Origin of the sequence: Delftia sp. JD2, from assembly GCF_001682645.1 — a bacterium.
Lineage (GTDB): Bacteria > Pseudomonadota > Gammaproteobacteria > Burkholderiales > Burkholderiaceae_C > Comamonas > Comamonas acidovorans.
In genome coordinates this window covers 1-56,580 of record NZ_LFJT01000034.1, presented here as the reverse complement: position 1 = coordinate 56,580, position 56,580 = coordinate 1, and the positions used below count along the sequence as shown (strand labels likewise).

The following is a 56,580-nucleotide window of genomic DNA, read 5'->3' as shown; positions in this document are numbered from 1 at the left end:
CCGTCTACAACTGGAAGTTCGAGACCGACCCGGACCCCAACATGAACGGCAGGCGCATCTACTGGCCGCGCGGCCGCACGCTGGGCGGCAGCAGTTCGATCAACGGCCTGATCTACGTGCGCGGCCAGCGCGAGGACTACGACCACTGGGCGGCGCTGGGCAATGCGGGCTGGTCGTATGAGGAGGTGCTGCCCTACTTTGTGAAGTCCGAAGGCAATGCGCGCGGCGCCTTCCCGGGCCATGGCGCGGACGGGCCGCTCAAGGTCTCGGACATCGGCGCACAGCATCCGCTGATCGAGGCCTTCATTGCCGGTGCAGGCCAGGTCGGCGTGCCCCGCACCGAGGACTTCAACGGCCGCGACCAGGAGGGCGCAGGCTACTACCAGCTCACCACCCACAAGGGCCTGCGCTGCAGCACGGCCAAGGCCTATCTGGGCGAGGCCCGGCGCCGCCCCAATCTGCGCATAGAGACCGATGCCATGGCCACGCAGCTGGTAGTGTGTGGCCGGCGCGCCACCGGCATCCGCTACCGGCAAGGCGGGCAGGAGCGCCAGGCCCAGGCGCGGGCCGAGGTGATTCTGTCGGCAGGCGCCATCCAGTCGCCGCAGCTGCTGCAACTGTCGGGCATCGGCCCGGCCGCGCTGTCGCAGTCTCTGGGGATTCCCGTGGTGCACGATCTGCCGGGCGTGGGCGAGAACCTGCAGGACCATCTTCAAATCCGCCTGGGCTACGAGTGCAGCCAGCCCATCACCACCAATGACCAGCTCAATTCCTGGGTGGGCAGGACCAAGCTGGGGCTGGAATGGCTGCTGTTCCGCTCGGGCGCGCTGGCCGTGGGCATCAACCAGGGCGGCTGCTTCATGCGTGCGCTCAGGGACGAGCAGGGCCGGCCCGTGGCGGCCACGCCCGACATCCAGTTCCACGTCTCCACGCTGTCGGCCGACATGGCAGGGGGGCAGGTCCATCCGTACTCGGGCTTCACCATGTCGGTCTGCCAGCTGCGGCCCGAGTCACGCGGGCAGTTGCGCATCCGTTCGCGCGATGCCTTCGAGCCGCCTTCCATCCAGCCCAACTACCTGGCCACCGACCTGGACCGCCGCACCAACGTGGCGGCCGTGCGCGCGGCACGCGCCATTGCCGACACGCCGGCCATGCGCCCCTTTGTGAAGCGCGAGGTCAAGCCCGGCCCCGATGCGCACAGCGATGCTCAACTGCTGGAGTTCTGCCGCAACCACGGCGCCACCATCTTCCACCCCAGCGGCACCTGTCGCATGGGGAGCGACGCCCTGGCCGTGGTCGATGCGCGGCTGCGCGTGCACGGCATGGCCGGCCTGCGCGTGGTCGATTGCTCGGTCATGCCCACCCTGGTCTCGGGCAACACCAACGCGCCCGTGGTGATGATGGCCGAGAAGGCCGCCGACATGGTTCGCGAAGACAGGCACGGAGAGACAGGGCAGCTCAAGGTCGCATGACTGCCCGTTCCTGCAATCCCGGCAATGCGACAGACAACCAGGAGACAGCATGACGACGGCAACCGATCCCAAGGTCATCCGCAAGGTGGTGACCTCCGCGCTCATCGGCGCAACCATCGAGTGGTATGACTTCTTCCTGTACGGCGTGGTCGCCGGCATCGTGTTCAGCAAGCTGTACTTTCCCAGCGATGATCCGCTGATCTCCACGCTGCTGGCCTACACCACCTTTGCCGTGGGCTTCGTCACGCGGCCGCTGGGCGGGGTGATCTTCGGGCACTTCGGCGACCGCGTGGGGCGCAAGAGCATCCTGGTGGTCACGCTGATGATCATGGGCGTGTCCACCTTCCTGATCGGCCTGCTGCCCACGCATGCGCAAATCGGCGTGGCCGCCCCCATCCTGCTGCTGCTGTTGCGCGTGGCCCAGGGCATAGGCCTGGGCGGCGAATGGGGCGGCGCCGTGCTCATGGCCTACGAATACGCGCCCAAGGAAAAGCGGGGCTTCTACGCCTCCCTGCCCCAGGTGGGCCTGGCCATCGGCCTGTTCATGGCCTCGGGCGTGGTGGCCCTGCTGTCCTGGCTGTGTACGGAAGAGCAATTCATGGCCTGGGGCTGGCGCGTCGCGTTCCTGATCTCGGGCCTGATGGTGGCCGTGGGCATGTACATCCGCCTGCATGTGAAGGAGACGCCCGAATTCGCAGCCGTCAAGGCACGCAATGCCGAGACCGCAATTCCCTTCATGGACATGATGCGGCGCTATCCGGGCAATGTGCTCAAGGGCATGGGCGCACGCTATATCGACGGCGTTTTCTTCAACGTCTTCGGCGTGTTCTCGATCAGCTACCTGACCTCCACGCTGCAGATCAGCCGCACCGACGCATTGATCGGCGTGATGGTCGCCGCCGTGGTGATGTGCTTCACGATTCCGCTGTTCGGCCGCCTGTCCGACCGCATGGGCCGCAGCCGCGTGTATCTGTGGGGATCGCTGATCACCGCGGTCTCGGCCTTCCCGGCCTTCTGGCTCATGGCCCACAGCGGCGGCAATGTGCTGCTGATATGGATCGCCATCGTCGTGCCCTTCGGCATTCTCTACGCGGCGGTCTACGGTCCCGAGGCGGCCCTCTTCTGCGACCTGTTCGACGCCAAGGTGCGCTACACCGGCATTTCCTTCGTCTACCAGTTCTCGGGGATCTTCGCGTCCGGCATCACGCCCATCATTGCGACGGCGCTGGTCAAGACGGCCGGTGGCAGCCCATGGCTGGTGTGCCTGTATGTGGTGTTTGCGGGAGCGGTATCGGCCTGGTGTGCCTGGGCGATTGGGAGGGATGGGGGCCGGCAAGAGAGCTTTGCCAGTATGAAGCCCTTGGTCAGATAGCCCATTTGTCTTGCGGTGCAGCTGCAAGGGTCCGAGATCAAAGCTGCCGATCGGGCAGCTTTTTCGCATTGAACGATAGACCGCATCCACGCCCGCCTTGCCGCCATAGAGCCGTCTTGGTTTAGGATGGCGCCAGTCCGCAAAGGCAGCCATCAACGGCCAGGCCCGCATGGCAAAAGATTCCGGCAGATTCACCCTCCATATCGCAACCGCATGTCAGGCAGGCATGCACTATCAGGTATCACCTTGGCTGCATGATCTATAAAAATATACAAATACTGCGATTCATTGCCGCATTTCTCGTGGTTCTGCACCATACGCTCCCGCCCACTGTGCACCCGGCCCACTACGCAAACATCCCGACCTGGATCACCGAGATTTCCGTCTACGGCTTCGCCGGTGTCGATATTTTCTTCGTCATCAGCGGCTTCATCATGGCCGAGACCACGCGCTCCATGCAGCCCGGAGCCGGCACGGCATCCGGCTTTGTCTTCCGGCGCTTTCTGAGAATCTACAGCGGTTACTGGCCAGCCCTCCTGCTGATGCTTTTTCTCAGCATCTGGCTTGGCATTTTCAATGGACCAGAAATCAGCCACTGGAAGTCATTTCTGCTGCTGCCCCAGGATTTTTATCTGCTCAGTGTCTCATGGACGCTGACCTACGAGCTGTATTTCTACCTGCTGATTGGCACCATGCTCTGCTTCACGCGAAAGCAGGCCGTTCCCGTGTTCCTTGCTTTGCTGCTGGCATTCGTGGTCATTGTTGCCGTGCAATTCAATCTGGGTGTTTATCGATCGGCAACGCCTAGGGAAAACAATTTTCTCTTGAATGTTTTTCTGACATCTCCGCTGATCATTGAATTCATTGCTGGCTTTCTGCTGAGCGAGTGGATTCATAGAAAACCCGGGCAGTCCATTGCAGCATGGTCCCTATTCACCACCATGGCACTGTGCGCCAGCATATGGATGCAGAAATATGGCGGCCTCATGGGCGTGGGTATGGCGGCATTTCTCTACTATCCCGAACGGGTGATGCTGTTTGGCAGCACGTCCCTGGGCCTGGTGGCACTGGCCGCGCTGCTGCCCTCGTCCGGCAGCCTGTTGAGCCGCTTCTTCTGCAAGCTGGGTGATGCCTCCTATGCGCTGTACCTGCTGCACATTCCCTTGCTGGTCATTCTATACAGCCTGCTCTTTCCCAAGATCCCGGGCCTGCTGTGGATAGGTGGCGGAAAGCTCTCGCTGCTTGTCTACCTGGTGTCGGTCGTGATCTGTTCCTTGCTCTACTTCAAATTCCTCGAGAATCCGCTGCATAAAATATCGAGAAGAGCGTCCAGCATGTGGCTGCGCAGTGCTGAATCCTCCAGGACATGCACTGTTTGAGATATTCCGCCATCTGGCTTCATCAAGCAGTCACCTCACCAATCCGCCAAAGCCCTCGGGATCTTCCAAGAGATCTTCCGCAACTGGCGGCTTTCGTTGAAAATCCATTCCCGGTGAAATCCTTCGCAGACTTCGCCGTTCACCAATAGAGAGGGACTCATGTTCAAAAAAATACTGGCTGCGGCCACCTTGCTGGGCTGCGGCCTGGCGCACGCGTTCATGCCCAGCAACGGCACCTGGGTGGTGACGTCGGAACTCAATGGCAAACCGGGCCGCGGGCTGGCCATCGATGCACAGAACGGCACGCTGGTCATGCAGATGTATGCCTACGAGCCCAGCGGCCAGCCCACCTTCTACATGACCTCGGGCGCGCTGACCAACAACCGCTTTGCCGCTCCGCTGATCCGCTACAAGGGCGGCCGCTATCTGGGCAGCGGCCCGATGTCGGGCTCCGAAGACCGGAACATGGGCCAGGTCAGCATGCGCTTCACCAGCGGCGTTTCGGGTTTCATCACGCTGCCCGGCGAGCAGGAAGTGGCGATTTCGCGTTTCAACTTCGGTTACCCCGCCGTGGCATCCAGCCTGCGCGGAATCTGGGCGCTGACTTCGTTCGGCAGCGAAGGCGTTTTCTCCGAAGTCGTGAATATGCAGTTGCAGACACCCGCCACGGCGAACGGAAATGGCCTGATGGAAACGGCAGACCGGCTGTTTGGCTGCGAACACCAGATCCGGGGCAATCTGGCGGGCGGCGTGCTGTGCGTGAAGATCACCAGCTCTGGCCAGTTGCTGCGTTCCTACTACTTCGTCTACAGCGTGAACGAGGGTGAAGGCAGTTCCCGCACCAATGGAACCCGCCCCGAACAGGTGATGGTTGCCAAGCGCCTGCTTGACCCGAAGGGCGTGGGCACAGGCATCGTCTACGCGGCCGATGCACCCGTGGACCCAGTGCCCACCGTGCTGCACGACATCATCGAGAACCTGTCCTTCAACGCCGCACCTCTGCCAGCCGAGCAGGAGTGACGCCCCCGCTGCCGGCTACCCCTCAGGGCAGCGCCGGCAGCTGCTCCGCATGCCGCAGGTCCACATGCGCCTGCAGGAAGTCGAGCACGGCGCGCGTGCGCGGGGGCAGGCGGTCGGGCTTGCCCAGGTAGACGGCATGGATGGGCTCCAGGTCGCCCGTGTTGAATTCCTCCAGCACGGGCACCAGCCGGCCGGCGAGCACGTCGGCCCAGGCGTGGTACAGCGACAGGCGGGCCAGGCCCGTGCCGTGCAGCGCCAGCTCGCGCATCACATCGCCGTCGTTGACGCGCACCACCTCCCCGATATCGACGGCCACGCGCTGGCCGTCCACCAGAAATGGCCAGTGCGGTATGGCGCGCTGGTAGCTCCAGCCCAGGCGCACATGGTGGCCCAGTTCGTCTGGATGCAGCGGCCTGCCCATGCGGGCCAGGTACTGCGGTGAGGCCAGGATGACCTGCCGCGTGTGGCCCAGCAGCCGCGCCACCATGTCCGAGGGCGGAAGCTGGCCCCAGCGCACGGCGATGTCCGTGCCGGCCTCGACCAGGTCCACGATCTGGTCCGTGAAGCTCAGTTCCAGGCTCAGCCCGGGATGGCGCTGCAGCAATTGCGGCACCAGGGGCACGAGCAGCATTTTTCCGGTCGATGAGCTGGTGTTGATGCGCACCAGGCCGCGTGGTTCGCTGCGCACGGCCACGCAGGCCTCCAGTTCCTCCAGGTCGGCCAGCACGCGCTTGCCGCGCTCGAACAGCTGGCAGCCTTCGGGCGTGAGATGCAGGCGCCGCGTGCTGCGCTGCAGCAGCTGCACGCCCAGGCGCGCCTCCAGCCGCGACATGCTCTTGCTGACGGCCGAGGGCGAGATGCCCAGGTGGCGTGCAGCGGCCGAGAGGCTGCCGCGCTCGGCCACCAGGATCAGCATTTCCAGCTCGGCAAAGCGGTTGGCATCGGCGTTGCCTGTATCGGTGGCCGTGGGTGGGGCAAGTGCGGGCATGGCGTCTCCTGAAAAGAGGTCATCTATTCCACACAGGAACAGATCCGTTTCCATTATTCCATCTACACAAAGGTATATTGCAGTGCGACATTAATGGACATCACACCAAGGATCACAAGGAATCCGTCCATGCCTCTTTCCCTACTCGCCCTGGCGGCCGGTGCCTTTGGCATCGGCACAACGGAATTCATCATCATGGGCCTGCTGACACAGGTCAGCCAGGATCTTCACATCAGCATTCCCACGGCGGGCTCGCTGATTTCGGGCTACGCCATCGGCGTGGCCGTGGGCGCGCCGGTGCTCACGCTGCTGACGCGCCAATGGCCGCGCAAGCGCCTGCTGCTGGCGCTGATGCTGATCTTCATCGCCGGCAACCTGGCCGCCGCGTTCGCGCCCAGCTATGAATGGCTGATGTCGGCGCGCGTGCTGACCTCGCTGACCCACGGCACCTTCTTCGGCGTGGGCGCCGTGGTGGCCACGGGTCTGGTGCCGGTGGACAAGAAGGCGTCGGCGATTGCGCTTATGTTCTCGGGCCTGACACTGGCCACCCTGCTGGGCGTGCCTGCCGGCGCCTGGATCGGCCAGATGTTCGGCTGGCGCAGCGCCTTCCTGGCCGTTGCCGCGATCGGCGTGCTGGCCTTTGCCATCCTGGCCGCCTTCGTGCCGCGCGACCAGGGCCGCCCCGAGGTCACGCCGCTGGCGCAGGAGCTTGCCGTGCTGGCCAACGGCCAGGTCTGGCTGGGCCTGGGCATCACGGCCTTCGGCTTTGCGGGCGTGTTTGCGCTCTACACCTATGTGGAGCCGCTGCTGACCCAGGTGACCCGCATGGGCGACAGCCTGGTGGCACTGACCCTGCTGCTGTTCGGCGCGGGCCTGGCCGCAGGCAATCTGCTGGGCGGCAAGCTGGCCGACCGGGGCGTGATGCGCGCCCTGGTGTGGAGCATTGCGGCGCTGATGGTGGTGCTGGCGGCAGGCCGCTGGGCCTTCGGGAACCAGGCCGTTGCCATGGCCTATGTGATCGTGCTGGGCATCGTGGCCTTCGCCACGGTGGCCCCCATGCAGATGCGCGTGCTGGACCAGGCCGGCCCCCAGGGCGCCAACCTGGTCTCCAGCCTGAACATTGCGGCCTTCAACCTGGGCAACGCCCTGGGTGCCTGGGTCGGCGGCCTGGCCCTGGCCGGTGGCCTGGGCCTGGTCAACCTGGGCTGGGCCGCCGCCGCGCTGACGGCCGTGGGCCTGGTGCTGGTCTTCTGGAGCAGCCGCCTGTCCGCAGGCTCCGCACGCAGCGCAGGCGTGGCCTGCGCCTGAGGCTCAACGGGCCAGCACGGGCTTGAGCGCCTTGCCCGTGTGCGTGCCCGCAGCCACCAGATCCTCGGGCGTGCCGGCCGCAATGATGCGGCCGCCGTCCTTTCCGCCTTCGGGGCCGAGGTCGATGATCCAGTCGGCCTCGGCGATCACGTCCAGGTCATGCTCGATGACGACCACGCTGTGGCCCGCATCCACCAGGCGGTGCAGCACACGGATGAGCTTGTCCACATCGGCCATGTGCAGGCCCACCGTGGGTTCGTCCAGCACATAGAGCGTGTGCGGCGCCTTGTTGCCGCGCCGGGTCACATCGTCGCGCACCTTGGTCAGCTCGGTGACGAGCTTGATGCGCTGGGCCTCGCCGCCCGACAGCGTGGGCGAGGGCTGGCCCAGCGTGAGATAGCCCAGTCCCACGTCCTTCAGCAACTGCAGCGGGTGGGCGATGCTGGGCATGCTGGCGAAGAACTCGACGGCCTCGTCCACCTCCATCTGCAGCACGTCGCCAATGCTCTTGCCGCGCCAGGAGACGGCCAGGGTCTCGGGGTTGAAGCGCGCGCCGTGGCAGACCTCGCAGGGCACCTTCACGTCGGGCAGGAAGCTCATCTCGATGGTGCGCATGCCCTGGCCCTCGCAGGCCGGGCAGCGGCCTTCGCCGGTGTTGAACGAGAAGCGGCCGGCCGCGTAGCCGCGGGCCTTGGCCTCCAGCGTTTCGGCATAGAGCTTGCGGATGGTGTCCCAGAAGCCGATGTAGGTGGCCGGGCAGCTGCGCGGCGTCTTGCCGATGGGGGTCTGGTCCACTTCCAGCACGCGGTCAATGCCCTCGAAGCCCTGCAGGCCCTTGCAGCCGGACAGCGCAGGCGCCTTGCCGGCGTCCATGGCATCGCGCCCGGCCTTGGTGGCGCGCTGGCCCACCCAGGCGGCCACATTGGCCAGCATCACGTCGCGCGCCAGCGTGGACTTGCCCGAACCGCTGACGCCCGTGACGGCCACCAGGCGCTTGAGCGGCACGCGCGCATCCACGTTCTGCAGGTTGTGCAAGTGGGCGCCGCGCACGGTCAGCCAGCCCAGTGCGTCGGAGGCGGGTTCGGCTTCGACAACGACAGGCGCGGCCTTCTTTTTGGATTTGGATACCTTGACAGGCGCGGGTTCCGGCACCGGTTCGGCCACGGCGGCAAGCTCGGCGGCCGCCTGCGGCGGCTGGCCTTCGCCCACCCAGCGGCGCGGCTGGAACGGGTGGCGCATGGCATGGAGCAGGTAGCGGCCCGTGATGGAGTCCTCGGCCGCCATGATGTCCGCCGCCGTGCCCTGGGCCACGAGGCGGCCGCCGCGTATGCCGGCGCTGGGGCCGATGTCGATGATGTGGTCGGCGCGGCGGATGGTGTCCTCGTCATGCTCGACCACGACCAGGGTGTTGCCCTTGTCGCCCAGCTTGTGCAGGGCGTTGAGCAGGATCTGGTTGTCGCGTGCATGCAGGCCGATGGTGGGTTCGTCCAGCACATAGCACACGCCCTGCAGGTTGCTGCCCAGTTGCGCGGCCAAGCGGATGCGCTGGGCCTCGCCGCCCGACAGCGTGGGCGCGCCACGATCCAGCGTCAGGTAGCCCAGGCCCACTTCCTCCAGGAATTCGAGGCGGCTCTGGATCTCGGGGATGAGGTCGCGCGCAATGTCGGACTCGCGTCCGGACAGGGCCAGCGCCTGCACCCATTGGCGCACGTCGTTGACCGACAGCTGGGCGATCTCGGCAATGCCCACGCCATGGAAGCGCACGGCGCGCGCCGTGGCGTTCAGGCGTGTGCCCTGGCAGGTGGGGCAGGTCACTTCGGCCAGGTCTTCGATTTCCTGGCCTTCGAACTTGACCTCCCGGCCCCGGTTGTCCTCGACCAGCAGGGTGTCGTCATAGACCTTGCGCTGGTCCTTGGTGAGCTTGACGCCCGTGCCCACGCAATCGGGGCACCAGCCGTGCTTGCTGTTGTAGGAAAACAGGCGCGGGTCCAGCTCGGCATAGCTGGTGGCGCAGACCGGGCAGGCGCGCTGGGTGGAGAACACCTGCAGGCTGCCGATGCCGGCCGTGCTCCGGCCGCCGGCCATGGCATCGGCCAGGTTGTCCAGGCCGGACAGCACATGCAGCACGCCCTTGCCTGTTTCCAGTGCCTGCGCCAGGTGGCCGCGCAGTTCGCGCTCGTTGGCCGCCGTGACGGTGACGCTGGCCACGGGCAGTTCGATGGTGTGCTCCTTGAAGCGGTCGATGCGCGGGAATCCCGTGGTGGGCAGGAATTCGCCGTCCACGCGCAGATGGGTGTAGCCGCGCGGGCGCGCCCAGTCGGCCAGCTCGGTGTAGACGCCCTTGCGGTTGACCACCAGCGGCGCCAGCAGGCCGATGGTCTGGCCCCTGAACTGCGTGAGCAATTGGGCCGCAATGCTTTCCGCCGTCTGCGGCTGTACGGCGGCGCCGTCGTGGATGCAGTGCTGCGTGCCCAGCTTGACGTAGAGCAGGCGCAGGAAGTGCCAGACCTCGGTGGTCGTGCCCACGGTGGACTTGCGCCCGCCGCGCGACAGGCGCTGCTCGATGGCCACGGTGGGCGGAATGCCGTAGACCGCATCCACCTCGGGCCGGCCCGCAGGCTGGACGATGGAGCGCGCATAAGCGTTGAGCGACTCCAGGTAGCGGCGCTGCCCTTCGTTGAACAGGATGTCGAAGGCCAGCGTGGACTTGCCCGAGCCCGAGACGCCCGTCACCACGTTGAACTTGCCGCGCGGAATCTCCACCGACAGCTGCTTGAGGTTGTGCTCCTTGGCGTTGACGATCTCGATGGCATTCCTGGCCGCGGCGCCCGACATGGCATGCGCCTTGCGCTGGCTCTTGTAGAGCATGGGAGCGACCTCGCGCACGGCCTCGCCGCCCACGCCCATGGCCAGGTCGTACTCGCGCAGCGCCTGGGCCGTGTGCGAGCCGGGAATCTGGCGCACTTCCTCGGGCGTGCCCTGGGCCACGATGGCGCCGCCGCCGTCGCCGCCTTCGGGGCCGAGGTCGATCAGCCAGTCGCTGGCGCGGATCACGTCGAGGTTGTGCTCGATGACGATCAGCGAGTGCCCGGCCTCCAGCAGCTTGCGCAGCGCGCGCATGAGCTTGGCGATGTCGTCGAAGTGCAGGCCCGTGGTGGGCTCGTCGAACAGGAACAATGTGCCCTTCTTGGCAAGCGCCTGCTTCGACTTGGCCTGGGACTTGGCCGCCTCGGCCAGAAAGCCCGCGAGCTTGAGGCGCTGGGCCTCGCCGCCCGACAGCGTGGGCACGGGCTGGCCCAGCTTCACGTATTCAAGGCCCACATCGACGATGGGCTGCAGGGCGCGGATGACCTCGCGGTCCTGCGCGAACAGCAGGGCCGCTTCGGCCACGGTGAGTTCCAGCACATCGGCCACGTTGAGCTTGCGCGGCTGCAGCTCGCCGGCCGCGTGGCGCTCGATCGTGACTTCCAGGATCTCGGGGCGGTAGCGCGTGCCGTTGCAGTCGGGGCAGCGCAGGTAGACGTCGGAGAGGAACTGCATCTCCACATGCTCGAAGCCCGAGCCGCCGCAGGTGGGGCAGCGGCCGTCGCCGCTGTTGAAGCTGAACTTGGCGGCCGTGTAGCCGCGCTGGCGCGACAGCGGCGCAATGGCGAACAGCTCGCGAATGGAGTCCCAGGCGCCCACGTAGCTGGCCGGGTTGGAGCGCGCCGTCTTGCCGATGGGCGACTGGTCCACGAACATCACGTCGCTCAGGTGGTCAGCGCCCAGCAGGCGCTCGAAGGCGCCGGCCGCATCCGTGGGCTTGCCGAAGTGGCGCATCAGCGCGGGCACCAGCACGTCCTGGATCAGCGTGGACTTGCCCGAGCCGCTGACGCCGGTGATGGTGACCAGGCGCTGCAGCGGAAAGTCCACGTCGATGCTGCGCAGGTTGTGCTCGCGCGCGCCTTCGAGGATGAGGCGCGGCGTGGATTCGGTCACCATGCGCTTGAGGCCGAAGCCCACCTGCTTGCGGCCGCCCAGGTAGGCGCCGGTCAGCGTGTCGGCATGGCGCAGGTCCTCGGGCGTGCCGTCGAACACGATCTGGCCGCCGCGCGCGCCAGGGCCGGGGCCCATGTCGATCATGCGGTCGGCGGCGAACATCACGGCCGGGTCATGCTCGACCACGACCAGGGTGTTGCCCGCATCGCGCAGGCGCTGCATGGCCTCGGTGATGCGTTCCATGTCGCGCGGGTGCAGGCCGATGCTGGGCTCGTCGAGCACGAACAGGGTGTTGACCAGCGAGGTGCCCAGGGCCGTGGTCAGGTTGATGCGCTGCACCTCGCCGCCCGACAGCGTGCGGCTCTGGCGGTCCAGCGTGAGGTAGCCGATGCCCACGTCGCACAGGTACTGCACGCGCGCCATGATTTCGGCGTGCAGCATCTTGAGCGCCTGGGCCTCGCCGTCATGCAATGGGGCGTCGACTGCCGGCGCCAGCTGCTGGAAGAAATCACGCAGCCGCACCAGGGGCAGCTGCATCAGGTCGTGCAGGCACAGGCCCGGCAGCGCGTCCAGCTGCTCGCGGCTCCAGGCCACGCCCTTCGGCATGAAGCGGCGGTAGCGGCCTTCGTCGCCGGGCGGCAGCACGGCATCGGCGGCCTGCTTGCCGCCCAGGCGCCACAGCAGGCTTTCGGTCTTCAGGCGCGCGCCGCCGCAGGTGGGGCATTCGGTATAGCTGCGGTACTTGGACAGCAGCACCCGGATGTGCATCTTGTAGGCCTTGCTCTCCAGGTATTCGAAGAAGCGCTTGATGCCGTACCAGGTCTGGGTCCACTTGCCGTTCCAGTTGGGCGAGCCGTCCAGCACCCAGCTCTTTTGCGCGTCGGTGAGCTTGGCCCAGGCCGTGTCGCGCGGGATGCCTTCGGCCTCGGCGTGGCGCATCAGGTCGTCCTGGATCTCCTTCCAGGCCGGTGTCTGCACGGGCTTGATGGCGCCCGTGCGCAGGGTGAGCTTGTCGTTGGGAATGACCAGCCCCCAGTCCACGCCGATCACGCGGCCAAAGCCCCGGCAGGCCTCGCAGGCGCCCACGGCGGAGTTGAAGGAGAACAGCGAGGGAATCGGCTCCTGGTAGCTCAGGCCGCTTTCGGGGCAGTGCAGGCCCAGCGAGAACTTCCACAGCTGGGGCTCGGTGGGCTGGTCACCTGCGGCTTCCACGGCGGATTCAGGCAGCACATAGACCGTCATGTGGCCGCTGCCGCGCTTGAGCGCGACCTCGATGGCCTCGTAGGCGCGGGCACGCTCCACATTGCCCAGGCGGAAGCGGTCGGCCACCACGTCCAGCATCTTGACCTTGAGCGGTGCGGCGGCCTTGGCCTTCTTGCCCTTGGCGTCGGCGGCAGGTTCCACGGCGCCGGCCTTCTCGGCCTCGCGTTCGGCCTGGACCTTGGTGAAGCCGCTGGCCGACAGCCATTGCTCCACCTCGGCGGCCGTGGTGTTGGCGGGCAGCTCGACGGGGAAGGTGATGGCGATGCGCGGATCACCGGCCTGCCGGCAACGCTCGGCCAGTTCCTCCAGTACGCTGTCGGGCGTGTCGTGGCGCACGGGCACGGCGGTGTCGCGGTCGAACAGCTGCGCCGCACGCGCGAACAGCAGCTTCAGGTGATCGTTGAGCTCGGTCATCGTGCCCACGGTGGAGCGCGAGTTGCGGACGGGATTGGTCTGGTCGATGGCGATGGCCGGCGGCACCCCCTCCACACGGTCCACGGCCGGCTTGTCCATGCGGTCCAGGAACTGGCGCGCATAGGCCGAGAAGGTCTCGACATAGCGGCGCTGGCCTTCGGCATACAGGGTATCGAACACCAGGCTGGACTTGCCCGAGCCGCTGGGCCCCGTGACCACGGTCAGCTCGCCGGTACGGATGTCGAGATCCAGGTTCTGGAGATTGTGCTGGCGTGCGCCGCGAATTCGAATCAGACCGTGCGTCATGGGTGTTCTGTGGTCAGTGGGAGCCAAACATTCTAGGCAGTCCATGCGTCAGGCATCAGACGCTTCTCAATACCTGTATTTTCATACAGGTTAAACAAAAAGATACCCCCTCAACGCATCCGCGCGACCATAAAAAAACCCCGGAACCAGTCCGGGGCTCGTGCCTCTTGCCGAGGGCTTACTTGGCCATCTGCACGGAGGCAGGCATGGCCTGCTCACCCGGCACACCCTTCACCTGGGTGACGGCCAGCAGCGACACGACAACAAAGGCCAGGCAACCGGCCGCGATGATCCTCATGGTTTTTTCCTTGATCAGGCTGTGAAAAGACGAGCCCAGACAAAAAGGCCCCGCACCTTTCGGTACGAGGCCTGATATGGCAGGCAGGTGCTGATTGGAACAGACCTGCTTTGCTCGCGGCTTACGCCGCGCGGCGATCAGAATGCGTGACGCACGCCCAGCGCGAAGGAGGAGAAGTCCGCGCCCTTCACACCGGTCATGTAGTTGGCGCCGGCCTTGTTGTCCACCTTGGTGTAGTAGCCGTAGACCTTGGTGCGCTTGCTCAGGTTGTAGTTGTAGCCCAGGGTCCACTGGTTGGCACCGGAGTCGGCAATGTTGCTCCACTTGTTGGCGTGGCCCAGGTTCACGTGGAACTCGGAAGCGCCCAGGGTGTACATGCCCGACAGACGGAAGTTGTTGCGCGTGCCGCGGATCTGCTCGTCGTTGCGCTGGTAGTAGCCACCGACCACGAACTGGCCGAAGGTGTAGGCAGCGCGGAAGGCGGCCTGCTTGTCTTCGTCCACCTGGCTGTAGCCGGCGCCCAGGGCCAGAGGGCCCACGTCGTAGTTGACGGCCAGGTCATAGCCGTTCTTGCGGGCGGGCGTGGCCTTCTCGTGCATGGAGACCGAGCCTTCGACCGTCAGGCCACCGATGTTGGGGGTGGTGTAGGAGATCTTGTTGGCGGTGCCCAGGCCGCTGGCGAACCAGACGGGATCGAAGTACAGCGCGTCGGACGAGGTACCCGTGTCATGGTTGTGCATGCTCACGTAGTCGGCCGTGGCGAAGTACGAACCGGGGAAGAAGTTGCCCATGCGGATCTTGCCGAAGCTGCCCGACAGGTTCACTTCGCTCTGACGGCCGAAGGTCAGCGCGCCCGTGGAGGAGGAACCCATGCCGGTGTCGGAAGCGAAACCGCTTTCCAGCACGAAGCCGGCCTTCAGGCCGCCGCCCAGATCTTCGACACCGCGCATGCCCCAACGCGAGGAGTTGTTCTCCATCTTGTTGACGGTCTGGTCACCGATCTTTTCGCGTTCGATGGTCGTGTTGATACGGCCATAAATCGTCACGCTGCTTTGCGCCATCACGGTGGTGGAACCCAGCACGGCCAGCACGGCCAGGGCAACGCGGTTCATCTTGATCATCTCGGCATCTCCTTGGGATTGTTGAGTGGGTATTCTTGAAATCTCAGGGCCGACTCCGGCTCTAGATCAGTGCCATTTGCGGCTGCTGCGGATTCTAGGTGCGGGCATGTCAAAAAATGTATGCCCGCCTCTGAAAATGCGCCATCTGATGCTTTGCTGCCACAGGCATGACATGGAAAACCATTAGAAGCACCCAAAGAAAAAGCCCACGGCAAACCGCCATGGGCTTTCATCAATGCAGAGCCGCAAAACACCGCCGGATACTGCGCATACCGCATGCAACCGGCGCGGCCCAACTCAGAGACGCCGAGCAAGAGCCGCCTCGCGGCGATGGCGTCGTCCCCCTCCCGCGAAACGAGAGAGGGGGAAGGCGCGTCAGCGCCTCAGGGGGAGCCCTCAATCATTCGCGTAGATATCCACATCCTTGGTCTCGCGCAGGAACAGCGTGCCGATGATGGCCGTGGCGCCTGCAATGACGATGGGATACCAGAGGCCGCTGTACATGTTGCCGGTCTGGGCCACGATGGCGAAGGACATGGTGGGCAGCAGGCCGCCGAACCATCCATTGCCGATGTGATACGGCAGGCTCATGGAGGTATAGCGGATGCGCGTGGGGAACAGTTCCACCAGCATGGCGGCGATGGGCCCGTAGACCATGGTCACGAGGATGACCAGGTAGGTCAGGATGGCGACCATCATGACCTTGTTCATCTTCGCGGGGTCGGCCTTGGTGGGGTAGCCGTCCTCGGCCAGCACCTTGGCCACGGTCTTCTTGAACTCGGCGTCCTTGGCCTTGGCTTCCTCGGGGCTCAGGCCCTTGATGGAGAACGAGGGGATCTCGGTGCTGCCGATGCGGATGAAGGCCGTCTTGCCGGGCGCTGCGTCCTCGGAGTCATAGCTGACCGAGCCTGCGGCCAGCAACTGCTTGGCCACGTCGCAGGAGCTGGTGAACTTGGAGGTGCCCGTGGGATTGAACTGGAACGAGCATTCCTTGGGATCGGCGACGATGACCACCTTGTTCTTGGCCTGTGCCGCAGCCAGGTCGGGGTTGGCCGCTTCGGTCAGCGCCTTGAACACGGGGAAGTAGGTCACCACGGCCAGCACGCAGCCCAGCATGATGATGGGCTTGCGGCCTATCTTGTCGGACAGCGAACCGAAGATCACGAAGAACGGCGTGCCGATGATCAGCGCCGCCGCGATCATGAGGTTGGCCGTCACCGCATCGACCTTGAGCTGCTGCGTCAGGAAGAACAGTGCATAGAACTGCCCCGTGTACCAGACCACGGCCTGGCCGGCGGTCAGGCCGATCAGCGCCAGGATCACGATCTTGAGGTTGCGCCATTGGCCGAAGGACTCGGTCAGCGGGGACTTGGAGACCTTGCCCTCGGCCTTCATCTTCTGGAAGGCCGGCGACTCGGACAGCGTCATGCGGATCCACACCGAGATGCCCAGCAGCACGATGGACAGCAGGAAGGGGATGCGCCAGCCCCAGTCCGCAAAGGCCTGCTCGCCGATGGAGGTGCGCACGCCCAGGATCACCAGCAGCGACAGGAACAGGCCCAGCGTTGCCGTGGTCTGTATCCATGAGGTGTAGGCGCCGCGCTTGCCGTGCGGCGCATGCTCGGCCACGTAGGTGGCCGCACCGCCGTACTCGCCGCCCAGGGCCAGGCCCTGCAGCATGCGCAGGCCGATGAGGATCACCGGCGCCGCCACGCCGATACTGGCGTAGGTGGGCAGGATGCCGACGATGAAGGTCGACAGGCCCATGATCAGGATGGTCACGAGGAAGGTGTACTTGCGCCCGATCATGTCGCCCAGCCGCCCGAACACCAGTGCGCCGAAGGGCCGCACGATGAAGCCGGCCGCGAAGGCCAGCAGCGCGAAGATGAAGGCCGATCCCGCATCGAGCCCGCTGAAGAATTGCTTGGCGATGATGGCCGCCAGCGATCCGTAGAGATAGAAGTCGTACCACTCGAAAACCGTGCCTAGCGACGAGGCAAAGATCACCTTGCGTTCTTCCGGAGTCATGGGCCGCGGGGTCGCCTTGACCCCCGCGCCTTGCGATGCGTTGATAGCCATGTCTGTCTCCTTGATTTATTGAATATTTAGCGGGCTTGCCATAGGCCCGCCGATTCACTATCCGCCTGCCTGCTGACGCGAATCTGACTCACCTCTTACAGAAATTGACGGCGAACTGAACGATTTCTTACTAACTCAGCAGCAACCCTGATGCCGTCTTTTTCCATGTGAAAAGCACCGTAAAAACCCTGCCAAACCATGCTGCACTGCGTAAGCACTCGGTCAGAAGCGCTTTCCAGAATGCGCCGCAAGGCTGCAGATCCATGGGGCTGCCGCCGCGATTCCAACTTCAGGAGACAAACCATGACCGATCCGGTGGTAGACAAAATACAGCGCCATCCCAAATACCAGGAGTTGCGATCCAGACGCAATCGCCTGGGCCTTTTTCTGACGCTGCTGATGCTGGTCGTTTATTACGGCTATATCGCGCTGATTGCCTTCGACAAATCATTTCTGGCCCAGCCCATTGGCGCGGGCGTGACCTCGCTGGGCATCCCGATCGCCATGGGCGTGATCGTCTTCTCGGTGATCATCACCGGCCTCTACGTGCGCCGCGCCAATGGCGAGTACGACAAGCTCACCCAGGACATCCTGAAGGACGCCACGAAATGAAGAATTCCGCACAACGCATGCTGCTGGCGCCCGCCGTGGCGCTGGCCCTGACGGGGCCCGTGCTGGCCGCCGGCGGCGATGTCGGCGTGGCCGCCAAGCAGGCCACCAACTGGACCGCCATCATTCTTTTCACGGCCTTCGTCGTGGCCACGCTGTGGATCACCAAGTGGGCCGCGGGCCGCACCAAGTCGGCCGCCGATTTCTACACGGCCGGTGGCGGCATCACGGGCTTTCAGAACGGCCTGGCGATTGCGGGCGACTACATGTCGGCCGCCTCCTTCCTGGGCATCTCGGCCTCGGTCATGGCCAGCGGCTATGACGGCCTGATCTACTCCATCGGCTTCCTGGTGGGCTGGCCCATCCTGACCTTCCTGCTGGCCGAGCGCCTGCGCAACCTGGGCAAGTTCACCTTCGCCGACGTGGCAGGCTACCGCTTCTCCCAGACGCCGTTCCGCGCCTTCGCGGCCAGCGGCACGCTGGTGGTGGTGGCCTTCTACCTGATCGCGCAGATGGTGGGCGCGGGCCAGCTGATCAAGCTGCTGTTCGGCCTGGACTACTGGATCGCCGTGGTGCTGGTGGGCGGCCTGATGATGATCTATGTGCTGTTCGGCGGCATGACGGCCACGACCTGGGTGCAGATCATCAAGGCCTGCATGCTGCTGGCCGGCGTGACCTTCATGGGCTTCATGGTGCTGGCCAAGTACGGCTTCAGCCCCGAGGCGCTGTTCGCCGAAGGCGTGCGCGTGCGCTCCGAGATCGCTGCCAACAACGGCGCCGACCCCTCGGCCGCGGCCAAGGCGGGCCTGGCCATCATGGGCCCGGGCGGCTTCATCAAGGACCCGATCTCGGCCATCAGCTTCGGCATGGCGCTGATGTTCGGCACGCTGGGCCTGCCCCACATCCTGATGCGCTTCTTCACCGTGCCCGACGCCAAGGAAGCGCGCAAGAGCGTGTTCTGGGCCACGACCTGGATCGGCTACTTCTACGTGCTGATCTTCATCATCGGCTTCGGCGCCATCACCCTGGTGCTGACCAATCCCGAGATGGCCGATACGGTCAAGGGCGTGATCCACGGCGGCGCGGGCACGGCCAACATGGCGGCCGTGCTGGTGGCCAAGAGCGTGGGCGGCGACGTGTTCTACGGCTTCATCTCGGCCGTGGCCTTCGCCACCATCCTGGCCGTGGTCGCGGGCCTGACGCTGTCGGGCGCCTCGGCCGTGTCGCATGACCTGTACGCCACCGTGATCAAGAAGGGCAAGGCCGACAGCGCCGCCGAGCTGCGCGTCTCGCGCATCACCACGCTGACGCTGGGCGCCATCGCCGTGCTGCTGGGCATCGTGTTCGAGAAGCAGAACATCGCCTTCATGGTGTCGCTGGCCTTCGCGGTCGCGGCCTCGGCCAACTTCCCCCCGCTGCTGCTGTCGGTGCTGTGGAAGGACTGCACCACCAAGGGCGCGGTGATCGGCGGCTTCATGGGCCTGATCTCCTCCGTGGGCCTGACCGTGGTCTCGCCCCCGGTGTGGGAGGCCACGCTGGGCAACCCCGCAGGCTCGGCCTGGTTCCCCTACGCCTCGCCCGCGCTGTTCTCCATGACCATCGGCTTCGTGGGCGTGTGGCTGTTCTCGGTGCTCGACAAGAGCGCCCAGGCCGCCAAGGAACGCGCCATCTTCCCCGCGCAGCAGGTGCGCTCGGAAACAGGCCTTGGCGCCTCGGGAGCTTCGGGCCACTGAGCCACCGAGCCTCTCAGGCACCCACCATGAAAAGCCGGGCCCAGCGCCCGGCTTTTTCGTTGGCGTGGCAGCAGCCGCCCTCAGATTGATCGGCTGGAGAAGGCGCGCGATCGGATCTGCGATGGCCGGCGCCGTCCAGGCCTCTAGACTTGCGGGGTCTGCGCAGCTTCGCCTGTGCAGCACCGCTTCCCTCTTCAACGCACAGGACAGATCCGACATGCAACTCATCAGCCAAAGCTTCCAGGACGGCCAGGCGATTCCCGGCGAATTCGCGTTCGCGGTGCCCGATGCGGCCTCGCACGTGGCGCTGTCGTCCAACCGCAACCCGCACCTGGCCTGGAGCGGCGCGCCCGCAGGCACGCAGTCCTTTGTCGTGGTCTGCCATGATCCCGACGTGCCCAGCCGCGGCGACGATGTGAACCAGGAAGGCCGCGAAGTGCCGGCCAGCCTGCCGCGCGTGGACTTCTTCCACTGGCTGCTGCTGGACATTCCGGCCGCCACCACCGAGATCGCGGCAGGCGCCCAGTCCGACGGCGTCACGCCGCGCGGCAAGAGCGGCCCGGCAGCCCCCGGCGGCCTGCGCCACGGCATCAACGACTACACGGGCTGGTTCGCGGGCGACGAGCAGATGAAGGGCGACTACTTCGGCTACGACGGCCCCTGCCCTCCGTGGAACGACAGCATCGTCCACCACTACGTCTTCACCGTCTATGCGCTGGCCACGCCCACGCTGGCCGTCTCCGGCGAGCTGACCGGCGCCAATGTGCGCGCGGCGCTGCAAGCCGGCCAGGTGCTGGGCAAGGCCAGCATCACCGGCCTGTACAGCCTGAACCCTGCGGTCTCCGCCGCTTGAGCGAACGCCTTTCCGGGCGCCCTACGTCGCGCCGGCCAGCCTGCGCAGCTTGATGAAGGCCAGCGCCGCCATCACGGCGTCGTTGAGCGCGTCGTGGGCCTCGCGCTGCGGCAGGCCCAGGTCGGCCATCAGCGTGGCAAAGCGCAGGTCGATCTCGGGCGCCTGCTGCTGCCAGGGCAGCAGCTGCCGGAAGCGGTGGTCGTAGTACAGGGCCGAGACCTCGATGCGCTCGTTGGGCAGACCCGTGCCCAGCCAGGGACGCAGCATGCGCTCGATCATGGCCACATCGAATTCCAGGTAGTAGCCGACCAGCGGGCGGCTGCCGATGAAGCGCAGCAGCTGCGCCAGCGCGTCCTCGATGGCCAGGCCCCGGGCCAGGTCCCGCTCGCGCAGGCGGTGGATGCGCACGCTGTCGCCGGGCACGCTGCGCGAGGGGCGCACCAGCAGTTCCAGGCGTTCGCTGGACAGGATGCGCTCGCCCACGATGCGCACGGCGCCGATGGAGATGATCTGGTCGCAGCGCACATCCAGGCCCGTGGTCTCGCAGTCCAGCGCCACCCATTCGCCGGGCGGCGGCGCATCGAAGAGAAAGGCATAGGCCGGGTCCGCCAGCCTGCGCCGCTGCCAGTTGCGCCGCAGGCCCGCCACCCAGCGCTGCAAGGGCGCCGCGCTCATACGGCGTCCAGCCGCAGGCGCTGGCGCAGCAGTTCGCGGAAGCGCCGCACCACGGCCAGCGTGTCCTTGAGCAGGTCGCGCTCCAGGCTGCTCAGGCGCGCCGGGTCCACATGGCCGGTGACGGGGCGGCCCAGGTCGATCTCGGCCAGTCCCGCCTGCAGGCGCAGGCCCATGAGGAAATGCAGGCCCTGGAGCAGCTCCTGCCCCTGGGCGCCGTCGAGCACGCCCTTGTCCACCAGGGCCGCGATGCGCTCGGCCGTGCCGGTGGCGGCGATGCGCTGGGACAGCGCCAGGCTGCGCACGCCATGCACGATGGGGAAGATGCCGGCCTTCTTGAGGTGCACGGGCGCGCCCTCGCCGCCGCGCCCCAGCAGCCGCTCCCACCAGCTGCCCGGCTCGTGCGCGAAGGCGTCGACGGCCGAGGCGAAGCGCGCCACCTGGGCATCGCTGTCCAGGGCCAGCGCCATCAGGTCGCGCCGCACCGTGGCCAGCAGCGCGGCATCGCCCGCCACGGCATGGGCATCCAGGAAGATCGCCAGGTGCATGAGGCCCTCGGGGCCGGGCAGGATCAGCCATTCGCGCACCTGCCTGCCGAAGCTGGCCACCGTGCCGCGCCACTGCGGGTTGCTGAGCATGATGCCGCCCGGGCATTCGGGGTAGCCGAAGCGCTGCAGCTGCGCGGAAAAGCGCGCGCAGATGGCATCGAGGTCCTGGGGCGGCGCATAGCCGTCGCGCAGCAGCAGGCCGTTGTCCTGGTCGGTCTTGAGCAACTGCTCGCCGCGCCCCTCGCTGCCCATGACGAAGAGGCAGCTGTGGGCCACCAGGTCCGGCGGCGCCAGCATCTGCCAGGCACGCTCGAACAGGCGCGCATTGAGCTGCTGCACCAGCCGCGCCATCAGGGCCACCCGCGTGCCGCCCCGGTGCAGGGCGGCCACCAGGCGCGTGATCTGGGCGGCCGCCTGCTCCAGCGCCTGCAGGTCGGCGGCCTGCTCGATCTGCACGGTGATCAGGTGGGAGTGGTTGGCCAGAAAGCTGAACAGGTCCAGCGCCTCCAGGATGCCCAGCACCTGGCCCTGTGCATCCAGCACGGCCAGCCGGTGAACGCGTGCACGCAGCAGCACGACCAGGGCATCGCCCAGCTGGTCGTCGGCGCGCACGGTGAACACGGGCTGGCTGGCGAACTCGCCCACGGCCAGCCGGTCCAGCGGGCGGCCGTCAAGGATGGCGCGCTGCAGCGTGGTGCCCGTGAAGATGCCCAGGCCGCCCTGCGGCAGTCCCGAGACCAGCACGCAGGTCGTGCGCTCGGCATGGAACAGGCGCACCACGGAGACGATGTCGGTGGCCGCATCCACCACATGGGCGGCACGCAGATAGGCCTGGTCCACGCGCGCCAGCGTCAGCGACTGCAATTCGTGCCGGTCGGCGCGCTGGGCCAATGTGCCCAGCTTGTGGCCCAGGTCGGAGAACAGCAGGGCGCCAAAGGCCGTGTTGCGCGCGATCAGCTCGCCCACGGTTTCGCGCGCAAGCTGGTAGGCGATAAGCTCCTCGGCCACGGTGAAGCGGCTGCCCGTGCGGCCGGCCACCAGGGCGCGGCCGTCGAAGCTGTCGTCGGGGCCGTAGCTGGCCAGCACCTCGTCGCCCTCGGTCTGCACCACATGGCCCTTGATGATGACGAAGAGGTGGGTGGGCGCCGAGCCCGCGTCCAGCACCACGGCGCCCTCGGGGAAGTAGGCGATGTCCACGCCATCGCGCACCAGCGCCTGTTCGTCGGGCGTGAGGCAGTCGAAGGGCGAGGCGGCGAAGTTGAAGGCGTTGGGCATGGGGCGGGGCCGTTGTTCCAGCCCCGCCATTCAAACCTTCAGGCCTTGCTCCACGCTTGCAGCCGCGTCCCAGCCGCTGTCGAACCAGCTGTCGCCTTCCAGGTAGGCGCGCAGCATGGGCAGGCTGTCCAGGCCCCAGAAGAGGCGGCCGTCAACCTCCCAGGCCGGCACGCCGAACAGGCCTTGCGCGGCGGCGGCGTCGGTGTTCTCGCGCAGCAGGCGCTTGGCGTTGTCCGCCGCATCCGTGCGCAGCTGCGGCGCCAGCGTGGCGCGCAGTGCGTCGAGCCGCGCGGGGTCCAGCGCGTCGGCGCCGCCCAGCCAGACATGGCGCAGCACGGCGTCCGCCACAAAGCGGTTGATGGTGCCGTCATCGCTGCACTCGAGCGCCAGGCGCAGCAGCGGCAGCGGGTTGAACGGATGGCGGGCCGGCATGTCCAGCCCCACGCCAGTGGCATGGCCCAGCCAGCTCACATGGCGGTAGGTCCATTCGCGCTTGCCCGCGATGCCGGCCGGTCCCGGGTTGGCGTGGCGCTGCAGCAGCGCGCCCAGCAGCACGGGGCGGTACTGCATGTGGTGGCTGATGCCCTGCAGCGCCTGCGGCAGTTGCGCGAACGCCAGCCAGGCATAGGGCGAGATGAAGTCGAGATGGAAGGTGATCTGCTTCATGGCGGGTGCGTCGTGATGGGGATCTAGGGTGCGGTGGCCGCGATGCCTGCGCGCTCCAGCAGCGCGTTCCAGATCGCCAGGCGCTGCGGCGCATCGGACTTGGACCAGGCGCGGATCTCGTCGATGGTGCGAAAGCACCCTTCGCAATGGCTGCGGTCGGGCGTCATGCGGCAGACCGAGATGCAGGGCGAGAGCACGGGCTCCTCTTCGGCACGCGGAGCGTATGCGGCGCGGGCCTTCTGGGCCAGCATTTCCTTGGGGCCCATCATGCCGCCACCTCCTGCACCACGTCGGCCCAGGGCGCGCCGGCCAGCAGTTGCAGCGCGGCCGGCGTGGCCGCGAACACCGCATGCGGATGGCCTGCTGCCGCCCAGACAGTGTCAAAACGCTGCAGTTCCCTGTCCACCAGGGTCACAGGCGTGTTGGCATGGGCCACGGGGCTGACGCCGCCGATGGAAAAGCCCGTCTGCGCCTTGACGAAGTCGGCGTCGGCACGGCCCACGGGGCCGACCAGGGCCGCGACCTTCTTCTCGTCCACGCGGCGGTCGCCCGAGGCCACGACCAGCACGGCCACGCCGTCGCTGCGGCGGCGGAAGATGATGCTCTTGGCCACCTGGCCCACGAGGATGCCCAGCTGGTCGGCCGCTTCCTGGGCCGTGCGCGCGGCGCCGTCCAGCATGCGCGGGCCATCGCCGTGGCCGGCCTGCTGCAGGAAGGCCGCCACGCGCTGCACGCCTTCGGGAAGATGGTGGAGTTCAGATCCGCACATGCTCACACCGCCTCGCATGCAGACGCGCTGGCGCGCTTGGTGAGCAGTGCCTTGGCCACGCGCGACTGCGTGGGGCGGCCCAGGTGGTCGCTGATGAACTGGCCGGCATCAATCAGCTTGTCCAGGTCGATGCCGGTCTCTATGCCCATGCCCTGCAGCATGTAGACCACGTCCTCCGTGGCCACATTGCCCGTGGCGCCCTTGGCGTAGGGGCAGCCGCCCAGGCCCGCCACCGAGGTGTCGAACTGCCACACGCCCAGCGACAGCGCGGCCAGCGTGTTGGACACGGCCTGGCCGTAGGTGTCGTGGAAGTGGCCCGAGACATCGTCGATGGCGAAGTGCTGCAGCGTGGCCTCGATGGCCTTGCGCACCTTGACGGGCGTGCCCACGCCGATGGTGTCGGCCACGCCCACATGCTGCACGCCGATGCCCTTCATGAGGCCGGCCAGGTAGGCCACGCGCTCGGGGGCGATCTCGCCTTCGTAGGGGCAGCCCACGGTGCAGCTCATGGCGCCGCGCACGTAGATGCCCTGGGCGCGGGCGGCTTCGGCCACGGGGGCGAAGCGCTCGATGCTTTCGGCAATGGAGCAGTTGATGTTCTTCTGGCTGAAGGCCTCGCTGGCTGCGCCGAAGACCACGATCTCGTCGGGCCACAGTTCACGCGGCGCCGACAGCGCGGCCTCCAGGCCCTTCATGTTGGGCGTGAGCACGCTGTAGCGCACGCCGCGGCGGCGGACGATGCCGGCCATGACTTCGGCGTTGTCGGCCATCTGCGGCACCCATTTGGGGCTGACGTAGCTGGTGACCTCGATTTCCTTGAGGCCGGCTTCCTGCAGGCGGTGCACCAGCTCGATCTTGACGGCGGCGGGCACGGGCTGTTTTTCATTCTGCAGGCCGTCGCGGGGGCCTACATCGACGAGTTTGACGCGGGAAGGAATGCTCATGGGGTGTTCTCACCGGGATGACGGGTACGGCCCCTATTGTCCAGGCTTGCAGGTCCGGGCACCACCCCATATCCTGCCGGGCCATGCACAACGGCTGCCAGCGCCCCCTTCAGCCCGGCAGGGCCGCCATTTCCTCGCGCAGCATCTCCACCATGCGCGCGGCAGCCGGCGACAGGCGGCGGCCGCTCAGGCGCACCAGGCCGATGGGGCGGCGCAGCACCGGCCGTGCCAGCGGGCGCGCCACCACCTCCGGCCGCTGCACCACCTGCGCGGCCAGCAGGGGCAGCGCGCTCACGCCCAGATCGGCAGCCACCATGGCCGCGATGGTGGCCAGGTGCTCCACGGCGTACTGGGGCGCAAAGCGTATGCCGTGGGTCAGCAGGGCCTCGTCGGCGTACTGGCGCACGCTGGTGCCGGCCGGCATGGAGATGTGGGGCAGATGGGCCACGTCGGCCCAGCCCAGATCGCCGCGCCCGCGCGCCAGCGCATGGCCGCGGCCCAGCAGCAGCACGAAGCGGTCGGAGGCCAGGGGCAGGTAGTCCAGGTCGGCATAGGCGGGGTTGGCCGCCGTGAGCGCAAAGTCCACGCGGCCTGCGCGCACCATGTCGAAGGCCGGCCCGGCCAGGCTGTCGAATAGCTCCAGGTGCACGCCCGGATGCTCGGCCGCGAAGCGCGCCAGCACGCGGGGCAGCAGGCCTGCGGCCAGCGAAGGCAGGGCCGCCAGCGCCAGCCGGCCCACCTGCACCTGGGCCACCTCCTGCACGCGGCGCACGGTCTCGTCCATCTGGTGGCGCAGGATGCGCGCCTGCTCGGCGAAGACCTCGCCGGCCTGTGTCAGTTCCACGGCGCGCGTGGTGCGCTCGAACAGGCGCGCGCCCAGCATCTCTTCCAGCCGCGCCAGCGTGCCCGAGACGGCCGACTGCGACAGGTGCATCTGCAGCGCCGTGCGCCGAAAGCTCAGCGAATCGGCCAGCGCCAGAAAGACATCGACCTCGCGGGCCGACCAATTGATCTTCATAGCCGATCAGTTTATCGAAAAATGCGTCTTTACCGTTCAATGACGGCTGCCTAGACTGCGCCTCAAATCCATGAAATCAGCAGGAGACAGCATGCACAGCAGTTCGCCGCGCAACGCGCGCACGGTGGTCGTCGGGGGAGGCACCATGGGTGCCGATGTGGCCGTGGTCCTGGCCCGGGGCGGCGCCCTGGTGACCGTGGTCGACCCCGGCGCGGCACGGCGCGAGCTGCTGCTGCAGCACATTGCCATCGAGCTGGCCACGGCCGGCTTTGCCCGGTGCGCGTCCCAGGTCTCGGTCTGCGCGGCGCTGGAGGATGTGGCCTGGGACGGCGTGGCCCTGGTGGTGGAATGCATCACCGAACGGCTGGATGCCAAGCAGGCGCTGTTCGCCGAACTTGAGGCGCATGCGCCGGCCGACGCCGTGCTGGCCAGCAACAGCTCGGGCTTTCCCATCAGCGCCATCGCCAGCGGCCTGCCCACGGCGCAGCGCATGCTGGGCCTGCACTTCTTCATGCCCGCCCACCTGGTGCCACTGGTGGAAGTAGTGCTGGGAGAGCGCAGCGACCCGGCCCTGGGCCAGTGGCTGCATGCCTTCATGCGCGGCTGCGGCAGCGTGCCGGTGCTGGTGAAGAAGGACAAGCCCGGCTTTCTGGCCAACCGCATGCAGCACGCGCTGTCGCGCGAGGCCTTCGCCCTCATCGACGAGGGCATTGCCTCGCCCGAGGACGTGGATGCCGCCGTGCGCTTCGGCTTCGGCTTCCGCTTTCTGGCGGCCGGCCCCGTGCTGCAGCGCGACCATGCAGGCATCGAGGTGCATTGCGCGGCCGCCGCCACCATGTACCCCACGCTGTCCAACACCGATGTGCCGGCCCAGGCCCTGCGCGATCGCGTGGCGCGTGGCGATCTGGGCATGAAGACCGGCAAGGGCTTCTTCGACTGGCCCGAGGACCGCCGCCTGGCTGAGCGTGCCCGCTACGACGCGCTGCTGCGCCAGGGCCTGGCCCTGCTGGCCAGCGAGCTGCCGGTGCCGGAGCAGGCACAGGACACGCCATGAGCACGCCGGTCCCCACGTCAACCGCGTCGCCCACATCGCCCACGTCACCCACCTCGCAGTGGAGCGACCCGCTGATCATCACCGTGGCCCCCAACGGCGCCTACAAGCAGCCGGCCGACCACCAAGCCCTGCCGATCACACCGCAGGCGCTGGCCGCCACGGCACGCGCCTGCCTGGATGCCGGCGCAGCGATGATCCACATGCACATCCGCGACGCCCAGGGACACCACAGCCTGGATGTGGACGGCTACCGCGAAGCCTGGCGCGTGGTGCGCGAGGCCGTGGGCACGGACATGGTGGTGCAGATCACCAGCGAGGCCGCAGGCGTCTACCGCGCGCCCGAGCAGATCGCCATGGTGCAGGCGCTGCGGCCCGAGGCCGTCTCCATCGGCCTGCGCGAGATCGACCAGCCCGAGATCGGCGATGCAGGACTGGCGCACTTTTTCACGGGCCTGGTGCGCGACCAGGTCATGGTGCAGGTCATCCTCTACGACGTGGCCGACCTGCGCCGCTGGCAGGCGCTGCGCGCCCAGGGCGTGGTGCCCGAGGCGCCCTGGTTCCTGCTCTTCGTGCTGGGCCGCTACAGCGCGGGCCAGACCTCGCGGCCGCAGGACCTGCTGCCCTTTCTTGCGGCGCATGACGGCGGCGAGCCCTGGGCCGTGTGCGCCTTCGGCGCCACGGAAAACACCTGCATCGCGGCAGCCGCCGCGTTTGGCGGCCATGCGCGCGTGGGCTTCGAGAACAACCTGCTGGCCAAGGACGGCCACACCGCGCCCGACAACGCCGCCCTGGTCCGCCAGGCCGTGGTGTCCGCCCAGGCGCTGGGCCGCCCCCTGGCCACGGCCGACGACATACGCCGGCGCTTCACACCGGGTTGAGCACCAGGCGCCTTACAGGCCGATAAGCCCATAAGCCGATAAGCCGATAAGCCGATAGGCCCATGAGCCCGCACAAGACGGGCCTTCCATTCCAACCACAGGCAGGAGACACAACCATGCAACAGCCCACCCACGGCACGCGGCGTGACGCCATCGCTAAAATCAAGGCAGCCACCGCATTCACGGCGATTCCCCTGGCCTTCATGGCCCTGGGCCTGGCGGGCCAGGCCTCGGCCCAGACCCCGTCGCCGGCGTTCCCCAGCAAGACCATCCGCTTCGTCGTGCCCTACCCGCCCGGTGGTCCTACCGACCTGATGGCACGCATGCTGCAGCCCGAGCTGCAGCAGCGCCTGGGCGTGACCGTCATCGTGGAGAACAAGAGCGGCGCGGGCGGCAACCTGGGCAGCGCCGAGGTGGCCCGCCAGGCGCCCGCCGACGGCCACACCCTGCTGCTGGCCGCCAGCGGCCCCATGGCCGTGAATTCCTCGCTGTACAAGAGCATGCCCTTCAACCCGCTCAAGGACCTGGAGCCCGTGGTGCAGCTGTCGGCCTTCCCGCTGGTGCTGGAAGTGCATCCCTCGCTGGGCGTGAAGACCGTGGCCGAGCTGCTGGCCTTGGCCAAAACGGGCAAGACGCTGAGCTTTGCCTCGGCCGGCAACGGCACGCCCCAGCACCTGGCGGGCGAGCTGTTCAACTCCATGGAGCAGGTCAAGCTGGGCCATGTGCCCTACCGGGGTGCGGGACCGGCACTCAACGACCTGATCGGCGGCCAGGTGGGCGTGATGTTCGACATCGTGGGCAGCTCGCTGCAGCACATCCAGGGCGGCCGCCTGATCCCGCTGGCCGTCACCTCGGCTGAGCGCACCAAGGTGCTGCCCGACGTGCCCACCATGGCCCAGGCCGGCGTACCCGGCTACCAGATCACGGGCTGGCATGGCATTGCCGTGCGCGCGGGCACGCCGCCCGCCGCCATCGACAAACTCAATGCCACGGTCAACGCCATCTTCAAGGACCCGGCCTTCCGCACGCGCTGGGAGGCCATCGGCACGCCGGCCGTGGGCGGCACGGCGGCCGAATTCGGTGCCTTGATCAAGAGCGACTCCCAGCGCCTGGGCGCGCTGGTGCGCAGCACCGGCGTGACGCTGGACTGAGCGCGCCCGTCAGTAGCCGCGCCGCAGGTCCACGCGGCCGCTCACGGCCTCGCCCCGGCTCAGCGCCGCGACCTTGCCCACGATCTGCTCCACGCTGTCGCGCGCCAGGGTGCGGGCCGAGGTGTGGGGCGTGAGCGTGATGCGCGGATGCCGCCAGAAGGCATGGCCGTCGGGCAGCGGCTCGGTGCGGAACACGTCGAGCAACGCGCCGGACACATGGCCCCCGTCGATGGCGGCGACGAGGTCCTCGTCCGCCACATGGCCGCCGCGTCCCACGTTGATGACATAGGCGCCCGGCTGCAGCAGGGCCAGGCTGCGCGCGTCGATGATGCTGTCGGTCTCGGGCGTCAGCGGCAGCAGGTTGACGAGGATGCGGGTGGCGCGCAGAAAGGCGTCGAAGTCCTGCGGGCCGCAGAAGCCCCGCACGCCGTCGATGGCATGCGGCGTACGGCTCCAGCCGTTGACGGGGAAATCGAACACCGTCAGCGCGCGCGCCACGCGCTCGCCCATGCAGCCCAGCCCCATGACGCCCACGGGGTAGTCGGCACGCCGGGGATTGGGCCGGTGCTGCCACAGGCCGGCGGCCATGTCTGCCTCGTAGCCGTCCAGGCCCCGGAAGAAGCGGATCACGGCCTGGCAGACATATTCGGCCATCTGCACGGCCATGCCGGCGTCCTCCAGGCGGTAGACGGGCAGCCCGGCCGGCAGGCGCAGCGGCAGCAGCGCATCGACGCCGGCGCCGATGTTGAACAAGGCCTTGAGGCCCGGCTGCTCGTCGATGAAGCGCTGGGGTGGCGCCCAGACCAGGGCGTAGTCGGCCTGCGGCGCGCCCGGCGACCAGATGTCCACCTCGGCGCCCGGCAGGGCCGCGCGCAGTCCTTGCAGCCAGGCGTCGGGCCTGGTGTCTTCGCAGCAGAAAGTCACTCGCATAGGGGGCCAAGCCTAACGGCCTGGCGACGCCCACGCGCGACTTTTGCGCAAAACTGTCTTGCCTGCGGGCTCAGCTTTCCAGGCGCAGCAGCTCGGAGCCTTCGGTCACCTGGTCGCCGGGCGCATACAGCAGCTCGGCCACCACGCCGTCGCCGGGCGCGGCGATGGTGTGCTCCATCTTCATGGCCTCCATCACGGCCAGCGGCTGGCCCTTGCTGACCTTGTCGCCGGCCTTGACGGCAAAGGAGACCACCTTGCCCGGCATGGGCGCCGTCAGGCGGCCGCCTTCGGACTGCACCTCGCCCGCATGGGCCAGCGGATCGGCCAGGCCCAGCACGGCCGCGCCCTGGGGAGCGAACACATGGCATTGCTCGCCCAGCACATGGACCTGGGCGCGCAGGCGCTGGCCCGCGAACTGCACGTCGAAGGCGCCGTCCCCGGCCTGTTGCCAGGACAGCAGGCCCTCGGCGAGGGACTCGCCTTCGCCCACGGCCAGTTGCAGCGCGCCGTCATGCAGGTAGCGCAGGCGCGCAGGCACGGCGGCCTCGCCCTGGCGGAAGTCCCAGCGCCGCTCGGCCACGCCGTGCGAGCGCCAGCCGTCGCGGCGGCTGAAGGGATCGGCGGTTTCCTGCGCGCGCTCGGCCTGCAGCACCTGGGCCACTGCGGCGGCCACGGCCTGGGCCTGCGGCAGGCGCTGCTGATGGAACAGATGCTGCTTCTCGCGCTCGATCAGCGCCGTGTCCAGCTTGGCGGTTGCAAAGGCATCGCTGGCGATGACCAGGCGCAGGAACTGCACATTGGTGGCCAGGCCCACGATGCGTGTCTCGGCCAGGGCGGCATCGAGCCGCGCCAGCGCCTGTTCGCGCGTGTCGCCATGCACGATGAGCTTGGCGATCATGGAGTCGTAGAAGGGGCTGATGGCATCGCCCTCGCGCACGCCATCGTCCACGCGCACGTCGCCGACACGGAAGCTGGCGCAGTCGGGCTTGCGGTAGACATGCAGGGTGCCGGTGGCGGGCAGGAAGCCGTTGTCGGGGTTTTCTGCGCAGATGCGCGCCTCGATGGCATGGCCGGTGATGCGCAGCTCGTCCTGGCGCTTGGGCAGGGGCAGGCCGCTGGCCACGCGCAGCTGCCAGTCCACCAGGTCCTCGCCCGTGATGGCCTCGGTCACCGGGTGCTCGACCTGCAGGCGGGTGTTCATTTCCATGAAGTAGAACTTCATGGCCTCGGGCTGGTCGTAGCCGCCGGGCTGCTCGACGATGAATTCCACCGTGCCCGCGCCCACGTAGTTCACGGCCTGGGCGGCGGCCACGGCGGCCTCGCCCATCTTCTGGCGCAGCGCAGGCGTCATGCCAGGCGCTGGGGACTCCTCCAGCACCTTCTGGTGGCGGCGCTGCACCGAGCAGTCGCGCTCGAACAGGTAGACGCAGTTGCCCTGGGTGTCGCCAAAGACCTGGATTTCGATGTGGCGCGGGCGCAGCACGTATTTCTCGACCAGCACGGCATCGTCACCAAAGCTGTTGATGGCCTCGCGCTGGCAGCTGGCCAGGGCGGCTGCGAAGTCCTCGCTGCGCTCGACCAGGCGCATGCCCTTGCCGCCGCCGCCGGCACTGGCCTTGATCAGCACCGGGTAGCCGATGCGGTCGGCCTCGCGCTGCAGCAGCTGCGGGTCCTGGTCGGCCCCGTGGTAGCCGGGCACCAGGGGCACGCCGGCCTTTTCCATGAGCTGCTTGGAGGCCGCCTTCAGGCCCATGGCGCGGATGGCCGAGGGCGGCGGGCCGATGAAGACCAGGCCGGCATCGGCGCAGGCCTGGGCGAATTCCTCGTTCTCGCTGAGAAAGCCGTAGCCGGGGTGGATGGCCTGGGCGCCCGTGGCCTTGGCGGCCTCCAGGATGCGTTCCCAGCGCAGATAGCTGTCCTTGGGGGCGCTGCCGCCGATGTGCACGGCCTCGTCGCAGGCCTGCACATGCTTGGCGCGGGCATCGGCGTCCGAGTACACGGCCACGGTGCGCACGCCCATGCGGCGGGCGGAAGCCGCGACGCGGCAGGCGATTTCACCGCGGTTGGCGATCAGGATCTTCTTGAACATGCGTTATCTCCAGTGTTTTCTCTGCAGCCCCGGTCATTCGGCGACCGGCGGCTATGGTTTTTGATTCATCGCGGGAGACCCGCCGAACAGCGCGCGCAGGCGCTGCACCACGGCCTTGAGAAAGCGCCACAGCGCCCAGGTCAGCAGCCACAGGGCGATGACCACGACCAGCAGCACGGCGGCGAAGGCCAGCGGATGAGTGAGCGCCAGCCAGATCGCGCCCACCGAGGCACCGTCCTCCACCAGGCTCGCGCCCACGTTGGAAAACGGCTCCGGCGAAGTGTTGATGGCCGCGCGCGCCGTGCTCTTGGCCACCTGGCTGGACAGGGCCAGCGAGCCGCCCATCAGGGCCGCCATGGTGGCCATGGTCGCGCTGTCGGCGCCGAAGACGCCGGCCGCCAGCGCCGCGCCCGCCGGGATGCGGATCACGCTTTGCAGCAGGTCCCAGACCGAGTCCACGCCGGGGATCTTGTCGGCGAAGAACTCCACAAACAGCAGCGCGCCGCTGGCGAACAGCAGGGCCGGATGCTCCAGCACATGCAGCCCGCCCGGCAGCGCCACCCAGCCCAGCGCGCCCAGCAGCCCGGTCACGAAGACCACGGCGTAGAGCCTAAAGCCGCTGGCCCAGCCCAGTGCGGCGGCCAGCGCCAGCAGGCCGGCCATGTCCATGCCGCTGGTGGCCTGGCCCACGCGCTCGGCCACTTCGCCAGCCGCCTCGCTGACCGTGTGGTGCACGGCCGGGCCCGGGTACAGGCCCACGGACTGCAGCCACTGGACGAGGGAGTCGGTCAGGGTGCTCATGGTGTTGACTCGGCGTTGGCTCGGCGTTGCTCGGTGGTGGCGCGATGAATGGGCAGCCCGCGCGTGTCAGGCCAGCCAGGCCGGCTTGCGCTTTTGCAGGAAGGCCTGCACGCCCTCCTTGCCCTCGGCGCTGGCGCGGATGTCGGCAATGCCTTCGACGGTGGCGGCGATCAGTTGCTCGTTGATCTCGCGCTCGGCCACGTCGATCACCAGGCGCTTGCAGGCGCGGGCGGCGGCGGGACCGGCGCTGACCAGGTGCTTGAGCAGGCCGTCCACGGCGTTGTCCAGCTCGTCTGCCGCCACCACGCGGTGCACGAAGCCGATGCGCAGCGCCTCGGCCGCGTCGAAGCGCTCACCGGTCAGGAAGTAGCGGTGGGCGGCGCGCGCGCCCATGGCGCGGATCACGTAGGGGCTGATGGTGGCGGGGATCAGGCCGATCTTCACCTCGGACAGGCAAAAGCCCGCGCCCTCGGCGGCCACGGCCATGTCGCAGGCAGCGACCAGGCCCATGCCGCCCGCATAGACATCGCCCTGCACGCGCGCGATGGTGGGCTGCGGGCATTCGTAGATCACGCGCAGCATTTCGGCCAGCAGGCCGGCGTCCTCGCGGTTCTCGTCGCGCGAGTAGTCGGCCATGCGGCGCATCCAGTTGAGGTTGGCGCCTGCGCAAAAGGCCGGGCCCTCGGCGGCCAGCACCACGGCGCGCACGTCGCTGCGCTTGCCCACGGAGTGGAAGGCCTGGGTGATGTCGGCGATGACCTCGTCGCTGAAGGCGTTGCGCACTTCGGGCTGGGTCAGCGTGATGGTGGCCAGGGGGCCCTGGAATTCGAGGGTCAGTGCGGTGGTTTTCATGAAGTACCTCGCTGCAAGGAAAGAGGGGCCGCCGTCACATGCGGAACACGCCGAAGCGCGTGTCCTCTATGGGAGCGTTGCGCGTGGCCGCCAGGCCCAGCGCCAGCACGCGGCGCGTGTCGGCAGGGTCGATGACGCCATCGTCCCACAGGCGCGCCGTCGCGTAATAGGGGTGGCCCTGATCCTCGTACTGCTGGCGGATGGGGGCCTTGAAGGCCTCTTCCTCCTCGGCCGTCCATTGGCCGCCCTTGGCCTCGATGCCGTCGCGCTTGACGGTGGCCAGCACGCTGGCCGCCTGCTCGCCGCCCATGACCGAGATGCGCGCGTTGGGCCACATCCACAGGAAGCGCGGCGAATAGGCGCGGCCGCACATGCCGTAGTTGCCCGCGCCGAAGGAGCCGCCGATGATGATGGTGAACTTCGGCACGGCCGCCGTGGCCACGGCCGTGACCAGCTTGGCGCCATGGCGGGCAATGCCTTCGTTCTCGTACTTGCGGCCCACCATGAAGCCCGTGATGTTCTGCAGGAAGACCAGCGGGATCTTGCGCTGGCAGCACAGCTCGATGAAGTGCGCGCCCTTGACCGCCGATTCGCTGAACAGGATGCCGTTGTTGGCGATGATGCCCACCTGCATGCCCTCGATGCGCGCAAAGCCGCAGACCAGGGTGGCGCCGAAGCGCGCCTTGAACTCGTCGAAGCGGCTGCCGTCCACCACGCGGGCGATGATCTCGCGCACATCGAAGGGCTTGCGCGTGTCCACGGGGATCACGCCGTACAGCTCGCCGCCGTCGAACAGCGGCGCTTCGGGGGGTAGGTCGCCAGCCGCCGGCTGCTTGGCATGGTTGAGGTTGGCCACGGACTGGCGTGCCAGCGCCAGCGCGTGGGTGTCGTTGTGGGCCAGGTGGTCGGCCACGCCCGACAGGCGCGTGTGCACGTCGCCGCCGCCCAGGTCCTCGGCGCTGACCACCTCGCCCGTGGCGGCCTTCACCAGCGGCGGGCCGCCCAGGAAGATGGTGCCCTGGTTCTTGACGATGATGGACTCGTCGCTCATGGCCGGCACATAGGCGCCGCCGGCCGTGCACGAGCCCATGACCACGGCGATCTGGGCAATGCCCTCGGCGCTCATGTTGGCCTGGTTGAAGAAGATGCGGCCGAAGTGCTCGCGGTCGGGAAACACATCGTCCTGGTTGGGCAGGTTGGCGCCGCCCGAGTCCACCAGGTAGATGCAGGGCAGGCGGTTCTGCGCGGCGATCTCCTGGGCGCGCAGGTGCTTCTTCACCGTCATCGGGTAGTAGGTGCCGCCCTTCACCGTGGCGTCGTTGCACACGATCATGCAGTCCACGCCGCTGACGCGGCCGATGCCGGCGATCAGGCCCGCGCCGGGTGCATCGTTGCGGTACATGTTGAGCGCGGCCAGCGGGGCGACCTCCAGAAAGGGCGTGCCCGGGTCCAGCAGCATGGCCACGCGTTCGCGCGGCAGCAGCTTGCCGCGCGCCACGTGCTTGGCGCGCGCGGCCTCGCCGCCGCCCTCGGCGACCTTGGCCACCTGGGCCTGCAGGTCCTCGACCACGGCGCGCATGGCGGCGGCATTGGCCAGGAAGTCCGCCGAACGCGGATTGAGTTGGGTGCCCAGAATGCTCATGTGTGGCCTCTTCTTGTGTTTGCCCGATGCGGGCGCTTGGTTTTTTCGAATGTGCTGCAAAGAACGGCGGCCCGGGCTGGGGAAAATGCCGTATGCACACCGTTGAAATCGTCTTGCTCGTTTTGCTGCTGGGGGCACTGACCGGCATTGCCGCGCGCTATGTGCGCGCCATCCCGCTGCCGCTGATACAGATCGCCCTGGGAGCGCTGATCGCCTGGCCGCAAAAGGGCCTGCACATCGCCTTCGATCCCGAGCTGTTCCTGCTGCTGTTCATCCCGCCGCTGCTGTTTGCCGACGGCTGGCGCATCCCCAAGCGCGAGTTCTTCTCGCTGTACCGCCCCATCCTGCGCCTGGCGCTGGGCCTGGTGCTGTTCACGGTGGTGGGGCTGGGCTGGCTGATCCACTGGCTGGTGCCCGGCATGCCGCTGACCGTGGCCTTTGCGCTGGCCGCCGTGGTCTCGCCCACCGATGCCGTGGCCGTCTCGGCCATCACGCGCAACCTGGGCATGCCCGAGAAGACCATGCACATCCTCGAAGGCGAGTCCCTGCTCAACGATGCCTCGGGCCTGGTGGCGCTGAAGTTCGCCATTGCCGCCACGCTGACCGGCCTGTTCTCGTGGACCGAGGTGGCCAAGGAATTCATGTGGATGGCCCTGGGCGGCCTGGGCGTGGGCACGCTGATCGGCTGGGGCTTTTCCTATGCGCGCAGCACCATCACGCGCCGCCTGGGCGACGTGGCGGCCACGCAGATGGTGCTGCTGCTGATCCTGCTGCCCTTCGCCGCCTACATCGTGGGCGAAAAGATCGGCGTGTCGGGCATCCTGTCGGCCGTGGCCGCGGGCATTGCCACCAACTTCGCCGACTTGGAGCGCAGCAGCTACATCAGCGAGCGGCTGCAGACCGAGGGCACCTGGAGCATGGTGGAAGCCTCGTTCAACGGCGCCATCTTCCTGCTGCTGGGCCTGCAGCTGCCCTCCATCATCGGCGTGACGCTGCACGATGCGGGCAGCGAATGGTGGGTGCTGGTGGGCTATGTGGTGATCATCTCCAGCGCGCTGCTGCTGATGCGCTGGATCTGGCTGACCCTGGGCGTGCAGCGCAGCCTGGCACGCGCCCACTTCCAGGGAAAGATGGCAGAGCGCCCCTCGCACCTGCTGAACCTGGCCACCACCATGGCCGGCATACGCGGCGCCGTGACGCTGGCTGGCGCGCTGTCCGTGCCCATGCTGCTGAACAACGGCCAGCCCTTTCCGGGCCGCGAGATGCTGATCTTCCTGGCCACCGGCACCATCTTGTTCACCCTGGTGCTGGGCAGCATCGCGCTGCCGCTGATCCTGCGCCGCATGCCCCAGCCCGGCGAATCGCCCACGGTGCGCGAGGAGCGCCTGGCGCGCGTGGCCGCCTGCCAGTCCGCCATTGGCGGGCTGACGCTGAGCGAGGAAGAGATCCAGGGCCACACGCCCGAATGGGTGGCCATGCACCAGGAGGTCATGGGCCACTTGACGCAGGAGTACCGCAACCGCGTCCAGCTGCTGGACGACGGCAGCGGCACGGCCTCCAGCATCGAGATCCAGCGCGAGGCGCCCGAAGTCGTGCGCCAGCGCAAGCTGCGCTACCTGTTGGAGATCGAGCTGCGCCTGCGCTGCATCCACCAGGAGCGCGACGCGCTCTACGCCGAGCGCCAGGCCCACCGCATCAACGACGAGTCGCTGCGCCGCCTGGTCAGCGAGCTGGACATGCAGGAGATCTCGCTGCGCAAGCGCCTGGTGGTGGCGCGCCGCGCTGCAGCCTCGGCCGTGGCCGCGCCCGAGGGCGGCACGCACTAGGCGGCACGCGGTGGACAGCTGGCGGCAGCACATGAAAGCAGCCCTCAGGCGGTCCTGGCCGGACGCAGATCCAGCATGGCGATCATCTCGTCGCGGATCTTGAACTTCTGGATCTTGCCGGTCACCGTCATCGGGAAGGCCTCGACGAAGCGGATGTAGCGCGGCACCTTGTAGTGGGCGATCTGGCCCTTGCAGAAGTCGCGCACGCCGTCTTCGGTCAGCGTCTGTCCGGGCTTGACGATGATCCAGGCGCACAGCTCCTCGCCGTAGCGCACATCGGGCACGCCGACCACCTGCACGTCCTGCACCTGGGGATGGCGGTAGAGGAATTCCTCGATCTCGCGCGGGTAGATGTTCTCGCCGCCGCGGATCACCATGTCCTTGATGCGGCCGACGATGTTCACGTAGCCCTGCTCATCCATGGTGGCCAGGTCGCCCGTGTGCATCCAGGCCTCGTCGTCGATGGCCTCGCGCGTGCGGGCCTCGTCCCCCCAGTAGCCATGCATGACCGAGTAGCCGCGCGTGCACAGCTCGCCCGAGACACCAGGCGCCACCACCTCGCCCGTGGCCGGGTCGACGATCTTCACCTCCAGGTGCGGCTGCACCTTGCCCACGGTGGACACGCGGCGCTCCAGCGGCGTGTCGGCATCGCTCTGGCAGCTGACGGGGCTGGTCTCGGTCATGCCGTAGGCGATGGTGATCTCGGACAGGTGCATGTCGCTGACCACGCGCTTCATCACCTCGATGGGGCAGGGCGAGCCGGCCATGATGCCGGTGCGCAGCGTGCTCAGGTCGAACTCCTTGAAGCGCGGGTGGTCCAGCTCGGCGATGAACATCGTGGGCACGCCGTGCAGGCCCGTGCAGCGCTCGGCCTGCACGGTCTCCAGCACCAGCAGCGGATCGAATCCGTCATTCGGGTAGACGATGGCCGAGCCATGCGTGAAGCAGGCCAGGTTGCCCAGCACCATGCCGAAGCAGTGGTACAGCGGCACGGGAATGCACAGCCGGTCCTCGGGCGTCAGCCGCATGCACTCGCCGATGAAAAAGCCGTTGTTCAGGATGTTGCGGTGGGTCAGCGTGGCGCCCTTGGGAAAGCCCGTCGTGCCGCTGGTGAACTGGATGTTGATGGGGTCGGTGTTCTTGAGCGTGGCGGCCACGGCGTCGATGCGCGCATCCTGCGCATCACCGCGCGCCAGCAGGCTGGAAAAGCGCAGCATGCCGGGCTGCTCTTCGCCCTGCCCTGCGACGTCGATCCAGACCACGCTGCGCAGCTGGGGCAGGCGCGCGCAATGCAGGCGGCCGGGCTCGGCCGTGGCCAGCTCGGGGGCCAGTTCGCGCAGCATGCCCAGGTAGTCGCTGGTCTTGAACTGCGCCATGGTCACCAGCGCCTTGCAGCCGACCTTGTTGAGCGCGTACTCCACCTCGGAGGTGCGGTAGGCCGGGTTGATGTTGACCAGCACCAGGCCGACCTGGGCCGTGGCCAGCTGCATCAGCACCCATTCGGCGTTGTTGTGCGACCAGATGCCGACGCGGTCGCCCTTGTCCAGCCCCAGGCCCAGCAGCGCGCTGGCCAGGCGGCGCGCCTCGGTGTGCAGGCCGGCATAACTGTAGCGCAGGCCCTGGTGGCGGCTGACCAGGGCCTCGCGATCGGGCTGGCGGGCCGCCATGTCGGCAAAGAAATCGCCGATGGTCTGCTCGATCAGCGGCACATCGGTGCGGCCTTGGGCATGGCTGGAAGCGAGCGGGGCGTTCTGGGCGGGCATGCGTTGTCTCCTGTGTCGTCGGCGGCGCCTGGAACGGGCAAATGCAGTGGCCTGCCCCGTCACGGCAGCTATTGCGTGGCAGCATAAGGGCCAACCCCGAGCAGAACAGGCCACGAAGGTTGCAATAATTGCCAGCATGTTCACCCCCTCGCTGGTCAAGACCCCCCTGCCCCAGGCGGCCGCCACCATGGCCTCCGCACACCCTGCAGTCACGCCCATGGCCTTTGTGCAGGCCATTATGCTGGCCTACGAACGCCGGGGCATCAGCGCCCTGTCCGCCCTGGAGAAGGCACAAATCGCGCCAGACTCCGTCAAAGAGCGCAACGAGTGCATCACGGCGCTGCAGATGGAGGCACTGTCCGATGCCGCCATGCGCGAACTCGACGACGAGGCCCTGGGCTGGTTCTCCCGGCGCCTGCCCTGGGGCAGCTACGGCATGCTGGCGCGCGCCAGCATGGGCAGCGAGCAGCTGGGCCTGGCGCTGGCGCGCTGGTGCCGCCACCATGGCCTGCTGGCCGATGACATCCGGCTCACGCTGACGCAGGAAGACGGCTTGGCCACGCTGGCCATCGAGGAGCTGTCCACGCTGGGCGCCATGCGCGAGTTCTGCCTGCTGTCGGTGCTGCGCAATATCCACGGCCTGGCCAGCTGGTTCATCGATGAGCCGCTGCCGCTGCGGCGCGCCTGCTTTCCCTTCGATCCCCCGCCGCATGCGGGCGTGTATGCGCTGCTGTTCCCGCCGGGCGAGGTGGAGTTTGGCGCGGCCCGGGCCTGCCTCCAGTTCGACGCGCGTTTTCTGGATATGCCGCTGACGCGCGACGAGCCTGCCCTGCAGCGCATGCTGCAGCGCGCCCTGCCGCTGCAGGTGCGCCCCTACCGGCGCGAGCGCCAGCTGGTGCAGCGCGTGCGCCAGCTGCTGGCGGCCGACGCCGAATGCCTGCAGACGGCCGACACGCTGGCGCGCCAGCTGCACCTGTCCCAGCGCAGCCTGCACCGCCAGCTCAAGGAAGAAGGCGCCTCGCTGCAGGCGCTCAAGGACGAGGTGCGGCGCGAGCGTGCCGTGGCCCTGCTGCTGCGCACCAGCCGGCCCATCAAGCGCATCGCGCAGTCCTGCGGCTTCCTCAACGACAAGAGCTTCATCCGCGCCTTCCGGCTGTGGACGGGGCTGTCGCCTTCCGAATTCCGCAAGAGCGCGCGAGCCCGGCCCGAGTGAGGGCCGCGCGCATCCTGGCGCGATTTGCATCCTGCGCGACTGCCGCCGTCCGCGCATCTGGCCTAGGCTTTGCGCATGCACCATCTCCACCACTGCGTCAGCGCGCGCTCCTTCCGCGCGCTGTGGATGCTCGAAGAACTGCAGCTTCCCTACACGCTGCACATGCTGCCGTTTCCGCCGCGCGCGCTGCAGCGCAGCTACCTGGAGCTCAACCCGCTGGGCACGGTGCCGCTGCTGCGCCACGGCGAGGCCAGGCTGACCGAGTCAGCCGCCATCTGCGAATACCTGGCCGCCCTGCACCCCGGGGCGGGCCTGTCCGTGCAGCCGCAGGAGGCGGGCTTCGCGGCCTACCTCAACTGGCTGCACATGAGCGATGCCACGCTGACCTTCCCGCAGACCCTGGTGCTGCGCTATGCGCACTTCGAACCGGCCGAACGGCGCCAGCCCCAGGTGGCCCAGGACTACCAGCGCTGGTTCCTCGCGCGGCTGCGCGCCGTGGAGCAGGCCGTGGAGCAGCGCGACTGGCTCACGGCAGACCGCTTCACCGCTGCCGACGTGGCCGTGGGCTATGCGCTGATGCTGTCGGCGCACCTGGAGATGGAGCCGCAATGGGGGCCTGCCACCCAGGCCTACTGGCAGCGACTGCAGCAGCGGCCCGCCTTCCAGCGGGCGCTGCAGGCCGAGCAGCAGGCCGCGCGTGCGCAGGCCGTGGACGAGACGCCTTCGCCGCGGCTGCGCTAGGGCCCCGGCTCAAGCCCAAGCTCAAGCGCTGGCGCTGGCGCTGGCGCTGGCCTGTCCGATGGCGCGCAGCATGGCAGGCAGCTCGCCCATGTCGCCGAACACGCAGCTGGCGCCGGCTTCGAGCAGTTGCTCGGCCGATGCGTGGCCCTGGTCGGCCGGGAAGTAGCCCCAGACCGTGGCGCCTGCGGCCACGCCGGCGGTGACGCCGGTCACCGTGTCCTCGATGACCAGGCAGCGCGCCGGCTCCACGCCCAGTGCAGCGGCGGCGGCCAGGTACACATCGGGAAAGGGCTTGCTGCGCGGCAGCTCATGGCCGCTGAAGACGCGGCCCTCGAAATACGGGGCCATGCCGACCTGGGCCAGCTGCATCTCCACCTTGGCGCGGTCCGCGCCCGAGGCGCAGGCGATGCGGCCAGCGCACAGCGCATGGGATTCGCTGACGGCGGACAGCGCGCCGTCAATGGCCACCAGCTCGGCGCGCAGCGCGGCGTTGCGGCGCTCGTAGAAGGCGGCCATCCATGCGTCGGTCAGCGGCTTGCCGGTGCGCGCCTCGATCAGCGCGGCCTGGCTGCGCACGGTTTTGCCGATGAATTCGCGCAGGCATTCCTCGGTGCTGATGGGCCAGCCCGATTCATTGAGCATGGTGCACAGCACGCGGTTGGTGATGGATTCACTGTCGACGAGCACGCCGTCACAGTCGAAGAGCACGGCCTCGAAAGCAGTCATGGATGGATTCTCGAAACAAACTGAGCAAGGGCGCCCTGGGGCGCCCTTGCTGCGGAAAATGGCCGGATTATGCGCCGGCCGCGCATGCCTGTGCCCTGCTCAGGGGAAGGAGGCACCGGCCAGCGGATGGACCATGCGCTTGACGTTGCGCACCGAGATGGAATGGAACTGGCCATCGTCGGTGACCACATCGCCGAAGGCGAAAAAGCCTTCGGCCGCGTTGCGGTTGAACTGCTCCAGGCGCTGCGCGAGGCTGGCGTTGTTGGACACGGATTCGAGGCGGTACTCGATGGCGCCCTGCTGGTCGCCGCTCTTTTCGTACAGCTGCACGCCTTCGGTATTGCCGCGCAGCACCAGGGCGCCGCGCAGCAGATGGCCCTTGGCACCCATCTCGTCCAGGCGCTGCTTCAGCGCCGTGCCGTTGGCCATGCCGAAGGGCGCGGCCAGGGCGAACACCGCGTACTCGAAGGCCGGTGCCTTGGAGTCCTTGACGTAGAGGTTGAACATCTCGTCGCCCGAGATCAGCGGGCCCGTGTAGCGGAAACCCCGGCCGCTCATCTCGGCCAGTTGCTGCGTGAAGCCGGACGTGTCCAGCGCACCCACGGCGGGGCGCGTCTCGTAGCTGTAGGTGGCGGCGGCGCTGCTGCTGCGCACATAGAGGTTGCGCAGGTCCTGCGTGCTGCTGGGAAACGCCATGCCCGACTTGTACAGGTAGCCCTGCGCACCCTGCGCATTGAGCTGGGCCACCAGGGCCGAGACGCCCGCCACGTCGGCCACCATGCGGTAGTCCAGGCGCGTGCCGGTGTGGGCCGTGTCGGTAACGTAGAAGTCACCGATGGGAACGGGAAAGGTCGTGCCGCCCGAGGCGAGGCTGTAGGTGAAGGCATAGCCTTGCGCCCCCAGCGTGTTCATGGCGGACAGGGCCGCGTCGAAGTTTTCGGCAGCCGTCTCCATGCGGTACTGGCCGGTCACCGGGGTCGTTGTGCCGCCGCCGGGGTTGCCGGGCGTGCCGGGGTTGCCAGGATTTCCGCCATTGCCGGGATCTCCGCCGCCCGGTTCTCCCAATCCACCACCACCACCGCCGCCACAGGCGGCCAGGGTTCCCAGAAGCATCAATGCCGCACTGCGGCGCGTGAGCTGTACCATCTTCATGACTATCTCCCCTTCTCGTTGAATACGTGCCCGTTCCATGCGGAATCTCAGGGCATCGGCGGCGATTTTGGGGAGTTGGCCGACATCCGGTCACCCCCCGGCCGGGGGGTAATCGTTACGATGTGCGCAAGGTGTATCCGGGCGCGCCCTGGCGCTCCAGCCCTTTCGACATGCCTTTGCGCGGACCATGCACAGCCATCCCCTCCTGACCGATTCCTCCTGTCTCCAATCGGGGCGCTATGCCCTGGTGATCGACGACCACCCGCTGACGGCCATGGGCGTGTCCGAATTCCTGAAACAATTCGGCCTGTCCGAAGTCCATGCCGTGGCCGATGCGGGTGAAGGCCTGCAGTGCATGGCCGGCAGGGGATCGCCGCATCTGGCCATCGTGGATTTCTGGCTGGGTGCAAGTGCGGGAACGGACGTGGTGCGCGAAATCCGCACGCTGGCGCCCGCCTGCCGCGTGCTCATGACCAGCGGCGACACGCATGGCGCGATTGCCCTGAAGGCACGCGCGGCCGGGGCCCATGGCTTTGTGCTCAAGTCGCAGCCGCCGCAGGTGCTGCAGCAGGCCGTGGCGGCCCTGCTGCGCGGCGAGACCTGGTTCCCCGCCGCCCCGCTGGCGCCACAGGCGCCCGGCGGCGCCCATGCCATCCGCATGACGGCGGCCGAGCTGGGCCTCACCCCGCGCCAGGCCCAGGTGCTGGACCTGGTGCTGCGCGGCCTGCCCAATCCCAGCATTGCGCAGTTGCTGCATCTGTCGCCGCACACGGTCAAGGAGCATGTGGCGGGCGCTCTGCAGCGCCTGGGCGTGCACAGCCGCATCGACGCCATCACGCGCATGCAGGGCATCGCGCTGGAGCTGCCGCCCTCCGTCCCGCCGACCGATACGGTTCAGGCGCCGGCCACGGCCAGCCTGCGCTGAAGCAGGGCCAGCAGCGCCAGCGGGTCCACGGGCTTGCGCAGCAGCAGATAGCCCAGTTCCTGCGCCTCCTGCTCCAGCGCCGGTGACGGCTCGCCGCTGAGCAGGGCACCCGCCGCCTGCGGCGATTGCGCCAGCACGTTCTGCAGCAGCACAAAGCCGTTCTCGCCCTGGGCCAGATGGTGGTCGCACAGCACGAAATCAGGGTGCTGCCCTGCCGCCAGCCAGTCGGCCACCTCGCGGCCCGTGGCAGCCACATCCACCTGCAGCCCCCAATCGCGCAGCAGGCCGGCCAGGGCCCGCGCCACCTGCGCATCGTCATCGACCACCCAGCACCGGCCCTGGAGCAGGGGCGGCCGGGACTGCGCCTGCGTCTGCGCCTGCGATCCCTCGGACGATCCCTCAGACTGCGGCAAGGCCGCCTGCACATTCAGGCTGGACGGCAATTGCAGCCAGAAGCAGGACCCCCGCCCTGGCGTGGACAGCAGGCCGTGCTCCACGCCCATGCGGCGGGCGGCTGCGGCCACGACGGCCAGGCCCAGGCCCTGGCTGCTCACGCCGGGCAGGTGGTCGGCCGCAGGCTGGGCCGCGCGCCGGGCCGCCTGGCCTGAGCGCGCGCGAAAGTGCGGTGCGAAGACATGGGGCCGGTCTTCGGCCGCAATGCCCAGGCCCGTGTCCCAGACCTCGATGCGCCAGCCCCCGCCGTGCACGCGGGCGGCCAGCAGCACCCCGCCGCGCTGGGTGTAGCGCAGGGCGTTGTGCAGCAGGTTGAACACCATCTGGCGCAGCAGGGCCTCGTCGGCACGCACCAGGCTATCCATGCCGCGCGCCACGCGCCAGCGCAGCACCAGCCCGCGCTGGCGCGCCTCGGCCGCGAACAGGCGCGTGGCATCGCCCAGCAGAATGCGCAGGTCCATCACCTGGGCGCGCAGCTCCCAGGTGCCGTTCTCCAGCCGCGACAGGTCCAGCAGGTCGTTGCACATGGTGCCCAGCGACTGGGCACAGGCCTGGGCATCGTCAAGCACGCCTGCCAGTGCGCCGTCGGCATTGCGCTGGCGGGCGGTTTCCACCAGCAGGCCCAGGGCATGCAGCGGCTGGCGCAGATCATGGCTGGCGGCCGACAGGAAGCGGCTCTTGGCCTCCAGCGCCTGTTCGGCCTGCTCCTTGGCGGCCAGGTAGCGCTCGGCCAGCAGTTGGCGGTCGCGCTCCTGCGCCCATTGCTGCAGCATGAGCTGGCGCGCCCCCCAGGCATGGCGCGCGATGGTGGCGCCATACAGCATGAGCAGCGGCAGCAGGTACAGGCCCCTGTTCGGGAAGTACCAGACCACGGCCAGCAGCATGGCGCCGTACAGCACGCCGAAAAAGCGCTTGAACACGGCAGATGCCGGCGCCAGGAAGGTGGCGGCCGAGGCCACGACGCCGCACAGCACCAGGTAGATGAAAAGCCGGAATTCATGGCCGCTGCCATGGGTCAGCGGTATCGCCAGCGCCCAGGAACCGGCGTTGAGCAGGGCCATGCGGCCCATCACGCGCTCCCAGCGCTGCAGCCGCGCTGGCAACTCGGCCGAGGGCACGGCAGCACCCAGGTCCCGGCGCAACTGGCGTCGCAACCCGACGAAGACGCAGGCCATGAACGCCATGCCCAGCCACCACAGCAGCAGCGGCACCTGGAAGGCGCCCGTTTCGTGCCGCTGCAACCAGACCACGATGCCGGGGATGATGAGGGCCGCCGCCTCGGACGAGCCCCGCGATGCGATGGACAGCAGCAGCCGCTGGCGCTGCTGCAGTTTCCACAGCGGCTCCGCAGGGCCGCCGCCGTGTTCAGAACTGGTCGCCATCCACGTAGAGCCAGCGCCCGGCTTCGCGCACGAAACGGCTGCGCTCATGCAGGCGCACGGCGCGGCCGCCCACGCGGTAGCGCGCGACGAATTCCACCTCGGCGCTGTCCTCGCCGGTGCTTCGGAAGTCCTTGACCGCCAGCCCCAGCCAGCGTGCCGAAGGCTCGAAGTCCAGCGTGGCGGGCCGCTGGCTGGCGTGCCAGGTGGCCAGCAGATAGGCGGCGTCCTCGCGCACGAAGGCGCTGTAGCGCGAGCGCATCAAGGCCTGGGCGTCGGGCGCAGGGCAGTCGTCGAAATGGTCCAGGTAGCGGCCGCAGCAGGCATCGAAGGCCAGGGGACGGCCCTTGGCATCCTGAAGACCGCAGGGACAGGCCGGGGAGGTGGCGGCAGCGCTCATAGCGGCTGGCCCTGCGGAACTTGGGGAACTTGCGGAACTTGGGGGAGGACGGCGCGGGAGCAGGAATGCATGTCAGTCACGGCCGCCTTGCTGCGACCGGGTTCTTGATGGAGGACAGGCGGGCCATGATACTGACCGCGGGCCCTCGGGCCTGTAAGGAGAGCCCATGTTTTCAATGTCGGTCCCGTGGTGGGAGTTCGTGGTGCGCGGCGTGGCCGTCTACCTGTTTTTGCTGGTATTCCTTCGGCTGACGGGGCGGCGCCAGACGGGGCAGTACGCGCCCTTTGACCTGGTGCTGCTGCTCATCCTGTCGAATGCGGTGCAGAACTCCATGAATGCCGGGGACAACTCGCTGATCGGCGGCATGGTCTCGGCCTCCACGCTGATCCTGTGCCATCTGCTGCTGTCCTGGCTGACCTTTCGCTTTCCCGCGCTGGAGCGACTCATCGACGGCAAGGCCAAGGCCCTGATCAGGGACGGACACCTGAACAAGGACCTGATGCGCGAGGAACGCATCACGCGCGACGATATCGAGGCCGCGCTGCGTGCGGGCGGCTGCCTGCACCTGCGCGAGGTGGAGCGCGCCACGCTGGAGACCGACGGCAGCATCACCGTCGTCCTGCGCCGCCGCGACAGCGAGAACGATGGCGATCCGCCGGTCTGACCCCCTGCCCGGCAGGCCCTGTCAGTCGAGCTGCTCCAGGAAGCGCTCGATGGCCAGGTTCACGGGCTGCGGATGCGTGAGGTTGGCCGCATGGCCGGCACCCGGCACCTCCACCCACTGCGCCCTGGGCAAGGCCTTGGCCATGGCGCGTGCACGGTCAGGCGCGATGGCGGTGTCGTCCGTGCCGTGGATGACCAGGGCCGGCACATGGATGTCGGGCAGGCGTGGGCTGATGTCATCGCGCTGGGCCAGCGCCAGAAAGCTCTGCCCCAGGTTGATGGGCGTGGCCTTCTTCCATTTGGCACGCCAGGCCGCCGCGCCGCTCCAGCCCTGGCCCAGGATGGTGCGCTCCACCGTGGACGCCATGTCGTCGCTGAGGCCATGCTCCATCCAGGCGCGCAGCAAGGCTTCGTGGTGGGGCATCTGCTCGGGGTCTTCCAGCATGGCCTGGGTGTCGATCAGCACCAGCGCGCGCACGATCTCGGGGTGGATGAGCGCGCAGCGCAGCGACAGATAGCCGCCCTGCGACATGCCGACCAGCACCGCGCGCTCCACGCCCAGGTGCTCGAGCAGGGCGGCCAGGTCGTCGGCCGAGTCGTAGTAGTCGAAGGGGGCGCAATGCGCGGGGTCTGCCGTCTGGCCATGGCCGCGCTCGTCCCAGCTGATGCAGCGAAAGCGCCCCTGCAGTGCCTGGACCTGGGGAGCGAACATGGTGTGGTCCATGAGCAGCCCGTGCGAAAACACCAGGACCGGGCCTCTCCCGCCCGTGTCCTCGTAGTACAGGTTCTGGCCGTTGACGGAAGCGATGGGCATGTCGGGATCTCCTGCGAAGGTGGTCACAAACCTGCCGGAAACGGCCGCCCGCCTCTCTCGGGCGCCGTGCCGGCGATGCTCCATGCTAAGCCCTGCGGGTGTCAGGGCCATCCGGCCCGACCCGCAGCGTGGGGGATTGGCCTCAGGCCAGGGCGCGCTGGATGAGAATTTTCTGCACGTCGCTCGTTCCCTCGTAGATCTGGCAGACGCGCACGTCGCGGTAGATGCGTTCCACGGGGAAGTCGCTGACCACGCCATAGCCGCCCAGGGTCTGGATGGCGGCGCTGCACACGCGCTCGGCCATTTCGCTGGCGAACAGCTTGGCCATGGCCGCTTCCTTGAGGCAGGGCAGGCCCGCATCGCGCAGGCTGGCCGCATGCCAGATCAGCTGGCGCGCGGCCTCGATCTGCGTGGCGCAGTCGGCCAGGCGAAAGCCCACGGCCTGGTGGTTGAAGATGGGCTGGCCGAAGCTCTCGCGCTCCTTGGAGTATTGCAGCGCGCAATCGAAGGCCGCACGTGCCATGCCCACGCTTTGCGCGGCAATGCCGATGCGCCCTCCTTCCAGCGCCGACAGCGCAATCCTGTAGCCCTCGCCCTCGGCGCCGATGAGGTTGGCGGCGGGGATGCGGCAGCCCTCGAACTGGATCTGGGCCGTGTCCGAACTGTGCTGGCCCAGCTTGTCCTCCAGCCGCAGCACCTGGTAGCCGGGTGCGGAGGTCGGAACGATGAAGGCGCTCATGCCGCGCTTGCCCGCCGCCTTGTCGGTGACGGCGATGACGATGGCCACGTCGCCGTTCTTGCCGCTGGTGATGAATTGCTTGACGCCGTTGATCACGTAGTCGCTGCCGTCGCGCGTGGCCGTGGTGCGCAGCGCCGAGGCATCCGAGCCCACATGCGGCTCGGTCAGGCAGAAGGCGCCCAGCATCTCGCCGCGCGCCAGCGGCGCCAGCCATTGCTGCTTTTGCGCCTCGCTGCCGTAGCGCATGAGGATGGCGTTGACGGGGCAGTTGGTGACGCTGATCACCGTGCTGGTGCCGCCGTCGCCGGCTGCGATTTCCTCCAGCACCAGGGCCAGGCTCAGGTAGTCAAGGCCGGCGCCGCCGTATTCCTCGGGCACGCAGATGCCGTAGGCGCCCAGCGCCGCCAGGCCCTGGTGCACGTTCTTGGGAAAGTGGTGTTCCTTGTCCCAGCGTGCGGCATGGGGCGTGATTTCGGTGCGCACGAAGTCGCGCACCGCGTCACGGATCATTTCCTGGTCTGCGTTGAGCAGCATGTCTTGTCTCCTGATTCTTGTTTCGTTGTTCGTTGTCCGTTGCGCTGGTCGGATCTGCCGTCGGATCTACCAGGCGATGCGCTGCCCGTCATGCCGCAGCATGCGGCCCCGGTCGGCCGGCGTGACGCCGGCCAGCGTGCGCACCAGGCCCTGCACACTTTGCTCCACGGTGAACGTGGCGGCCGCGCCACCCATGTCGGTCTGCACCCAGCCCGGGTCCAGCGCGACCACGGTGGCGCCCGGCCATTGCGGCTGTGCGCTGGCCACGACCATGTTGAGCGCAGCCTTGCTGACGCGGTAGAGCCAGGCGTCGGATTCGGCGTCGGCCAGCAGCGACATCTGGCTGGAGAACAGGCCGAATACGCCGCCCGCCGCCTCGACCAGCGGCGCCACCTGGGGCAGCACCTGCATGGCGCCCAGCACATTGGTGTGCATGACGCGGTCGAACTGCTCGCGCGTGGGCGGCGTGGCCGAGCTGTGGGCATCCCACACTCCGGCCACGTACAGCGCCAGCTCGATCTTCTCGCCGTCGAGCTGCCAGGCCAGGCCGCTGACGCTGGCCGGGTCGGCCACATCCACCAGCAGCACCTTGGCGCCCGTGGCCTCGACGTGCTCGCGGTCGGCCTCGCTGCGCACCGTGGCGACCACGCTGCGGCCCTGGGCCGCATAGGCCTCTACCAAGGCAAAACCAAGCCCGCGCGAGGCTCCCAACACCAGAGTGACTGCCATGTCTTTCGACCTTTCAAATGGAATGCGGTCAGCGGCCCTGCTCGTCCGCGATCTGTTTTTCGTAGCGCTCGACCATGGCCTCCTGCGTCTCGGTGGGCGCAGGCAGGCCGATCTGCTGGTGGACCATCTGGTTCACCGAGGGCATGACGTTGCGCGACACCTGGGACTCTGGCTTCCAGAGCCGGGCGCGCATCAGCGCCTTGGCACAGTGCAGATAGGCCTCGTGCACCTGGATCTCCAGAACGATCTTGGGCCGGAAGCCTTCGCTGGCGAACAGCGCCGTGTAATGGGCCTCGTCGCGCAGCTTGGCCACGCCGTTGACGCGCAGGGTCTCGTCGAAACCCGGCACCATGAACAGCAGGCCGATGCGCGGATCGGCGATCAGGTTGCTGAAGCTGTCCAGGCGGTTGTTGCCGCCCGAATCGGGAATCAGCAGCGTCTGGTTGTCGGGCGCCTTGATGAAGCCCGGCTTGCCGCCGCGCGGCGAGGCATCCATCATCGCGCCCGCCCCGCCCCCCGTGGCCACGATGCACAGCGGCGACAGCGCGATGAAGCGCAGGCAGTGCCGGTCCAGGTCCACCTGCTGCTTGAGCAAGGCCCTTTCGGCCGGCATGGCATACAGGCTGCGCAACTGTTCTTCGCTGGTAATCATGGTCGAGAGGTCAAAGTAATAGCGGATCGGCCGATCCAAGTCTAGCTCTCTGGACGTCTGTGGCGCTGCCCATAAAACTGGCGCAATGCAAATCAGAGACACCGAGGAAGGGCCGCCCCGCACCGAGGGTGTCGTCCCCCTTTCAGGGGGAGGGCGCGCAGCGCCTCAGGGGGTGACCATTTCTATCGCCATGGCTGTTCCCTCGCCGCCGCCTATGCACAGCGTGGCCAGGCCGCGCTTGCCGCCGCGCGCCTGCAGGGCGTGCAGCAGCGTGACCAGGATGCGCGCACCGCTGGCGCCAATGGGGTGGCCCAGCGCACAGGCGCCGCCGTTGACGTTGACCTTGTCGCGCGGCACGCCCAGCTCGGCCATCAGGGCCATGGGCACGACGGCAAAGGCTTCGTTGACTTCCCACAGGTCCACGTCCGCAGCCGTCCAGCCAGCCTTCTTGAGGGCCTTCTGCGTGGCGCCCACGGGGGCCGTGGTGAACCATTCGGGCTCCTGGGCATGCGTGGCATGGGCAACGATGCGCGCCAGCGGCTTGCAGCCCAGCTCCTTGGCCGTGGACTCGCGCATCAGCACCAGGGCGGCGGCGCCGTCGTTGATGCTGGAGCTCGATGCGGCCGTGATCGTGCCGTCCTTCTTGAAGGCGGGCTTGAGGCTGGAAATCTTGTCCAGCTTGGCCTTGGCCGGGCCTTCGTCGATGCTGACCGTGACGTCGCCCTTGCGCGTGGAGACGGTCACGGGCGTGATCTCGGCGGCGAAGGCGCCGCTTTCAGTGGCCGCCTGGGCGCGCTTGACGCTTTCGATGGCGTAGGCGTCCTGCTGCTCGCGCGTGAAGTGGTATTTGGCGGCGCAGTCCTCGCCAAAAGTGCCCATGGAGCGGCCAGGCTCGTAGGCGTCCTCCAGGCCGTCGAGCATCATGTGGTCATAGACCTTGTCGTGACCCATGCGGTAGCCGCCACGGCCCTTCTTGAGCAGGTAGGGTGCATTGGTCATGCTTTCCATGCCGCCGGAGACCACCACATCGCGGCTGCCTGCGACCAGCTGGTCGTGCGCCAGGATGGTGGCCTCCATGCCGGCACCACACATCTTGGACAGGGTCACGGCGCCCGTGCTGCGCGGCAGGCCGCCCTTGAAGCCGGCCTGGCGGGCGGGCGCCTGGCCCTGGCCCGCCATCAGGCAGTTGCCGAACAGCACTTCGTCCACTTTCTCGGGCGCCACGCCCGCGCGCTGCACGGCCGCCTTGATGGCAGCGCCGCCCAGATCATGGGCCGCGAGGTCGGCGAAGTCGCCCTGGAAGGCGCCCATGGGGGTGCGGGCTGCGCCGACGATGACGATGGGGTCTTGCATGCTTGTCTCCTGGGTTGTCGTGATGGTGAAAGAAAGGGAAAACGGGTCAGGCCAGCCAGCGGCTGCGCTCGTAGGGGAAGACATCGTGGACATGGCCTTCGCGGATGCGCTGCTGGTGCGCCTGCCAGAAGGCGGGGTCGAGCAGGTCGGCATGGTGGCGCATGAAGACTTCGCGCACGGCCGGGTTGCCCAGCAGAAAGGGAGCGAAGGTTTCCGGGAACACATCGCGCGGGCCCACGGGGTACCAGACCTCGCCGCTGAGCTCGTCCTCCTCGTTGCGCGGCGCGGGCACCTGGCGGAAGTGGCAGTCGGTCAGGTATTCGATCTCGTCGTAGTCGTAGAACACCACCTTGCCGCCGCGCGTGATGCCGAAGTTCTTCCACAGCATGTCGCCCGGGAAGATGTTGGCCGCGACCAGATCCTTGATGGCATTGCCGTACTCGATCACGGCGCTCTCCAGGCGCTGCCGCGGTGCCGGCAGGTCCAGCCCGTCATCGAAGCACTCCTGCAGCAGCATGTTCAGCGGCACCATGCGCCGCTCTATGTAGAGGTGGGAGATGATGACCTCCTGCCGGCCATCGCCGTCGCGGTCGCTGATCTCGACCTGGCTGGGCGCATGCTCCAGGATCTCGGCGATCAGCGCATCCGAAAAGCGCTCGCGCGGGAAGGCGACTAGGCTGTACTCCAGCGTGTCGGCCATGCGCCCCACGCGGTCGTGCTGCTTGACCAGGCGGTACTTGGCCTTGACCTGTTCGCGCGTGATCTCCTTGGGCGCGGCGAAGCGGTCCTTGATGAGCTTGAACACATAGGGAAAGCTGGGCAGGTCGAACACCAGCATGACCATGCCCTTGATGCCGGGTGCGATGCGGAACTGGTCGCGCGAATGGCGCAGGTGGTGCAGGAAGTCGCGGTAGAACAGCGTCTTGCCCTGTTTGGCCAGGCCCAGGGCGTTGTACAGCTCGGCGCGCGGCTTGCGCGGCATGAGGCTGCGCAGGAACTGCACGTAGGCGCTGGGCACGTCGGTATCGACCATGAAGTAGGCGCGCGCAAAGCTGAACAGGCCGTGGAAGTCCTTCTCGCCGAACAGGGCCGCATGCAGCACCAGCCGGCCGTTGTCGCCGTGCAGGATGGGCACGGCCCAGGACAGCTCGGCAAAGCCGTTGATGATCTTGCCGACGATGTAGGCGCCCTTGTTGCGGAAAAACAGGCTGGACAGCACCTGGATCTGGAAGTTGGCGTACAGGCGCATGGCCTGCAGCTGCGGCTCCAGGCGCTCGGCCAGGCGGGCGATGTCGCGCTCCAGGTCCTCGAAGGGGCGCTGCAGCGCGAATTGCTCCACGACTTCGCGCAGCGTCTGCGGCAGCGTCTCGCGCGTGGGGTAGAAGGCCAGGTAGGCCGGGCGCGCAGCCGGCTCCTGGTTCTCTATGTATTCCGTGCTGACGGCGGGCCGCACGAAGATGAAGTCGTTGTGGAAATGCGTGCGGTGCAGGATCTTGGTGGTGACCGAGTTGAAGAAGGTCTCGGCCAGCTCCGGCTGCAGGTGGTTGACCATGAGCCCGATGTAGTGGCGCTTGATCTGCTGCCAGACCTGCATGGGCTGGGCGCCGGCCGCAAATTCCTTTTCAAGCCGGCGCACGCATTCGCGCACACGCAGGTCGTAGAACTCGATGCGCTCGCGCTGGGCACGCTGCTGGCCCAGCCAGTCGGCGGTTTCGAAGCGGTGCTTGGCGCGGGCGGATTCGGCGCGGAACAGGCGGTAATGGCGATTGAAGCCATCCATCATCGCCCGCGCTATGTCATGGGCAAGCAGGGTGTCCTGGGCAGGCATCGGCATGAAGTCTCCCGGGGTCCCGCCTGCCATGGCCGCTCAGTCGCGCTGGCGGCTGGCGACCAGCTCGACAGCCTCGGCATGGATGTTGGCGATGCCGCCGACACCGGGCACGGTCATCTGCAGATTGGTGATCAGGCCGTCCTTGAGGCCATAGCACCAGCCATGCAGCGTGACCTTCTGGCCCCGCGCCCAGGCATCCTGCATCACCGTGCTCTGCGCCACATTGATCACCTGCTCGATGGCATTGAGTTCGCACAGCGCATCGTGGCGCCATTGCGGGGACAGGCTGGCCAGCAGCGCCTGGTGCTTGTCGCGCACATCCTTCACATGGCGGATCCAGTTGTCGGCCAGGCCCACACGCACATCTTCCAGTGCCGCCAGCACGCCGCCGCAGCCATAGTGGCCCACGACCATCAGGTGCTCGACCTTGAGCTGGTCCACCGCGTACTGGATGGTGGACAGGCAGTTCAGGTCGCTGGGCACGACCACGTTGGCCACGTTGCGATGCACGAACACCTCGCCGGGCTCCAGGCCCGTGATCTGGTTCGCAGGGACGCGGCTGTCGGAACAGCCGATCCACATGTAGCGGGGTTTTTGCTGCGACAACAGCCCGGTGAAGAAACCGGGCCGGTCACGCTCCATCTGCTGGGCCCATTCGCGGTTATGGACAAACAGTTCTTCGATGGAGGTTGTGCTCATAAGCAATCCTTTTGTTGGGTCAAACTCAAGAACGGCGCGGCAGGCGGGCGCGGGATCAGCAGGTCTCTGCGAACAGCTCGCGGCCGATCAGCATGCGACGGATCTCGCTGGTGCCGGCGCCGATCTCGTAGAGTTTCGCATCCCGCCAGAGGCGACCCAGTGGGTATTCGTTGATATACCCATTACCTCCATAGATTTGAACGCCTTCGCCGGCCATCCATGTCGCCTTCTCGGCGCACCACAGGATGACGCTGGCGCAGTCCTTGCGGACCTGGCGAACATGCTCCGTTCCCAGCAGATCGAGGTTTTTGGCGACCGTATAGGCAAATGAGCGGCCCGCTTGCAGCACGGTGTACATGTCCGCCACCTTGCCCTGGATGAGCTGGAACTCGCCAATGCTCTGGCCGAACTGCTTGCGGTCATGGATGTAGGGCACGACGTTGTCCATCACCGACTGCATGATGCCCAGCGGCCCGCCGGTCAGCACGGCGCGCTCGTAGTCCAGGCCGCTCATCAGCACCTTGGCGCCGTTGTTCAGGCCGCCCAGCACGTTCTCGGCCGGCACCTCGACGTTCTCGAACACCAGCTCGCCCGTGTGGCTGCCACGCATGCCCAGCTTGTCCAGCTTCTGGGCAATGGAAAAGCCCTTCATGCCCTTCTCGATCAGGAAGGCAGTCACGCCGCGGGCGTTCAACTCGGGCTCGGTCTTGGCGTAGACCACCAGGGTGTCGGCATCGGGACCATTGGTGATCCACATCTTGGTGCCGTTGAGCAGGAAGTAGCCGCCCTTGTCCTCGGCCTTGAGCTTCATGCTGATCACGTCCGAGCCGGCGCCGGGCTCGCTCATGGCCAGCGCGCCCACGTGCTCGCCGCTGATCAGCTTGGGCAGGTACTTGGCCTTTTGCGCCTCGTTGCCGTTGCGGTTGATCTGGTTCACGCAAAGATTGCTGTGCGCGCCATAGGACAGGCCCACCGAGGCACTGGCACGCGAGATCTCCTCCATCGCCACCATGTGGGCCAGGTAGCCCATGTTGGCGCCGCCGTACTGCTCGGACACGGTGATGCCCAGCACGCCCAGATCGCCAAACTTGCGCCACAGGTCCATGGGGAACTGGTCGTCGCGGTCGATCTCGCCGGCGCGCGGTGCAATCTCGGCCTGTGCGAACTCGCGCACGGCATCGCGCAGCGCGTCGATGTCCTCGCCCAGTTGGAAGTTCAGGCCCGGCAGGTTGGAAAGGCTCATCTCGTGTCTCCTGTGGAAATTTGGTGAAAGAACGCCGCCCGGCTCAGTCGGCCAGATCGCGGCCCTGCACGCACATCAGCGTGCAGCCCATGGTGGCAATCAGTTTCTCGCGGCCTTCGTCGATGGCATAGGCGCGCCCCTCGGTCACGATGATCGTGCGGCCCGGCTTGATCACCCGGCCTTCCATGCGAAAGCGCTGGCCCTTGGCGGGGGCCAGCAGATTGATCTTGAATTCGATGGTGAGCACGGCAGCATCGGCCGGCATCAGGGTCAGCCCTGCATAGCCGCAGGCGGAATCCAGCGCCGTGGAAACCATGCCGGCATGCAAAAAGCCATGCTGCTGCGTCAGCCCGGGGGCCCAGGCCAGGCAGACATCGGCGGCGCCGGGCTCCAGCAGGGACAGCTCGGCGCCCAGGGTGTGCATCGCGCCCTGGCGTGCAAAACTGTCTCGCACACGGCGGGCAAAGTCGCTGTTGGCAGGTTCCAGGCGGGGCACGGTCAAGGCAAGCCTCACAAATTACGTTTACGTAAACGTCAATTATGAAGCATTTTTCCCATCCAGGTGCTTCAACAGAGTGCGGGCCTCGGATTCCTGCTCTCGCACCTCGGCCAGGTTGGCCTGCAGATCGGCCAGGCGGTCCTCGAGCTGGCGGCGATGCACAGCCAGCACTTCCAGGAATTTGCGCAGTTGCACGCCCGTGTCGCGGGGGCTGTCGTAGAGATCGATGATCTCCTTGGCTTCGTTCAGAGACAGCCCCAGACGCTTGGCGCGCAAGGTCAGGCGAAGACGTGTGCGATCACGCGCGCTGTAGACGCGATTGCGCCCGCCAGGCCCGGCGCGCTCGGGCTCAAGCAAGCCCATGTCTTCATAGAAGCGGATGGCCCGGGTCGTGAGATCGAACTCCTTGGCAAGATCGCTGATGGTGTAGGTAGTCGACATGGCTGGAGAGTCCGCCAGCATCCACAGCCGGCGGCCATGGGAATGCGACGTTGACGTTAACGTCAATGCTAGCGGAATTGGCCCCAGGAAACTGCGCCGGATGTTGCATCCGGGTGCGACGAAGAAGCCCGGCAGGAATAAAAAGAGAGCGCGTCAGCGCTCTCTTTTTCTGGGATGTCCGTTTTGGATGTTCATTTGGCTGTCCGTTTTGGCTGTTCAGCCTGTTTCCCCGTTTCCTGCAGCCCAATGCAAAAAACCCCGTAGCTTTGGGCTACGGGGTTTCTTGGGCTGTAAGAGCCTGACGATGACCTACTTTCACACGG

Annotated in this window: 47 protein-coding genes (1 of these 47 only partly in view); 16 read left to right on the top strand and 31 right to left on the bottom strand. The window is 67.5% G+C overall.

Going from position 1 to position 56,580, the window contains the following annotated elements; translation table 11 throughout:
• From ACM14_RS18630 to ACM14_RS18615, 4 genes are all read left to right on the top strand, one after another.
• A protein-coding gene (locus ACM14_RS18630) for a GMC family oxidoreductase (RefSeq protein WP_065346959.1) crosses the window boundary here: on the top strand, window positions 1-1,472 show its 3' portion. 181 nt of this gene lie to the left of the window's left edge; 1,472 of the gene's 1,653 nt are visible here — the last part of the coding sequence; the start codon falls outside the window, past its left edge; its stop codon occupies window positions 1,470-1,472.
• Between the two features lie 49 nt (window positions 1,473-1,521).
• Window positions 1,522-2,844 (top strand): MFS transporter, encoded by a 1,323-nt coding sequence (locus ACM14_RS18625; RefSeq protein WP_065346958.1) that lies wholly within the window; start codon window positions 1,522-1,524, stop codon window positions 2,842-2,844.
• Window positions 2,845-3,098: 254 nt separating this feature from the next.
• Complete coding sequence (locus tag ACM14_RS18620; RefSeq protein WP_065346957.1) at window positions 3,099-4,223, top strand: acyltransferase; 1,125 nt, start codon at window positions 3,099-3,101, stop codon at window positions 4,221-4,223.
• A gap of 159 nt (window positions 4,224-4,382) precedes the next feature.
• Window positions 4,383-5,243: a hypothetical protein gene (locus ACM14_RS18615; RefSeq protein ID WP_065346956.1), complete on the top strand. Its 861-nt coding sequence runs from the start codon at window positions 4,383-4,385 to the stop codon at window positions 5,241-5,243.
• 22 nt (window positions 5,244-5,265) lie between these two features.
• Here the strand turns inward: ACM14_RS18615 and ACM14_RS18610 are convergent, their stop codons facing one another.
• On the bottom strand, window positions 5,266-6,231 hold the full coding sequence (locus ACM14_RS18610) for a LysR family transcriptional regulator (protein WP_034397367.1): 966 nt from the start codon (window positions 6,229-6,231) through the stop codon (window positions 5,266-5,268).
• A gap of 129 nt (window positions 6,232-6,360) precedes the next feature.
• Here ACM14_RS18610 and ACM14_RS18605 point away from each other — a divergent pair, with 129 nt between their 5' ends.
• Complete coding sequence (locus ACM14_RS18605) at window positions 6,361-7,539, top strand: MFS transporter (RefSeq protein ID WP_043820249.1); 1,179 nt, start codon at window positions 6,361-6,363, stop codon at window positions 7,537-7,539.
• Between the two features lie 3 nt (window positions 7,540-7,542).
• On the opposite strand, the gene uvrA is transcribed toward ACM14_RS18605, so the two are convergent.
• The 3 genes from uvrA to ACM14_RS18590 all read right to left on the bottom strand — a co-directional run bounded on the left by uvrA (window position 7,543) and on the right by ACM14_RS18590 (window position 16,998).
• Window positions 7,543-13,500: an excinuclease ABC subunit UvrA gene (uvrA, locus tag ACM14_RS18600; protein ID WP_065346955.1), complete on the bottom strand. Its 5,958-nt coding sequence runs from the start codon at window positions 13,498-13,500 to the stop codon at window positions 7,543-7,545.
• Between the two features lie 435 nt (window positions 13,501-13,935).
• Window positions 13,936-14,919, bottom strand: a complete 984-nt coding sequence (locus tag ACM14_RS18595; protein ID WP_013800410.1) for a porin — start codon at window positions 14,917-14,919, stop codon at window positions 13,936-13,938.
• A 396-nt stretch (window positions 14,920-15,315) separates the two neighbouring features.
• A complete protein-coding gene (locus tag ACM14_RS18590; protein WP_012207752.1) occupies window positions 15,316-16,998 on the bottom strand; it encodes an MFS transporter in 1,683 nt (560 codons plus the stop codon).
• Between the two features lie 303 nt (window positions 16,999-17,301).
• Here ACM14_RS18590 and ACM14_RS18585 point away from each other — a divergent pair, with 303 nt between their 5' ends.
• From ACM14_RS18585 to ACM14_RS18575, 3 genes are all read left to right on the top strand, one after another.
• Window positions 17,302-17,610, top strand: coding sequence for a DUF485 domain-containing protein (locus ACM14_RS18585; RefSeq protein WP_013800408.1), 309 nt, complete (start codon window positions 17,302-17,304; stop codon window positions 17,608-17,610).
• Window positions 17,607-19,340 (top strand): cation acetate symporter, encoded by a 1,734-nt coding sequence (locus ACM14_RS18580; protein ID WP_012207754.1) that lies wholly within the window; start codon window positions 17,607-17,609, stop codon window positions 19,338-19,340. The genes ACM14_RS18585 and ACM14_RS18580 overlap by 4 nt, the downstream gene beginning before the upstream one ends.
• A gap of 217 nt (window positions 19,341-19,557) precedes the next feature.
• A complete protein-coding gene (locus ACM14_RS18575) occupies window positions 19,558-20,193 on the top strand; it encodes a YbhB/YbcL family Raf kinase inhibitor-like protein (protein ID WP_012207755.1) in 636 nt (211 codons plus the stop codon).
• Window positions 20,194-20,214: 21 nt separating this feature from the next.
• Here the strand turns inward: ACM14_RS18575 and ACM14_RS18570 are convergent, their stop codons facing one another.
• The 7 genes from ACM14_RS18570 to ACM14_RS18540 form a co-directional block, all read right to left on the bottom strand.
• The gene (locus ACM14_RS18570; protein ID WP_065346954.1) at window positions 20,215-20,868 is read right to left on the bottom strand and encodes a 3'-5' exonuclease; all 654 of its coding nucleotides are present in this window, start codon (window positions 20,866-20,868) and stop codon (window positions 20,215-20,217) included.
• On the bottom strand, window positions 20,865-22,718 hold the full coding sequence (locus ACM14_RS18565; RefSeq protein ID WP_065346953.1) for a DUF294 nucleotidyltransferase-like domain-containing protein: 1,854 nt from the start codon (window positions 22,716-22,718) through the stop codon (window positions 20,865-20,867). The genes ACM14_RS18570 and ACM14_RS18565 overlap by 4 nt, the downstream gene beginning before the upstream one ends.
• Window positions 22,719-23,354: a DsbA family protein gene (locus ACM14_RS18560; RefSeq protein ID WP_034397380.1), complete on the bottom strand. Its 636-nt coding sequence runs from the start codon at window positions 23,352-23,354 to the stop codon at window positions 22,719-22,721.
• 23 nt (window positions 23,355-23,377) lie between these two features.
• The gene (locus tag ACM14_RS18555) at window positions 23,378-23,620 is read right to left on the bottom strand and encodes a DUF1289 domain-containing protein (protein WP_049801477.1); all 243 of its coding nucleotides are present in this window, start codon (window positions 23,618-23,620) and stop codon (window positions 23,378-23,380) included.
• Window positions 23,620-24,123 carry a YbaK/EbsC family protein gene (locus ACM14_RS18550; RefSeq protein ID WP_013800403.1) on the bottom strand — a complete coding sequence of 168 codons (504 nt, stop codon included), beginning with the start codon at window positions 24,121-24,123 and terminating at the stop codon, window positions 23,620-23,622. The genes ACM14_RS18555 and ACM14_RS18550 overlap by 1 nt, the downstream gene beginning before the upstream one ends.
• 2 nt (window positions 24,124-24,125) lie before the next feature.
• The gene (locus tag ACM14_RS18545) at window positions 24,126-25,067 is read right to left on the bottom strand and encodes a hydroxymethylglutaryl-CoA lyase (protein WP_065346952.1); all 942 of its coding nucleotides are present in this window, start codon (window positions 25,065-25,067) and stop codon (window positions 24,126-24,128) included.
• A gap of 109 nt (window positions 25,068-25,176) precedes the next feature.
• The gene (locus ACM14_RS18540) at window positions 25,177-26,085 is read right to left on the bottom strand and encodes a LysR family transcriptional regulator (RefSeq protein ID WP_012207762.1); all 909 of its coding nucleotides are present in this window, start codon (window positions 26,083-26,085) and stop codon (window positions 25,177-25,179) included.
• A gap of 91 nt (window positions 26,086-26,176) precedes the next feature.
• Here ACM14_RS18540 and ACM14_RS18535 point away from each other — a divergent pair, with 91 nt between their 5' ends.
• The 3 genes from ACM14_RS18535 (at window position 26,177) to ACM14_RS18525 (ending at window position 29,168) form a co-directional block, all read left to right on the top strand.
• The gene (locus ACM14_RS18535) at window positions 26,177-27,139 is read left to right on the top strand and encodes a 3-hydroxyacyl-CoA dehydrogenase family protein (protein ID WP_047474196.1); all 963 of its coding nucleotides are present in this window, start codon (window positions 26,177-26,179) and stop codon (window positions 27,137-27,139) included.
• Complete coding sequence (locus ACM14_RS18530) at window positions 27,136-28,017, top strand: 3-keto-5-aminohexanoate cleavage protein (protein ID WP_065346951.1); 882 nt, start codon at window positions 27,136-27,138, stop codon at window positions 28,015-28,017. The genes ACM14_RS18535 and ACM14_RS18530 overlap by 4 nt, the downstream gene beginning before the upstream one ends.
• 116 nt (window positions 28,018-28,133) lie before the next feature.
• Window positions 28,134-29,168 (top strand): tripartite tricarboxylate transporter substrate binding protein, encoded by a 1,035-nt coding sequence (locus ACM14_RS18525; protein ID WP_012207765.1) that lies wholly within the window; start codon window positions 28,134-28,136, stop codon window positions 29,166-29,168.
• A gap of 9 nt (window positions 29,169-29,177) precedes the next feature.
• Here the strand turns inward: ACM14_RS18525 and ACM14_RS18520 are convergent, their stop codons facing one another.
• The 5 genes from ACM14_RS18520 to ACM14_RS18500 form a co-directional block, all read right to left on the bottom strand.
• Window positions 29,178-30,098, bottom strand: coding sequence for a glyoxylate/hydroxypyruvate reductase A (locus tag ACM14_RS18520; RefSeq protein WP_065346950.1), 921 nt, complete (start codon window positions 30,096-30,098; stop codon window positions 29,178-29,180).
• A gap of 70 nt (window positions 30,099-30,168) precedes the next feature.
• Entirely contained in the window at window positions 30,169-32,187 is a 2,019-nt protein-coding gene (locus tag ACM14_RS18515) for an acetyl/propionyl/methylcrotonyl-CoA carboxylase subunit alpha (protein WP_065346949.1), read from the bottom strand.
• A gap of 51 nt (window positions 32,188-32,238) precedes the next feature.
• Entirely contained in the window at window positions 32,239-32,988 is a 750-nt protein-coding gene (locus tag ACM14_RS18510) for a DUF4126 domain-containing protein (RefSeq protein ID WP_047327943.1), read from the bottom strand.
• 66 nt (window positions 32,989-33,054) lie between these two features.
• Window positions 33,055-33,840 carry an enoyl-CoA hydratase/isomerase family protein gene (locus ACM14_RS18505; protein WP_012207769.1) on the bottom strand — a complete coding sequence of 262 codons (786 nt, stop codon included), beginning with the start codon at window positions 33,838-33,840 and terminating at the stop codon, window positions 33,055-33,057.
• Between the two features lie 34 nt (window positions 33,841-33,874).
• Window positions 33,875-35,482, bottom strand: a complete 1,608-nt coding sequence (locus tag ACM14_RS18500) for a carboxyl transferase domain-containing protein (protein ID WP_065346948.1) — start codon at window positions 35,480-35,482, stop codon at window positions 33,875-33,877.
• A 92-nt stretch (window positions 35,483-35,574) separates the two neighbouring features.
• Between ACM14_RS18500 and ACM14_RS18495 the strand changes: the two genes are divergently transcribed.
• Complete coding sequence (locus ACM14_RS18495) at window positions 35,575-37,308, top strand: Na+/H+ antiporter (protein WP_013800394.1); 1,734 nt, start codon at window positions 35,575-35,577, stop codon at window positions 37,306-37,308.
• 44 nt (window positions 37,309-37,352) lie between these two features.
• On the opposite strand, the gene ACM14_RS18490 is transcribed toward ACM14_RS18495, so the two are convergent.
• Window positions 37,353-39,071: an AMP-binding protein gene (locus tag ACM14_RS18490; protein WP_065346947.1), complete on the bottom strand. Its 1,719-nt coding sequence runs from the start codon at window positions 39,069-39,071 to the stop codon at window positions 37,353-37,355.
• A gap of 136 nt (window positions 39,072-39,207) precedes the next feature.
• Here ACM14_RS18490 and ACM14_RS18485 point away from each other — a divergent pair, with 136 nt between their 5' ends.
• Both ACM14_RS18485 and ACM14_RS18480 read left to right on the top strand, forming a co-directional pair.
• Window positions 39,208-40,284: an AraC family transcriptional regulator gene (locus tag ACM14_RS18485; protein WP_016450029.1), complete on the top strand. Its 1,077-nt coding sequence runs from the start codon at window positions 39,208-39,210 to the stop codon at window positions 40,282-40,284.
• A 75-nt stretch (window positions 40,285-40,359) separates the two neighbouring features.
• On the top strand, window positions 40,360-41,025 hold the full coding sequence (locus ACM14_RS18480) for a glutathione S-transferase family protein (protein ID WP_065346946.1): 666 nt from the start codon (window positions 40,360-40,362) through the stop codon (window positions 41,023-41,025).
• 21 nt (window positions 41,026-41,046) lie between these two features.
• Here ACM14_RS18480 and ACM14_RS18475 read toward each other — a convergent pair whose 3' ends face one another.
• Window positions 41,047-41,751, bottom strand: a complete 705-nt coding sequence (locus ACM14_RS18475; protein WP_065346945.1) for an HAD family phosphatase — start codon at window positions 41,749-41,751, stop codon at window positions 41,047-41,049.
• A gap of 99 nt (window positions 41,752-41,850) precedes the next feature.
• The gene (locus tag ACM14_RS18470; protein ID WP_012207776.1) at window positions 41,851-42,903 is read right to left on the bottom strand and encodes a hypothetical protein; all 1,053 of its coding nucleotides are present in this window, start codon (window positions 42,901-42,903) and stop codon (window positions 41,851-41,853) included.
• Window positions 42,904-43,090: 187 nt separating this feature from the next.
• Between ACM14_RS18470 and ACM14_RS18465 the strand changes: the two genes are divergently transcribed.
• On the top strand, window positions 43,091-43,828 hold the full coding sequence (locus ACM14_RS18465) for a response regulator transcription factor (RefSeq protein ID WP_013800389.1): 738 nt from the start codon (window positions 43,091-43,093) through the stop codon (window positions 43,826-43,828).
• Here the strand turns inward: ACM14_RS18465 and ACM14_RS18460 are convergent.
• Window positions 43,798-45,663 (bottom strand): hybrid sensor histidine kinase/response regulator, encoded by a 1,866-nt coding sequence (locus ACM14_RS18460; protein ID WP_065346944.1) that lies wholly within the window; start codon window positions 45,661-45,663, stop codon window positions 43,798-43,800. The two genes, ACM14_RS18465 and ACM14_RS18460, sit on opposite strands and share 31 nt — an antisense overlap.
• Window positions 45,647-46,060 (bottom strand): YchJ family protein, encoded by a 414-nt coding sequence (locus tag ACM14_RS18455; protein ID WP_065346943.1) that lies wholly within the window; start codon window positions 46,058-46,060, stop codon window positions 45,647-45,649. The genes ACM14_RS18460 and ACM14_RS18455 overlap by 17 nt, the downstream gene beginning before the upstream one ends.
• Window positions 46,061-46,226: 166 nt before the next feature.
• Between ACM14_RS18455 and ACM14_RS18450 the strand changes: the two genes are divergently transcribed.
• Complete coding sequence (locus tag ACM14_RS18450; protein ID WP_012207780.1) at window positions 46,227-46,724, top strand: DUF421 domain-containing protein; 498 nt, start codon at window positions 46,227-46,229, stop codon at window positions 46,722-46,724.
• A 21-nt stretch (window positions 46,725-46,745) separates the two neighbouring features.
• Here the strand turns inward: ACM14_RS18450 and ACM14_RS18445 are convergent, their stop codons facing one another.
• The 10 genes from ACM14_RS18445 to ACM14_RS18400 form a co-directional block, all read right to left on the bottom strand.
• The gene (locus ACM14_RS18445) at window positions 46,746-47,537 is read right to left on the bottom strand and encodes an alpha/beta fold hydrolase (protein ID WP_065346942.1); all 792 of its coding nucleotides are present in this window, start codon (window positions 47,535-47,537) and stop codon (window positions 46,746-46,748) included.
• Between the two features lie 142 nt (window positions 47,538-47,679).
• Entirely contained in the window at window positions 47,680-48,810 is a 1,131-nt protein-coding gene (locus ACM14_RS18440) for an acyl-CoA dehydrogenase family protein (RefSeq protein ID WP_012207782.1), read from the bottom strand.
• A gap of 66 nt (window positions 48,811-48,876) precedes the next feature.
• Window positions 48,877-49,539, bottom strand: coding sequence for an SDR family oxidoreductase (locus ACM14_RS18435; RefSeq protein ID WP_065346941.1), 663 nt, complete (start codon window positions 49,537-49,539; stop codon window positions 48,877-48,879).
• A gap of 28 nt (window positions 49,540-49,567) precedes the next feature.
• On the bottom strand, window positions 49,568-50,191 hold the full coding sequence (locus ACM14_RS18430) for a pyridoxamine 5'-phosphate oxidase family protein (protein WP_013800384.1): 624 nt from the start codon (window positions 50,189-50,191) through the stop codon (window positions 49,568-49,570).
• A gap of 165 nt (window positions 50,192-50,356) precedes the next feature.
• Window positions 50,357-51,544, bottom strand: a complete 1,188-nt coding sequence (locus ACM14_RS18425; protein ID WP_013800383.1) for an acetyl-CoA C-acyltransferase — start codon at window positions 51,542-51,544, stop codon at window positions 50,357-50,359.
• Between the two features lie 46 nt (window positions 51,545-51,590).
• A complete protein-coding gene (aceK, locus tag ACM14_RS18420) occupies window positions 51,591-53,378 on the bottom strand; it encodes a bifunctional isocitrate dehydrogenase kinase/phosphatase (protein WP_065346940.1) in 1,788 nt (595 codons plus the stop codon).
• A 33-nt stretch (window positions 53,379-53,411) separates the two neighbouring features.
• Window positions 53,412-54,074 carry a carbonate dehydratase gene (gene can, locus ACM14_RS18415; protein WP_012207787.1) on the bottom strand — a complete coding sequence of 221 codons (663 nt, stop codon included), beginning with the start codon at window positions 54,072-54,074 and terminating at the stop codon, window positions 53,412-53,414.
• A 55-nt stretch (window positions 54,075-54,129) separates the two neighbouring features.
• Window positions 54,130-55,317 (bottom strand): isovaleryl-CoA dehydrogenase, encoded by a 1,188-nt coding sequence (locus ACM14_RS18410; protein WP_034397421.1) that lies wholly within the window; start codon window positions 55,315-55,317, stop codon window positions 54,130-54,132.
• 43 nt (window positions 55,318-55,360) lie between these two features.
• On the bottom strand, window positions 55,361-55,819 hold the full coding sequence (locus ACM14_RS18405; RefSeq protein ID WP_065346939.1) for a PaaI family thioesterase: 459 nt from the start codon (window positions 55,817-55,819) through the stop codon (window positions 55,361-55,363).
• Between the two features lie 36 nt (window positions 55,820-55,855).
• Complete coding sequence (locus ACM14_RS18400) at window positions 55,856-56,257, bottom strand: MerR family DNA-binding transcriptional regulator (RefSeq protein ID WP_013800379.1); 402 nt, start codon at window positions 56,255-56,257, stop codon at window positions 55,856-55,858.
• Between the last annotated feature and the right edge of the window lie 323 nt (window positions 56,258-56,580).

Excerpts from the sequence above, each read along its gene's own strand:
- ACM14_RS18400 (WP_013800379.1), bottom strand. The coding sequence starts at position 56,257 with ATGTCGACTACCTACACCATCAGCGATCTTGCCAAGGAGTTCGATCTC.
- ACM14_RS18575 (WP_012207755.1), top strand. The coding sequence starts at position 19,558 with ATGCAACTCATCAGCCAAAGCTTCCAGGACGGCCAGGCGATTCCCGGC.
- ACM14_RS18440 (WP_012207782.1), bottom strand. The coding sequence starts at position 48,810 with ATGCTGCTCAACGCAGACCAGGAAATGATCCGTGACGCGGTGCGCGAC.
- ACM14_RS18615 (WP_065346956.1), top strand. The coding sequence starts at position 4,383 with ATGTTCAAAAAAATACTGGCTGCGGCCACCTTGCTGGGCTGCGGCCTG.
- ACM14_RS18595 (WP_013800410.1), bottom strand. The coding sequence starts at position 14,919 with ATGATCAAGATGAACCGCGTTGCCCTGGCCGTGCTGGCCGTGCTGGGT.
- ACM14_RS18550 (WP_013800403.1), bottom strand. The coding sequence starts at position 24,123 with ATGTGCGGATCTGAACTCCACCATCTTCCCGAAGGCGTGCAGCGCGTG.
- ACM14_RS18435 (WP_065346941.1), bottom strand. The coding sequence starts at position 49,539 with ATGGCAGTCACTCTGGTGTTGGGAGCCTCGCGCGGGCTTGGTTTTGCC.
- ACM14_RS18625 (WP_065346958.1), top strand. The coding sequence starts at position 1,522 with ATGACGACGGCAACCGATCCCAAGGTCATCCGCAAGGTGGTGACCTCC.
- ACM14_RS18545 (WP_065346952.1), bottom strand. The coding sequence starts at position 25,067 with ATGAGCATTCCTTCCCGCGTCAAACTCGTCGATGTAGGCCCCCGCGAC.
- ACM14_RS18455 (WP_065346943.1), bottom strand. The coding sequence starts at position 46,060 with ATGAGCGCTGCCGCCACCTCCCCGGCCTGTCCCTGCGGTCTTCAGGAT.
- ACM14_RS18465 (WP_013800389.1), top strand. The coding sequence starts at position 43,091 with ATGCACAGCCATCCCCTCCTGACCGATTCCTCCTGTCTCCAATCGGGG.
- ACM14_RS18490 (WP_065346947.1), bottom strand. The coding sequence starts at position 39,071 with ATGCCCGCCCAGAACGCCCCGCTCGCTTCCAGCCATGCCCAAGGCCGC.
- ACM14_RS18480 (WP_065346946.1), top strand. The coding sequence starts at position 40,360 with ATGCACCATCTCCACCACTGCGTCAGCGCGCGCTCCTTCCGCGCGCTG.
- ACM14_RS18530 (WP_065346951.1), top strand. The coding sequence starts at position 27,136 with ATGAGCACGCCGGTCCCCACGTCAACCGCGTCGCCCACATCGCCCACG.
- ACM14_RS18430 (WP_013800384.1), bottom strand. The coding sequence starts at position 50,191 with ATGATTACCAGCGAAGAACAGTTGCGCAGCCTGTATGCCATGCCGGCC.
- ACM14_RS18515 (WP_065346949.1), bottom strand. The coding sequence starts at position 32,187 with ATGTTCAAGAAGATCCTGATCGCCAACCGCGGTGAAATCGCCTGCCGC.
- ACM14_RS18505 (WP_012207769.1), bottom strand. The coding sequence starts at position 33,840 with ATGAAAACCACCGCACTGACCCTCGAATTCCAGGGCCCCCTGGCCACC.
- ACM14_RS18425 (WP_013800383.1), bottom strand. The coding sequence starts at position 51,544 with ATGCAAGACCCCATCGTCATCGTCGGCGCAGCCCGCACCCCCATGGGC.
- ACM14_RS18470 (WP_012207776.1), bottom strand. The coding sequence starts at position 42,903 with ATGAAGATGGTACAGCTCACGCGCCGCAGTGCGGCATTGATGCTTCTG.
- ACM14_RS18500 (WP_065346948.1), bottom strand. The coding sequence starts at position 35,482 with ATGAGCATTCTGGGCACCCAACTCAATCCGCGTTCGGCGGACTTCCTG.
- uvrA (WP_065346955.1), bottom strand. The coding sequence starts at position 13,500 with ATGACGCACGGTCTGATTCGAATTCGCGGCGCACGCCAGCACAATCTC.
- ACM14_RS18475 (WP_065346945.1), bottom strand. The coding sequence starts at position 41,751 with ATGACTGCTTTCGAGGCCGTGCTCTTCGACTGTGACGGCGTGCTCGTC.
- ACM14_RS18610 (WP_034397367.1), bottom strand. The coding sequence starts at position 6,231 with ATGCCCGCACTTGCCCCACCCACGGCCACCGATACAGGCAACGCCGAT.
- ACM14_RS18565 (WP_065346953.1), bottom strand. The coding sequence starts at position 22,718 with ATGGCGGGGCTGGAACAACGGCCCCGCCCCATGCCCAACGCCTTCAAC.
- ACM14_RS18485 (WP_016450029.1), top strand. The coding sequence starts at position 39,208 with ATGTTCACCCCCTCGCTGGTCAAGACCCCCCTGCCCCAGGCGGCCGCC.
- ACM14_RS18560 (WP_034397380.1), bottom strand. The coding sequence starts at position 23,354 with ATGAAGCAGATCACCTTCCATCTCGACTTCATCTCGCCCTATGCCTGG.
- ACM14_RS18445 (WP_065346942.1), bottom strand. The coding sequence starts at position 47,537 with ATGCCCATCGCTTCCGTCAACGGCCAGAACCTGTACTACGAGGACACG.
- ACM14_RS18495 (WP_013800394.1), top strand. The coding sequence starts at position 35,575 with ATGCACACCGTTGAAATCGTCTTGCTCGTTTTGCTGCTGGGGGCACTG.
- ACM14_RS18460 (WP_065346944.1), bottom strand. The coding sequence starts at position 45,663 with ATGGCGACCAGTTCTGAACACGGCGGCGGCCCTGCGGAGCCGCTGTGG.
- ACM14_RS18605 (WP_043820249.1), top strand. The coding sequence starts at position 6,361 with ATGCCTCTTTCCCTACTCGCCCTGGCGGCCGGTGCCTTTGGCATCGGC.
- aceK (WP_065346940.1), bottom strand. The coding sequence starts at position 53,378 with ATGCCGATGCCTGCCCAGGACACCCTGCTTGCCCATGACATAGCGCGG.
- can (WP_012207787.1), bottom strand. The coding sequence starts at position 54,074 with ATGAGCACAACCTCCATCGAAGAACTGTTTGTCCATAACCGCGAATGG.
- ACM14_RS18450 (WP_012207780.1), top strand. The coding sequence starts at position 46,227 with ATGTTTTCAATGTCGGTCCCGTGGTGGGAGTTCGTGGTGCGCGGCGTG.
- ACM14_RS18535 (WP_047474196.1), top strand. The coding sequence starts at position 26,177 with ATGCACAGCAGTTCGCCGCGCAACGCGCGCACGGTGGTCGTCGGGGGA.
- ACM14_RS18525 (WP_012207765.1), top strand. The coding sequence starts at position 28,134 with ATGCAACAGCCCACCCACGGCACGCGGCGTGACGCCATCGCTAAAATC.
- ACM14_RS18585 (WP_013800408.1), top strand. The coding sequence starts at position 17,302 with ATGACCGATCCGGTGGTAGACAAAATACAGCGCCATCCCAAATACCAG.
- ACM14_RS18555 (WP_049801477.1), bottom strand. The coding sequence starts at position 23,620 with ATGGGCCCCAAGGAAATGCTGGCCCAGAAGGCCCGCGCCGCATACGCT.
- ACM14_RS18570 (WP_065346954.1), bottom strand. The coding sequence starts at position 20,868 with ATGAGCGCGGCGCCCTTGCAGCGCTGGGTGGCGGGCCTGCGGCGCAAC.
- ACM14_RS18520 (WP_065346950.1), bottom strand. The coding sequence starts at position 30,098 with ATGCGAGTGACTTTCTGCTGCGAAGACACCAGGCCCGACGCCTGGCTG.
- ACM14_RS18620 (WP_065346957.1), top strand. The coding sequence starts at position 3,099 with ATGATCTATAAAAATATACAAATACTGCGATTCATTGCCGCATTTCTC.
- ACM14_RS18410 (WP_034397421.1), bottom strand. The coding sequence starts at position 55,317 with ATGAGCCTTTCCAACCTGCCGGGCCTGAACTTCCAACTGGGCGAGGAC.
- ACM14_RS18510 (WP_047327943.1), bottom strand. The coding sequence starts at position 32,988 with ATGAGCACCCTGACCGACTCCCTCGTCCAGTGGCTGCAGTCCGTGGGC.
- ACM14_RS18580 (WP_012207754.1), top strand. The coding sequence starts at position 17,607 with ATGAAGAATTCCGCACAACGCATGCTGCTGGCGCCCGCCGTGGCGCTG.
- ACM14_RS18540 (WP_012207762.1), bottom strand. The coding sequence starts at position 26,085 with ATGAAGATCAATTGGTCGGCCCGCGAGGTCGATGTCTTTCTGGCGCTG.
- ACM14_RS18590 (WP_012207752.1), bottom strand. The coding sequence starts at position 16,998 with ATGGCTATCAACGCATCGCAAGGCGCGGGGGTCAAGGCGACCCCGCGG.